Raw genomic sequence first — 49,722 nt, forward strand, 5'->3', positions numbered from 1 at the left:
GCGCATGAAGTCCATTCTAACGTTCTCATGCGCCGGTCTTCGATCAGGCGACAGCTTCCAAAAGCCGGTCAATCGCCTCTGCGATCTCCTCAACGTGCGTTTCGAGGGCGAAGTGGCCCGCGTCGAGAAGAGTCACGACCGCGTTGGGATTGTCTCTCTTGAAGGCCTCAGCACCAGCGGGAATGAAGAAGGGATCGTGCCTGCCCCAGATTGCGAGCGTAGGTGGCTTGTACGTGCGGAAGTACTCCTGAAAGGCAGGGTAGAGCTCGAGATTGGAGGCATAGTCCAGGAACAGATCAAGCTGAATGTCTGCGTTCCCGGGCCGCTTCATCAAAGCTGCATCGAGGGTATAGGTGGCAGGGTCGATTGGACGGTCGGCGGGTGCGCCATGCGTGTACTGCCAACGCGTAGCATCGAGTTCCAGAAAGGCGCGCAACGAGTCGCGATGCTCCTGGGTCGGCTCCTTCCAGTAAGCCTTGATCGGATCCCAGGCATCTCCAAGGCCCTCGAGATAAGCGTTCCCATTCTGTGAGATGACGGCCGTCACCTGCGTAGGATGAGCCATCGCCAGCCGGAGTCCGGTAGGTGCCCCATAGTCGAAGACGTAGATGGCATAACGGTCGAGATGGATGCTGTCTGTGAACGCGGCGATAGTCTTGCTGAGGGAATCGAAGTTGTACGTGTAGTCCCGACCGGTGGGAACTTCGGTGAAACCAAAGCCTGGAAGGTCCGGTGCAACGACATGATACTTCTGCGCCAGGCGCGGTATGAGTTCGCGGAACATCAGCGAGGATGTAGGGAAACCATGCAACAGGAGGATCGTCGGAGCGGTACCATCGCCAGCCTCGCGATAAAAGATATCAATGCCGTCAGTGTTAACTGTTCGGAGAAAGAGATGCGGCGCGGAGACGCCGGAATTCGAGGGGATTACTGATGTGGACATAAAGGAACTCCTTAGGTGGAACAAGACTCATAGCGATTCATGAGGAGCTTTGTAACCGCTCAAAAACGTGATTCACGGTTACCAATGCCTTGATTTATAGTCAATGTAACTTTCTATGTCAACGTTTAAAGGTTACAATTAGATCAATGAAGTAGCGCATGCCCTACGTGGCGCGACCGAAATGCGACCCTAAAATCTATGCGCCATGTTCCCGAAGTCCCGCCGTTGTTCCTCGCCGATCATCCAGTCCTTGATTTTCTGAATACGATTGCCGCACCGCAGGGTGAACCGGTGGATGTGTTCGGATGCGACGAAGATGTTCTTTACTGGCTGGCAAAGGCAGGACTGGCACCGGAAGAGGAGCCGCAGGTCGCACGTGGTGCTCTGCTGGTCGAGGCTCGCAGCCTGCGAGAGATGCTCCGGCCGATGTTATCGAGACGTAAAGACGGCAAGAGGATCGACGTGGCATCGTTGAATGCATATATGACCCAGGCATTGAGCTATCCCCAGCTTGTCACTGGTTCGGGAGGCCTTCGGGTAGAACGACGTCGGTTAGCAGGAAGCGCGCAGCAAATTCTGGCACCTGTTGCAGAGGCTGCCGCAGAGTTTTTTGCGAAGGCCGACTTCGACCTCGTCCGTCCCTGCGAAGGCAAGGGATGCATCCTGTGGTTCTACGATCGAACCAAGAGCCACCGACGCCGCTGGTGCAGCATGCAACTGTGTGGGAATCGGCACAAGGTGGAGGCGTTCCGCGAACGTCAGCGGGAGAGCTGACCTATTCTCTGCTGAGAATCTCCCGGCCGAAGTACAGCGGCCCGAGAACTGCAATGAGGACGACCCAACCGCGGAACACGATCTGCTGAGCATATTGAAATTGACCGAAGCAGGCCGCTCTTCCGAAGTGGCGATAGAGGAAGATGGCCTCGATATACAGCCACATGGGCGGAGCAATCACCCACAATCCCAGCAGCCAGCTCTTCGCCTTCCATCGATCCTGAGCCTGCCTGTTGCCGCGACTGGCAGCCGTTTCTTCGCGGAGCCACTGAAAGCCCTTGGCTAGCGAAGATATGGCTGCGATTACACCGATAACGGTGACCGCGAGGGCGACCCACCCATGAGAGTTGAAGGTCCCCGTCATGCATACTTCTGCGACAGAGTCTCCGACTGGATTTGTCATTCCCTCCTCCTCATGCTCTTAGCCCAGAGCGTTACGACCGCAGGCGATCGCGCACTGAGGCCCTGACCAGGTAAAGGAAGAAGACCAGCACCAGCAGAGCTCGAACGAGGAAGAAACCGACCTTCGTCTTTTCGAAGAAGAAGAAATCGCCCGCGCTGAGCAGAAGGCACCCGGCGGTGACGATGGCCCACCCCCATTTTTTAAGTCGCAGCAGACCGAAGACTCCCACGGCCAGAAGCGTGCAGACGCCGAGGACGCTGTACTTGGCGGTATTGGAGCCAAAGGTCCCACGCAGCGCGGCGAAGGCGTTGAGGATGGTCATAAAGATCATGAACATCGAGATGCCTGCGATGCCAGGCAACATGCCTCCGGCGCGAGCCTCGAGCCGCCGAATCTCCCGCTCGTCTTTCTCGTTGATCTCGTCGCTCATAGGGTATGCAGATAAGCCAGCAGATCATCCAGATCCTGATGATCGATCACGTTGCCCTGGGCTGGCATCATATTCCTCCCGTGAAGAATCGTAGCGGAGACGCGCTCATCGGTGGCCGCAGCTCCGCTTGGCAGGTACTGCTTTTTGAATATTCCGCGCAGTGCAGGTCCGGCCAGCGGCGTGTCGGTTCGGTCGTTGTGACAGATCTGGCAGTGGGCCTGGTAGACCTCATGTCCGCGGGCCTGCTGCGGGTTCAGTTGATCCAGTGGAGTAGGTGGCGGGATAGACTTGCAGCCCGCCAGCGCGCATGCCAGCAAAGACAAAAGACCGATTCGCTTCATCGTGATTATTCTCTCACCTATGCTCGTGCAGCCTGTACGAGCAGGAGACCGCCTATTGCCATGAGACCCAGGTAGACGTAACGGAGAAAGCTGTTTCCGTGGAGGCGATGATTCACGACTCGGCCGAGCCAGATGGCCGGCCAGAGTAAGGGGAGGCTCAACAGGAAGTAATGCGTGACCTCGCGAGTCCATAAGCCACCAAACCAATAGAAAGCCATTCCGATGATGCTTGCCGGGAGAAAATATCCCTGCAACGTCGCCCGGAAGTGCTGTGCGGACCAGCGGCGCATGGCACCGTAGATGACGAGCGGCGGACCGTTCATGCCGTACGCCCCGCCCAGAATGCCCGCGAAAAATCCGCAGCCGATGAGCCAGGGAACACTGTCCTTCTTCAGCTCAGGAGGCTTGCTTCCAATCAGGGAATAGAGAGAGAAGACGAGAATGACAAGTGCCAAAGCAATCTTGACTGCCTTCTGATGACTGCTGGTCAGCAACAGAAGCCCGAGGGGGATTCCGAGAAGGGTTGAGGCAAAGAGCCAGCCCGTGCTGCGGAGGTGGACCTCGCGCCAGTCCTGCGCTACAACGACCAGAGCGATGGAGATCGAGATGAGAACTGCGAGAGGCGCAGCCACCGTCAGCGGAAGATAGAGGGCAAGCAGAGGAACCGCGACAAGAGCTTCACCAAATCCAAACGCTGAACGAATGAATGTCGCGAAGAAGATGATTGCGAGGATCACCGCCGTTGCCACGGTCATTCAAGAAACCCGTTCCCAGAGGAGCGACCGTGACGATCCCTCTTCCTAATTTTTCGGCGACTCAGGGCGGCACCTGCCTCTAGTCTAATCGGTCAGAGCGACTACTCTGCCGCTCCAATCAAACCCACGATCTTATCCATCGCAATGCGGTCTGCGCTGGAGCCTGGGGTATGCGCACTGTCCATGATGGAGAAGATCACCGTCTTGCCACTGGCACACTCGATATAGCCGCTCAGCGCGCGTGCCTCACCCAGTGTTCCAGTCTTTGCGAAGACGCGATCCTTGAGCGATGTCGCTCCAAATCGCTCTACCAGCGAGCCGTCTTCTCCGCCGATGGGCAGAGTTCGTTTCCAACCGGCGAACCAGGGCTGTGTGGTCACAAACTGCAGCAAACGCGCTGTAGCTCGCGGAGCGACGAGATCGTGGCCGCTCAATCCTGAGCCATCGAAGAAGACGAAGTCGTCCGGATCAATTCCGGCGCGTGAGGTCAGGAACGCGCGGACGACACGCGCTCCGTTGACGGTGGACCCATCATTCAGGACGGCCGCGCCAGCGTTATGCAGGAACATCTCGGCGTGAAGATTCTGGCTTACTTTGTTGGTGACGACCATATCTTCAATCAAAGGCGGAGATACATGCTGAGCCAGAACAGTCTCTGTCCTACTGCCGCAATCGTTGATGCAGGCGGTGGCCGGTGTCGCGGGAGCATAGGTTCGCGTCCACTCCATGGCGGGGATAGGCTCGTGTGAGGCCAGGAGAAAACCTCTGGCGTCGGTAGCGACACGATGCTTCGCGCGCGCTACACCGGTCACCAGGATTCCACGGGATTCAAGCATCGCCTTCAGAGCTGCAGCTGCATACTCTGCCGGATCATGAATGGCGATCTCCTCTTCATCCGGACGAGCGTCGACAGCGATCGAGCCGTAGATGCGCAGAACCTTGGACCCGGTTGCACGGTCTATCTGCACATGGTCACCGCTCCTGGCGGGACCGGTCGTCAGGGCTGTCGTATCCGCGGTGTAGTAGGGAGCAATTGGATCGATCATGACAGATGCCGGAGCGCCGGGTGCGGTTCCGGGCGCCACCGTCAACTTCAGCTGGTTGTCACTGATGGTGAGGGCCGAAACTGGAGCGCCATATCCCCACACGGCGTCATCAATGGACCAGTCTTGTGGGTAGGGCTCCCATGGATAGAGCGTGTCATCGCCTACCACGTCACCGTTGATGACCTTCAAGCCAGTCTTCGCAACCTGGTCAGCCATATCCTCGAGATAACGCAGCGCTGGCGGTCCCAGCGGAGGCTCCTGCCCCGGCACCACCTTCGGCCGCAGCGCAGGCGACACATAGGGAATCTGCCGACCCGATAGATTCGCATCTCCGGCGCCCACTAGGACGACGTCGCCTGCAAGCTTGCCGGGCGAACTGAATGTACCCCGCGTGACAACCCGGGTCGTAAAGGTCGCCTGTGAGCCGAGGACTGCAAGCGCCGTTGCCGTGGTGAACATCTTGGTATTGCTGGCAGGCTGAAACAGCTGCCCCTCATTGAGCGAATAGATGGGCTTGCCATCCATCTCGGTGACCTTTATGCCCCAGTGCGCGCGAGCAACGGCAGGCTCCGCCAAAACGGTCTCGATCTCGGCTGCGAGCTTTGACTTCTTCTCCGGAGCGTCTGCTTTCAGAGCAGTCTCTGTCCTCAAGCTATGCTTCTGCGCAACGCAGATGGGGGTATACGCCAGGAGCAGGGCTGCCACACAGGATGTTCTGTTCATATGGGCGAAGTCTAGCATCCAGACCGCGTTCGCCCGTCACTTTCCTTGGGCAGGCGTACACACTCTAGAATCGCTGCATGGCCTTCGCTCCTCGTCCCATCTTTGACTGGAAGCTACGGACCCGATCGCTTGCGCTCGGCCGCCGCACGGTCACAATGGGAATCCTGAATGTTACCCCCGACTCTTTCTCGGATGGAGGTCAATTCTTCACGCCGGGAGAGGCTCCTGAACGTGCCTTGAAACGGGCTATGGCCATGCTCGATGAGGGGGCGGATGTGATCGATCTGGGCGGAGAATCCACACGCCCGGGTGCAACGCCGGTATCTCCCGAAGAGGAGCAGGCCCGCGTGCTTCCGGTCCTCTCGGCGATCCTGCGGGAGCGCCCCTCGACGATTGTCTCCATCGACACGTTCCACGCCTCGACCGCACGAATGGCAGTCGAAGCGGGCGCTGAGATCGTCAATGATGTGAGCGGTCACCTATGGGACCCTGCCATGTCTTCCACCTGTGCAAGCCTCGGCTGTGGGTCGGTGCTCATGCATACACGGGGCAAGCCTTCCGAATGGCGTTCTCTTCCTCCGCTCCAGGAATCAGAGATTGTTCCAATGGTGGTGACTGGATTGGAAGCCACCGTGGGTGCGGCACAGGCTGCCGGAATCGATCGCAGCCGGATCGTTCTCGATCCGGGCTTTGGCTTCGGAAAGCGACTCGAAGAGAATTATCCTCTCCTCGCACATCTATCGTCGTTGGCTCAGCTGGGCTTGCCGGTCATGATGGGGGTCTCGCGCAAGAGCTTTCTCTCGCACACAATTCCGCGCAGCGCGTTGACGGCGGGTGATGACTCTCTCCGGTCGCTCGACCATGCGAGGCTGTACCCAACCCTCGCCGCCAACGTCGCTGGGATTCTCTCCGGAGCGCATATTCTTCGCGTTCACGACGTCAGACCTGCCGTGGAAGTTGCAGCCATCGCAGATCGAATTCTTCGCGACAGCCGCTAACTCAAAGATCTGGCCTACGCGTCACCGAACCTTCTTGATGCCAGCTTCATCGATCAAGGCTTCATCATCATCACTGATATCGTCGTCATCGATCACGTTGGCGTCGCTCCCGGCAGCCGATTTAGATCGATCGGCATCGTTGATGCCAGCGTCCAATGCATCTGCACGAACTTTTGGATTGAGTTCCTGTCCAGGCGTGAGGGTCTGATCTTCATCAGGCGCTGTAGACGCCAGGGCCTCGCTCCCTGCCCACTCCGTCGGATTGCTCTCGGAATTATCGAAGGTGGCGGTAGCATCAGCGCCCACCTTCCGTATGGGATCGTCGAAGGTCTGCTTGTCTCGATGCAGGCTCATCGGCTGCGTTGGGTCGTTTGTTGCAGGATCGGCCATAACTCCTCCTCGCGCTCCGCCTTAACATCGCGCGTTCAGGGTTGGATGCACCGAACGGGAGTTCAGTGTTGGCTGACAGAACGGATTCTCCCTTCGAATCCCCGGAGGTGTTGCTGCACGAATACGCACGTCAACTGGCAGGACTTTCGAATCAGCCTGCAGAGACTATTGTTGTGAGTAGTAGCCCTTCATTGTCCGTGCCTTGAGGCCGGGCTTGTCTACGTGAACCTGAATCGCGTGATATTCGTCGTTATGCTCCGCAGGAGGAGGGTCGTAGGTGACCTCGTAATACGCGGTTACGTCGTCGAGTGAACGCTGGAGTATCGTGCCGAGGTCATTGGAGTTCAGGACGAGGCCACCGGACTGGACGGCGAAGACCTGCAGCCCCAGATTGCCGATGTTGGCGTCGTATGTTTTGCTCAGGCCCTGGGTAAAACTTTGATAGTAAGTGCTGCGGAAGACAGATTCCGTGGCGCCAAGCGCATCCAGGGCGTAGAGCGTAATCCGGTCTTCACGGAGAGTGGTCGAAAGTCCCACAACGCTGGAGAAGATCTGACTTTGTTGCCTCGCTGTGAGCATAACCGCGGGACCACTGAGAAGCGGCCAACCTGGTGACACCCACAGAATCAGCTTGCGTCCCGGCTTTGCTCCTTCTTGCGCAGCCAGTTGATCCAGGGCGTGGAGAGACAGGTTCGTCCGGTCACTGGCACCATAGAAGCCGGTTGAACGACGAAGCGTGCGGAGACGCATCGTGTATTGATCCAGCGCAGCGCTGAGAGCCTTTCCGTCGGTCGAAGACCCCTGCTGAACGAAGATACCCGTGTCCGTCACCACCGCGAGCGAAGTCGGCGAAGATAGATGCTCTCCATGAGAGCGTAGAAAGTGTTCAATCTGATCGCGTTCGGTTGAAACTGTCGTGAAGGTCGCATTGATCGCGTCGAGCACCAGAAGAACTTGTACGGGCGCGCTCTGTCCGCCGAGCTGCGCGAACGAAGTGATGGCCTGCGGAGTTTTGTTGTCGAGAATCTTGAAGTCGTTCTGGGTGAGCCCCGCGACAGGATGTCCAGAGTCTGGAGTTACTGCGATGTCCAGAGTGATCTTTTTTTCCTTCGGGGTCGTGGTATTTGATTGCTGGGCCTCCATAGTCAGGGGGCCCGTGGAGAAGAGAACAAAAGACAAAAGGCAGAGAAACACCCGTCGTATGGCAGCCATAAGATCCTCTTTCACCGGAGCCCGAGCGGCTCCGCGGGTATCGCCGAAGTCGGCCATCCCACTTGGTTAGACGCTCTCCTGGCTCGATACGACTCCTATCTTCGGCAGTGCGGGTAATTACGTAGGATGCAATAGAGTGGCTGATATGCTTTTTTCCCGCAGGCAAATGCTCGCTCTCTCTGGCCTCGCAGCTGGCTCTTCCCTGCTGCCGCGCAGCCTCCATGCCTTCCAGACCGGCGCGCCTGCAGGGGCTCCTGATGCCTATGCCATGCCGCAACCGGACCTCCAAGGCCCCGTTCTACCAACCTGGGAGTCGCTGCGGGATACCTACGCCGTGCCGAGATGGTTCAATCGTGCGAAGTTCGGAATATTTATCCATTGGGGCCTGTACAGCATTCCCGCGCATGGCAGTGAATGGTATGAGCGTCGCATGTACAAAGATCCTGAAGGCACCCAGTGGCATGCGGAGCACTACGGACCGCAGGATAAATTCGGCTACAAGGACTTTATTCCACTGTTCAAGCCGGTCAACTATCACGCCGATGAGTGGATCTCGATCTTCAAGCGGGCCGGAGCAAACTACATCGTTCCCGTCGCGGAACACCATGACGGCTTTCCAATGTACGACTCAGCCCTGACGCCATGGTGCGCGGGAAAGATGGGTCCGAAGCGGGACCTCACAGGAGAACTGGCGACTGCGGCACGCAGGCAGAATGTCATCTTCGGACTCTCGTGCCATCGCATGGAGCACGCCTACTTTGCCTACCCCGCAAAGGGCCTCAAGACGGATGAGTTCGACCCGAAGTACGCTGGATTCTATGGTCCTCCCATCGACCAGGAGTTCAATAGTGGGAACAACTCCAAGGCCTTCCAGATGGATTGGCTTGCCCGAGTGCAGGAGCTGGTGGATAAATTCTCACCGCAGCTTCTCTACTTCGATAACGGCGTTAACGCGCGGGAGTACGACGAGGTAAAGCTTCGAGCTGCCGCCTACCTTTACAACAGGGCACGGGAACATGGCTACGAGACGACGCTCGCCACCAAGGACCAGGCGTATCTCTTTGCCACCGTGCAGGACTTTGAAGGCACCCACCACGCGCCGAAGTGGCCCTACCCGGCTGCATGGCAGTGCGACACACCGATCGGGAACTCCTGGGGCTACATTGAAGGGCTGAAAGTAGCCAGTGGACTCTCGCTCATCCATCAAATGATGGCAGTCGCAAGCTGCGGCGGGAACCTGCTGCTGAACGTCTCGCCCAGAGGCGACGGTTCCATTCCTGGAGACCAACAGAAAGCTTTGTTTACTTTGGGCAAATGGCTTGGGGCAAATGGCGAAGCCATCTATAACTCGCGCGCGTGGATCGTACCCGGAGAAGGACCGTCGATCCCCCAGACGCCGCCCGGAGACTGGAAGGGAACCTCGACTGCAGATCTACATCCGGTGCACGTCGAATCTCCCGAGGCAAAACCGTACACGGAAGCGGACTTCCGCTTTTCGGCGAAAGACGGGCGCTTATACGCCATGGGTTACAAACGACCTGCAGCCGAGGGACCATCAAAATGCTCTCGACAGGGAAAACGAAAATAGAGAAGGTAACGCTGCTGGGCAGGAACTCCCAGGCAGTGAAATTTCGGCAGACTGCGGACGGATTGGTCTTCACACTACCCTCGTCAACCGTAAGAGACGAGCAGCCGTATACGTTGCGCATCGACGGCATGATGCCATTTGGATTGCAGTAGAACCGTTGGCTCGTCAGGCGTCCGCGCAGATCACAATCCAGGAAACCATGCAACAAGCCCTTGATTTGCACACGCTGCAACATGCGTCAGCCGGTGCTATTCTTTGGCGAAGGAAAAACGAATGTTGACAGCGCTTCTCGTCGCCCAAATTATCACCCTGCTTGCCATCTTCTGGCTGATGCTCCGTCGGCCCTCCGCGCCGGTGCAGGACCCTCGCCTGGCACAGGTTCCGGATCAGCTCACGCGGCTGGATGCCCGCAATCAGGCTCTCGAGGAACATATCCACAATGCTTTCTCGCAGATGCGGACAGACATCGCTGCCGAGGCGCAACGCTCTCGCGAGGCCAGCAGCGCGGACTTTGGCGCACTCCGCGGTGAAGTAACCCGCAACATCGCTGAGCTGAGCAAACTGTTGCAGAACGGGTTGGGCGAGTTCCGTGCCGATAACAAGGTCTCCGACGATCTGTTGCGCAAGGCCGTTCTGGAACAGATGCAAGGACTCTCGCAGCGCGTAAACGCGTTTACTGCCGAGACCAGCCAGCAGCACATGGAACTCCGTGAGACGCTGAACAAAAAGTTGAATGACCTGATGCAGAGCAACGCCGGCCTGCAGGAGCAGCTACGCACAGCGGTAGAAAACAGGCTCAACAAACTAAACGAAGACAACTCGAAAGAACTTGAGAAGATGCGGCAGACGGTCGACGAGAAACTCAACGACACGCTGCAGACGCGGCTGACCGAGAGCTTCGGCCAGGTCACCGATCAGCTCAACAAGGTCCACTCCGGCCTGGGCGAGATGACGAAACTCTCCGACGGTGTCAACGATCTGAGCCGTATCTTCACGAATGTAAAGTCGCGCGGCGGCTTTGCCGAGGTGCAGCTTGGAATGCTGCTGGAACAGATGCTCGCACCCAGTCAGTTCGTCCGCAACGCCAAGGTCAAACCGGGTTCGCTGGAGGTAGTCGAGTTTGCTGTCCGCTTTCCGGGCCAGTCCGGGGAGACTCTCCTGCCCATCGACGCAAAGTTTCCCCGCGAAGACTGGGAGAGACTGGAGGCGGCCTACGAGAGCAATCATCCGGAACAGATCGCCTCTGCCGGTAAGGCATTCGAGTCCGCCATCCGAACCGAGGGGGACCGCATCTGCTCGAAGTACATCAACCCTCCCCACACGACACCGCACGCCATCATGTTTCTGCCTACGGAGGGTCTCTATGCCGAGGTCATGCGGAGGGACGCACTCCAGGCTGAAATTCAGTCAAGGTGCCGCGTCACCATCGCCGGGCCGAGCACACTGTCCGCCATTCTGACCAGCTTCCAGATGGGTTTCCACATGCTCGCGATTCAGGAGAAGGGAGATGAAGTGTGGAACGTACTGGAGGGTGCAAAGAAAGAGTTCGGGAAGTTCGAAGGGTTGATGGACAAGATGGACAAGCAGGTCGGAACAGTGCAGAACACCATTCGCGATCTCGGTCAGCGCTCAAGAGCGATTCATAAAACGCTGCGTGAGGTCGGCCAATCGGACAAGACTCTGCCCGCATCCCAACTCATCGACTTCGATCAGGCTGCCGGAATCACCACTTTCCTCGCTGCCTCTGGCGAGGAGGATTGACAAAAGTTTTTGCCTCTGATTCTTCAGTGCCCCGGTTTGCTTTACACTCTCCTAGGCCCTCAGTATGCTTGAGATTGGCCTGCGCGGGGGCCGGGCTCCCGACTATCGCACGGTTTTGACCTTAGAGATCTATACAGGAGAACGACATGGCAGCAGTTGATGAAAAGGTGAAGCAGATTATTGTCGAGCAGCTTCAGGTGGATGAGGCTGAAGTGACCCCCGGCGCAAGTTTTCAGGAGGATCTTGGCGCCGACTCTCTCGACGTAGTCGAGCTCGTCATGCAGTTCGAAGAGGCCTTTGATATTCAGATCCCGGATGAGGACGCAGAAAAGATCAAGACCGTTAAAGATGCGATCGACTACATCGACAAAAACCAGAAGGCAAAGTAACCATGCTTGAGCGTCGTGTCGTTGTAACTGGCCTCGGTCTGATATGTGGGGTCGGCAACACCGCGCCTGAAGTCTGGGATGGACTGATGGCGGGTAAGAGCGGAATGGCTGAGATCAAGGCCTTCGATCTCACCGGGCATCCCGTGCGCTTTGCTGCTGAGGTGAAGAACTTCGACCCACTTCAGTTCGTGGATAAAAAAGAGGCCCGCAAGATGGGCCGCTTCATCCATTTCGCTCTGGCAGCTTCGGCAGAGGCGATGAGGCACTGCGGACTGGATGTCACCAACGAGATCGCCGATCGCGTCGGTGTCCATATCGGTTCGGGCATAGGCGGCTTCGATGTTATCGAGCGCGAACACAGCGCTATGCTTGCTGGTGGTCCACGAAAGATCTCCCCGTTCTTTATTCCAGGCTCGATCGTCAATCTGGCTGCGGGGCACGTCTCCATCCGTTACAATGCTAAGGGACCGAATGAAGCCACCGCTACCGCCTGCACGACCAGCGCGCACTCCATCGGTGATGCGTTCCGCATCATTCAGCGGGGCGATGCTGACGTAATGCTTGCCGGGGGTACCGAAGCCGCTATCACCCCGATGGGCGTGGGCGGATTCGCTGCGATGAAGGCGCTCTCCACTCGAAACGACGATCCTATTCATGCCTGCCGTCCCTTCGACAAGGATCGCGACGGTTTTGTCGTTGGAGAGGGTGCCGGGATCCTGATACTCGAGGACTTGGATTTTGCGAAGGCCCGCGGAGCGAAGATTCTCGCCGAGATCATCGGTTATGGTCTTTCGGCGGACGCCTTCCACATGACCGGAATGGCTCCTGAGGGCGAGGGATGCTACCGTTCGATGGTTCATGCCCTCAGAGTGGCAGGAGTTTCACCGGATCAGATCGATTACGTCAACGCGCATGCTACATCTACGCCTCTGGGCGATGCCCTGGAGTCGCAGGCCATCGAAAATGTCTTTGGCGAACGGGCTAAGAACGGCACGCTTCTCGTCAGTTCCACGAAATCCATGACGGGTCACCTTCTGGGTGGCGCCGGTGGATTAGAAGCAGGTATCACCATCATGGCGATGCAGAACCAGATTGCGCCTCCAACGATGAACCTGGTGGAAGCCGACCCGCAATGCCGCCTGAACTACGTTCCTAATAAGCCGCAGCCGGCGAAGATTGACTACGCCCTTTCAAACTCCTTCGGCTTCGGCGGCACCAATGGTTCACTGGTCTTCAGGCGCTGGACGGAATAGGCAGATTACAAGACTAGAGAGAGGCACGGATCGTTCCGTGCCTCTTTTCTATTTTGATCCTATGGGTTCGCGGTATAAAGGTTCTCGCCGGAGATGCCGATGAACCTGCGATCCCTTGTCCTTCTGCTTGCAACCGCTACCTCTTGCACCATCGCCGACGCTGAAGTCTCCCTGCCCAAGATCTTTTCCAGCCACATGGTGCTTCAGCGCGACATGCCAATTCACCTGTGGGGGACAGCAGCGCCTGGAGAGCGGGTGTCCGTCTCTTTCCACGGCAGCTCAGATTCGACGACTGCGGACAACGGCGGCAGATGGAGCGTCTATCTCCCTGCCCAACCGGCTGGTGGACCCTTCACGCTCGAAGTGCGATCCTCCAATACCATCCGGATGGACGACATTCTTCTTGGAGACCTCTGGTTTGCGTCCGGCCAGTCGAACATGGAGATGCCGCTGGCAGGGTTCCCCGGCGCCATCCTTAAAGACTCTGAGAAGGAGATTGCGGCGGCGAATTACCCGCAGATTCGGCTCCTTCGCATAGACAAGGACGCTTCTTCCTATCCTCTTGAAGACGTCAAGACCGCAGATGGATGGTCCCTCTGCACTCCTGAATCTGCGCGTACCTTCTCGGCGGCTGCGTACTTTTTTGCGCGAGACCTTCAGCAGCACGAGAAGGTGCCGATCGGCCTGATCGACTCCACTTGGGGCGGAACCCCGGCAGAGGCATGGATCAGCCTCAACGGAATCGCCTCTGACGCTTCTCTGATGCCTGTCTTCGCCGCTCGCGCCGAGCGCATGGATCGCGAGAGTTCCGAGCGTCGCCAGGATGAGATAGACAAACAGGCGAAGCTCGATGGGAAACCGGCAAACCCGCCCCGCCCATGGCACCCGGATCCTGTTTCGTGGGAGCCTGCAGCCCTCTTCAATGCCATGGTTGCTCCTTTCACCCCGCTGCCGATTCGTGGCGTGATCTGGTATCAAGGCGAGAGCAACTCCAAACTGGACACCGTGGAGCTTTATCATCGGCTGTTTTCGGGATTGATCCAGGACTGGCGCCGGCAGTGGCGGCAGGGTGACTTCCCTTTTCTCTTCGTCCAGATCTCGGCCTATTCCAGTACGCCGCAGGAGAACTGGGGACTACTGCGCGATGCGCAGCGCCGAACACTGGAGCTCAGGAACACGGGAATGGCCGTCACCATTGATGCTGGAGACGAGCACAACGTCCATCCAGCCAATAAACAGATCGTCGGCGAACGGCTGTCCTTACTTGCGAGAAAGATCGCCTACGACGAGCATCTCACGGCGTCCGGTCCTCTCTTTCGACTTGCCTACCCCTCGGCAGGAGCCATGCATGTCTGGTTCGATAACGCAGAAGGACTGAGATTTCGAGGTTCGGCAACAGGCTTTGAAGTGGCAGGCCAGGATGGCAGATTCCTTCCAGCGGAGGCTCGCATCGAGGGAGACAGCATCGTAGCAACCAGCCCGTCCGTGCCTGAGCCGCGATACGTACGGTATGCATGGCCGAACTTCCCCGCAGCCAATCTCTACAACGGAGCCGGCCTGCCCGCTTCAACGTTCACATCATCTCCAGTCCCATAGGGCTAACTGCTGGCGAGCGCGATGCCGGTCATCACGATCAATCCAAGCAGCCACCACCCCAGTACAACCACTGCGGCTTTGCCTCTCGAAACCTTCGCTACAATCGCGGTCCCGATGACCAGCAACAGCACGACCCACAAGCCGATTACGTCGAAGAAGCTCAGCAGTGTCCGTACCCACGGGGAGGCGTCAGGCATGTAATAGGCCAGGTTTGTGCCTAGAGGATTCTGCATGTTGTAACTGTCAGTATTCACTCCGGCTACCAACAGGATGGCGACCAGCAATCCGCTTAGCAGACGAGGAAGCGAGGCGTACATCCACACCGCGAACATCTGTCCGAACGTTGTCCGCGCACCGAGCCCGAAGTTAAAACTCGCCCAGTAGAGCAGCGCGCCGAAAGCAACGAAGACCAGGACGAGAACAAACGATGCATAGCTCGAGTATCGGTACGCCTTGGCCATGCCCTGCAGGCGCGCGGCCCTCTGCTCGGGCGTCAGAGCATTGAAGGCTTCTTCCTGCTTCGGGTTCTGATGGATCTGAACCTCGGCTACTCGCGCGAAGCCTACCTGCCGGTCAACGGCCACAGTAGTCCCCAATGTGACCAGCACCATCAGCACGAAGGGAAGCCACCACTTTGCGCTACGAAGAATATCCGCAAACGTCTTGGTGGGCGCGACAAATACATCCACGACGCGTTCGACTTCGCTGAGTCCGGCTGGCTGCTCGACAACTGCATCACTCATTGCCATCTCCTGCAGTTCTTTTGACAAAGACGGTGTTGCAGGATTGTAGCTCCGGGCAAGGAAGCAGTAACAAATTTGTGACGCTATTCGCTGCGCAGCGCCACTGCAGGATCAACCCTGCTTGCAAGTCGCGCTGGTATCGCGGTAGCCGCCAGTCCAATTGCAACAAGCAGCAGCGGCACCAGGGCAAACGTTACAGGATCCCGCGGACCTACCCCAAACAACAGCGAGGCCAGGACGCGCGACGACGCCAGCGCGGCCACCAATCCCGCTGCAACTCCCGCAGCGATCAGCCGCATACTTCTTGCCATCACCAGCTGCAGAATGTCCGTTCTGCGTGCACCCAGAGCCATCCGCATTCCGATCTCCTGCGTCCTCTGTGCCACCAGAAATGCAATCACTCCATAGAGCCCAATCACCGCCAGCAGAAGTCCGATCGCAGCAAAGAAGCCAACCAAAGATGCCTGAAATCGCGGCTGGTCCGCCAGCTTGCTTACCCTCTGCCTGAGGGTGGCGATATCGACAGGCAAGGTGGGATCAAGTGCCGCAACCTGCAAACGAATCCACTTCGCCGTCTCCTCGGATGGCAGTGAGCTGCGCACTACGACCATCGACGTCTGGCCCCACACACCACGGCCAACCCAGTCGTCCGCACGATTGCGCCGCAGCAGATAGTACTCCGGGGTCTGCTCACCGCTGAGGCCCCCGTTCTTCACGTTCGCGGCAACACCAACCACCCTGTACCACGTCGGGCTTTTAGGAAAATCGACATGGTCGAAGTTCACCAGCTTGCCAATGGAATCGCCGGCAGGAAACAACATCTCCGCCAGCCGTTGACTCAAAACCACAACGCGATCGCTCGAGTTCAGATCCTCATCCCGAAATCCCTCGCCCCGCACCACCGGAATATCCAGTGCGCGGAAGTACTCCGGCGAGATTGACCGCATTGTCACTACGGTTCCTCCTCCTTCCATCGATCGCGGCCTGCCATCGACAAGAATCTCTCCGAACCGGACAGCACCATGGCCATTTCCCGGCGGCAACGAATCGCTCACAGAAACCACCTGTACTCCCGGCCCAAACCGTAACCGGGTCGCCAGTTGCTGAAAGAACGCCATCTTGCTCGCCCCACTCGAGTAGTTTCGCGGCCCCAAGGTAATGCTTGCCGTCACCGTGTTGTCCTCGCGCATTCCCAGCTGCTGATGCTCCAGTCCCCAGAAGCTGCGCAGCATCAGTGCCGCCGCAGTCAGCAGCACAACGCTAGCTGCAATCTGCGCAACGACCAGCCACTGCCGCAGACCCGCACGTGAGACGGACGCCAGCGTACGACCCGTCAGCATCTCCTCCCTTGGCTGCTGCAGCGCAGGCACCAGCCCAAACAGCACGCCGCAGACAAACGAGAGCATCACCGTGAAGCACACAATCCGCGCATCCAGCTGCACCCTGCTGATGTAAGGAACATTCGCGGGAGCTAGCGCAACGAAAGCCTGCAGCAGACCCTTCGCAAGAACGCATCCCGCGAGGGCTCCCGCCAACGACAACAACGCCGCCTCCGTAAGCGCCTGAGACACCAGCCTTCCCCGGCTCGCCCCGAGCGCTGACCGCACCGCCAACTCTCTCTGCCGGCTCGCGCCCCGCGCCATCAGCAAACTTGCCACATTCGCACACGCAATCAGCAACACCGCTATGACCGTTCCCAGCAGCACCCAGGCTGTCAAACGAACATCCTGCATCTGGCGATCCCGCAGCGAACGTACCTTCAACCGGAAGTTCGAGCGAATCTCCGCCGGAATCCACTTCTGCGTCTGCTGGAACAGAGGCACCAGCTGTGCATACGCCTGCTCCACGCTCACACCTGGCTTCAACCGGGCGAAGACACGCTTCGGCCCCCCGATGCCTTCGTTCGATCTGCGGTCCGCGGCCTCGTCCATGGTCATGGGAAATACCACGTCTGCTGCCTGCAGTCGTGGCATCTCAAAGTCCTTTGGCAGCACTCCAACCACCCGCACCGGCTTATCGTCGATCTCGATCGTCCTGTTCAGAATCCTCGGGTCGCGATTGTAATGCCTCAGCCAAAGTCCATACGAGATCAACGCCACTCGCGGGGCTCCCGGCATTCCTTCCTCCGGCAGGAAGTTCCTGCCGGCCACCGGCGTAATGCCAAGCGTCGGCAGAAAGTTGACCTCGACCGTTGGACAACTCATCTGCGCCGGGCTGCCCTCCGTCAGGTCGCATTCCCTCGTTACCGCAGTCTCCGACGTCATCGATTCGAAGGGAGTCTGGTTCCTCCTCCAGTCGTAGTAGAAGCCACCCAACATAAATTCCTGAGCCTCAAGCGACTGCACCAATCCCACCGATACCAACCGGTCGGCATGCGAGTAAGGCAGAGAACGAAAAAGAATTCTATCCACCACGCTGAACACAGCCGCCGTAGCTCCGATCCCCAGCATCAGTGTGACCAGGATGGTCAACGTGAACGTCGGGTTCCGACGGAATCCACGCAGCGCGTACCGTACGTCCTGGGCTAATCTCTCGATCCAAAAGCCAGGACGCTGTTCGCGACATTCACCTCTGGTTCGCTCCACGCCACCGAAGGCAATCATCGCCTGCCGCCGCGCCTCTGTCTGCCCCATGCCTGCAACGACGTTTGCTTCGATCTGCCGGTCCAGATGAAACGCTAGTTCCTCATCCAGCTCGGAATTTTTATTCCGCAGGAATAAGCGGCGAAGAAGGATCTGCAATCGCCTGAAAGCTTGCATCTCATGCCTCCTTCAGGACGAGTCCAATAGCCTTGGTCAGCCGCTCCCAGTTCTCCAGCTCTGTTTCCAACTGTTTCTTGCCCGTCTTGGTGAGCGAGTAGAACTTGGCGCGGCGATTATTCTCTGAACCGCCCCACTCAGCCTCAATCCATCCCTTGTACTCCAGCCTGTGCAGCGCCGGGTAGAGAGAGCCCTGGCCAACCTGCAAAACATCCTTTGACACTTGCTGGATACGTTGCGCGATACCCCAACCATGCATGGGCTCCAGAGTGAGCGATTTCAAAATAAGGAGATCAAGAGTTCCCTGCAGGAGATCGGATTGCGGCGGCATCGGCTTCCCCTCGACATTCGACAACAGAATGACCCTGACTACTGTCGGATGTCAACAGGAATATCGGCGTTGCGGCCCTCCTACTCCACGATAATAAGAACCTGGCCCGCTTCGACGGTCGCATCGACTGCAACTGCGACCTTGGAGATCCGGCCCGCCTTCGGAACCTTCAGTTCATTCTGCATCTTCATGGCTTCGATGACGACGACTCCCTGCATGGCCTCTACCTCATCGCCTTGGGCTACCAAAACGCGCACGACCCGCCCTGGCATCGGAGCCTTGACTGGGCGCGGACCTGCTGCGCCATCTCCGCTGCCACTGCGCCCGCGCAATGAGCGAGGATCTTCCATGGCAAATTCATAGCGATGCCCTGCAATGATCACGGCATCGCCATCGAGAATACAGCGGTACTGGCGACCGTCTGCTATCAGAGATAGAACGTCCTCCTGCCCCAGGCTCACATCCACGTCGAGGACACGACCATCTACCTCGCAAACGTGATGCCCAGGATTACCCACGTCATCCGGTATCTCTACGCACCGGGTCCTTCCATCGAATTGAACCCATCTCTTCATGCGCGGAGCCCCTCGGACCGGCCTGCTGACTTCCATCGACTGGCGAGAGCTACGGCGCTCGAGGCTTTAACCTTCTCTCGTCTCTCTGACAGGATGACTGCGGCCAAAGAAATGATCTGCTCGGGAACACTGCCGTCTTTATCTGACGCGACCTGAGATAACAGCCGGTCGAGGTAGCCGGTATCAATATTTGCCGAGCGGAAGTCACTATCAGACAGGATCCTGCGAAACAGGCCGAGGTTTGTGCGAATGCCACCTATGACATAGTCATCCAGTGCTCGCAGCATTCGGCTTATCGCAGCCTCGCGTGTTGCACCATACGTGATGAGCTTGGAGAGCATGGGATCGTATTCCAGGGGTACGTTCCACCCCTCGTAAACTCCGCAGTCCTCGCGCACGCCAGGTCCACTGGGCTGCAGTAATCGAGTGATCTTTCCCGGCGAAGGAAGAAAGTTGTTGCCCGGGTCTTCAGCGTAGATTCGACACTCGATCGCGTGGCCGCGAAGTTGGACCTCATCCTGCCGCAACCGGAGCTTCTGCCCCATCGCCACGTGGAGTTGCATCTCTACGAGATCGAGACCTGTAATCAGTTCGGTTACTGGATGCTCAACCTGCAGGCGCGTATTCATCTCCAGGAAATAAAATTTCTGCTCAGCATCCAGGAGGAATTCCACCGTACCTGCGTTGACGTAGCCTGCTGAAAGGGCAAGGCGCACCGCAGCTTCTCCCATCCGGCGGCGAAGATCTTCGCCGACCACCGCAGAAGGAGCTTCCTCAATCACTTTCTGATGGCGTCGCTGCACAGAGCATTCCCGCTCGCCCAGATACAGGCAATTGCCGTGCATATCCGCAATCACCTGAATTTCTATATGTCGAGGACACTGGATAAGCTTTTCCAGATAGACCTCGCCAGACCCAAAGCTTCGTTCAGCCTCGCTGCTCGCCCCAACATAAGCCGACGGAAGCTCAGCCTGGCTCCAGACCGCGCGCATTCCCTTGCCTCCGCCACCTGCTGCAGCCTTGAGCATAACGGGATACCCGATCTGGGATGCGGTCGCGATTGCTTCCTGCACGGACGAGAGACCCGTGACACTTCCGGGAACCCGAGGCATCCCGGAGAGATCGGCAGCCTGACGTGCCTTGGTCTTCGACCCCAGGGTTCGCATTGCGCTGGCGGGGGGTCCAATGAAGGTGATGCCTGCGCTTACACAAGCATCTGCGAACGTAGCATTTTCCGATAGAAAACCATAGCCAGGGTGGATCGCATCCGCCCCTGCACGACGGGCGACTTCTAGGATCAAGTCAGTGCGAAGGTAGCTCTCCGTCGCTGGTCCTGGTCCCAGTCGATAAGCCTCGTCCGCGTAGCTGACGTGGAGAGCTGCCCGGTCTGCATCAGAGTAGACCGCCACGGTGGACAGTCCCATCTCCCGACAAGTCTTCATAATCCTGACGGCGATCTCGCCTCGATTTGCGACCAATACTTTTTCCATACGATTGAGTAAGCCGTCATTCTAACGCCCGAACCTGTTCGGGCGAAATCACCTGACAAGCAGATCCCAGTAGACAAAAAAAAGAGCCTCCATACTGGAGGCTCTTTCTACTTTGAAGAAGCGGCTACTGCATTGTGACTCCACCCTGAGTCTTCTCTTCCTTCTTCTTCTCGTTCTCCTTGCGAGCGCCCATTGCCTTTTGGCTCCACTCATCGGCCTTCGCCAGATCATCTTTGCGGGCGTTATCGTTGCCGCACTCGATATCAGCCTTGCGGCGATAGCTGAGGTTCAGATACTGCATGGCATCGTCGTATGTGGGGTTCAGCTCAACTGCCTTCTGCAGATACTCCAGGCTCTCATTGACAAGAGCGGAGTTCTGCTCCTGTAGCTTTTGGCAGGCGGCCTTGCTCTTCTTGACGTTGCCGTTTCCGTCGTCCGTAAGATTCTCTGAAGCTAGGACGGTCTGTGCGTTCTTGTAGGCCTGAATCCAGTCGACGACACCCACCGTGTAGTGTGCCTCCGCGTCCTTGGGATCCAGAGAGATGACCTTCTTCTGATATTCCTTGGCCTCTTCAAACTTTTTCGTGTTGAAGTCGATTGAAGCTATCTGCTTTAGAGCGCCGACATCATTAGGATCCTTTGCCAGAACCTCGTGAAAGCCTGCCAGAGCTTTCTGTGCCAACGCGAGATTCTCTGGTGTATCCAGGTTCGGAACGACCTGATACGAATACGCTGTAGCAAGGTACAGCTTAGCCTGATCGTAGCTCGGGTCCAGTTCGATTGCGTTCTGAAAGTGGTTGACCGCCTCCTCGTAACGGGCGTTCTTGAACGCCTGCACGCCTTTGGTCAGCTGGTCACGCGCCTTCAGGCGGTTGCACCCGGTTACAGAACTTAGCATCAGCGCCAGCAGAGCGGCCGTAACCGGGATCCGTGCAGTCAATTTCATGGGACGTGATATCTCCTTCAAATGGGCGCGTATTGTCTGGGGACGGCAATATCAGTGAAAGCAAAATTTAAGCTTGCCGGTTGATTGTATGGTATACCGCCGCCTGTGACCAGTGGCGGATGTCCTATTCGTAACGATTCTTTATTTTCTATCCTGAACGAGCGCGGTTCGGAAGACAAACTCAGCGAAGGCCATTACCGAACCCTCTATTACAAAGAACAAAAAGTAGGCGAACTTCCAGGGCAAATGAATCGGGCGGCCGCTCTTATAGCCGGACCGCCCGAAGCAAGAACCTGGTGCGAGACCTGACTAAATTACTGTCCTGCTTCAACACGCGGCGTAATCAGACCGATATTATCAACTCCGGCCTGATGCCCAAAATCGATCACTTCTGCAACTTTGCTGAAGTCAAGATCCTTGTCGCCCTTGACGAACATCACCTTTTCCTGACGAGCTGAAAAGATCTCAACTAGTTTGGGCTCGATGTCCTGCTTGTTGAACGAGGTGTCATTAATCTTGTACGAAGGAGCGCCAGCACCATTGGAGAGGACCTGCACGACGATCGTACGATCGTTCGGCGTATCGTTGGTCTTGTTCTTCGGTGGCTGGGGCACCAGCGCGTCCAATCCCTTAGGGGTTACCGGTACGATCACCATAAAGATGATCAGGAGTACCAGCAGAACGTCGATCAACGGTGTTACGTTGATCTCGGATACTGCTCCGCCCGAACTTCCCGCACTCATTCCCATAGCAAACTCTCCTCAGCACTTCGTACTACCGCTTCGGTAGCGTGGTGCATACTTACTTCTTCGTCGTTACAGTCTCAGGTGCTTCGCGCTTCTCTGTCAGCAACCCAAGCTGGCTGACGCCGGCAGCACGGATTCCGTCAACAGCATCCATCACCTTGCCGTAGTTCGCACGGGCATCAGCGCGCATATAGACCTCTTTGTTGGTCTTATTTTCGAGCTTTGCCGAGATCTTCGGCCCCAGGTCATCAAGCGTCACCTGGTCTCCGCCAAGGAAGGTACGTCCATCGCGGGTGACTGCAATTGTCACTGCATCTTCCTTGTTCGCGTCTTCCATGACCGTAGCCGAATCGGTCTTGGGAAGGTCGACGTTAACCTTGTTGTTGAGCATGGGAGTGATGACCATGAAGATGATCAACAGCACCAGCATCACGTCCACCATGGGTGTAACGTTGATGTTGGAGTTGACCTTCCTTCCTTCATTTCTGGTTGCCATCGCCATTTTTCTATACTCCGTCCGATGTTTCGCTATATCTAACGTTCCCGCGATCGACCTGCCGACTGAATTTCCCCGTCTTCCTCCGGAGCCAGCTCAAGGCCGGCTCCGGAGATTACGAGTCGTCATTCTCGCAGGATGTTTTCGAGCTGTCACCCCCCGAAGGGAGTCCGGATTTACCGGTGGCTCTGCTTGATGAAGTAGTCAACCAGTTCCGAGGAGCTGTTGTCCATCTCTACGTCGAAGGCTTCAACCTTGCCGGTGAAGTAGTTGAAAGTCATAACCGCCGGGATAGCCACGAGAAGACCGAAAGCGGTTGTCACCAGAGCTTCCGAGATACCACCGGCGACTGCGCCGATACCGGAGGTCTTCTGTGTTGCGATCTGCTGGAACGCGTTCAAGATACCGACGACGGTTCCGAACAGGCCGATAAACGGTGCGGTGGAACCAATGGTGGCCAGGCCGCCAAGACCACGCTTCAGCTTGGCATGAACGATCGCCTCGGAACGCTCAAGAGCGCGCTTGGAGCTCTCGATCTGCTCTTCGGTGATGGCGCCGCCGGAACCGAAGCTGCGGAACTCCTGCAGACCAGCGGTAACAACCTCGGCGAGGTGCGACTTCTTGGAGCGGTCAGCAACCTTGATTGCCTCGTCCAGACGTCCGTCCTTTAGAGCTCCGGCTACCTTCGGAGCGAACTCACGGGACTGCTTACGAGCTGCCGAGAAGTACAGGGCACGGTCGATGATCACAGCCAGCGACCAGATCGACATGATGAACAGAATGATGACGACTGCACGGGCCAGATTACCCATGTTGCCCCAGAGCTGCAGGGGGCTAAATCCTACCTGAGCCTCCTGGAAGAACAGCGCGAGCGAAGTGGGGACATGAGCCATGTTTGCGAGATGAGCGAGAATCACAGAATATTCCTCCTGATTGGAAACTCTAAGCTTCGTATTTCTGACTCGGAAACTCCCCAAAAGAGTGAGGGGCTTGCGAGTAAATTCGTTGTCAGCTTGGGAACGCCCGAACCGCAGGCGCCCCGCATGAGAGAGCTAGCCGCCGAAGTTGAAGTTGACCGTAATCGTGGTCTCGACTTCAGTTGCCTCCCCATTCAGAACGTAGGGCTTGTACCTCCAGTTGCGGACGGCATCGAGAGCGGCTGCACGCAGCATCTCGGGACCACTGACAACCTGAAGGTTCTGAATCGTTCCCTGCTTGGAGATCAAGGCGTGCAACACAACCGCTCCGGAAACATGCGCTGCCTTTGCAATTGGAGGGTAAACCGGCTTCGGCTGAGAGAGCGCCATACCGGCAACCACACCGCTGGAGACGCGGACCGGACCTTTGGGCTTTTCAACCTTCACAGTGGGAGCGGGCGCGCTACCGATGCCGCCCATAACGCCACCAGGAACACCCGAACCAGAACCCATACCGCTCATACCGGCAACACCAGCCATCTGCGGCGGAGGCGCGGCCTCTTCCTTCAGCATCTTGATGTCTTTAGGAATCTTGGTCGGGGCATGCAAGCCCTGGTCAATCTCCGAGACCATCTTGATCGGCTTGACCACCTGCGCCGGTGGCGGCGGGGGTGGAGGCGGCGGCGGTGGGGGCGGCGCCGTAAGCATGGCGGTCATCGCCGTCTTCGGCAGAGCCTCAGGATACAGCAGCGGGATCAGAATCAGGGTTCCAAGGATCGCACCGTTGAAAATAAAGGTACCGATCATCCAGTACTTGGACTTGGTCTTGATCTTGCCGCCGGACTCCATCAATGAATCTTCAAACATATCCAGCCTCGCGGAGAAGAGCTATTTGATCTTAGACACCACGCCTTTTACGTTTGTTCCCGGAGCGGAGCTTAAATTTTGAATTATGCGCAACTTTTCTTCAGGCCTTTACTCGCTTGCCCGTAGGCAGAGTGGCGACCTTACCCCGCTTGCCGCGCCACTCCTGGTAAGCCACCAGCATCGGGGCAGCTACCGCGATTGACGAATACGTTCCGATCAGAATTCCGACCACCAGAGCGAACGAAAACCCGTGGAGCACCTCGCCACCGAACAGATAAAGACTCAGCACCGTAAGGAACGTTAGACCAGAGGTTAGAACGGTTCGGCTAAGGGTCTGATTGATCGATCGGTTAACAACGTCGGCAAGTGATTCGCGACGAGATACCGCCAGATTTTCACGTATGCGATCGAAGACTACGATCGTGTCGTTCATCGAGTAGCCGATCAGCGTCAGGATTGCGGCGATCACCGTCAGCGTAATCTCCTGATTCGTCAGGCTGAAAGCTCCAATCGTGATCAGGGTGTCATGAAAGACAGCTACAACCGCAGCCACGCCATAGATCAATTCGAATCGGAACCAGAGATAGATAAGCATGCCGAGCAGCGAATAGAGCGTTGCCAGCAGCGCCTGATTCTGCAGCTGTTTTCCGGCCGTGGGGCCAACGATCTCAACCTGTTCCACGGTGGCCCTGGAGTCGTGATAATTCGCCGCGAGTGCATTCTCTACGGCTTGCCGTCCGGCGTCATGGGCCTGATCCGTGGCCGACGAGATAGGCAGGGCAATAATAACCTTATTAGCTGCATGACCACTGGGATCGCTGACGCGCTGGATACGGGCATCGTGAACCCCGGCTTTGTTCATCGCCTGCCGGATATGATCTTCGTTCGGTGCCTGATCGAAAGCCACACGGATCTGGGTTCCGCCGGTGAAGTCGACGCCCTTCGGAATGCCATGCCAGAACAGCATGCTCAGCACTCCGGCCACAGAGAAGATCAGAGAAAATCCGAGGAAATACCACTTTTTCCCCAGCCAATCGATGTTGGTGCTACCAAATAATTCCACGCTCTTACATCCTCGGGCGGCGGCTCCATGGCCCCGCAATCGCAAAAGTTCAGGCTAGATCGAAATCGCTGCTCCGCGTTCCTTGTTCTTCAGGTGCGAGTCGAAGATGACGCGCGAGACGAAGACCGCGGTAAACAGGTTGGCCAGAAGGCCGAAGGCCAGGGTGACCGCAAAGCCACGCACCGGTCCGGTTCCAAACAAGAAGAGGATCAGCGCCGAAACGATGGTCGTTACGTGCGTATCGATAATCGTGATCCAGGCATGAGCAAATCCCTGTTGCACTGATATCGCGGCAGACTTTCCGGCGCGCATCTCTTCCCGGATTCTCTCGAAGATCAGCACGTTGGAGTCCACGCCCATACCGATGGTCAGAATGACACCGGCGATTCCCGGAAGCGTCAGCACCGATCCAGCAAAGCCCATAAATCCGAGCAGAATCACAAGGTTCAGGATAAGCGCCAAGCAGGCGTTGATTCCGGCCCCGCGATAGTAGACAAGCATGAACGCCATCACGGCCAACAGGCCAACCACAGCAGCGATCACGCCCTGGCGAATCGAAGCCGCGCCCAGGCTCGGACCGACCGTTCTGGTCTCAAGGAAAGAGATCGTCGCCGGCAGAGCGCCCGTCCTCAGCATCAGTGAAAGATCGGCGGCCTGCTGCTTCGTAAATCCGCCTTCAATCTCGCCACGGTCGCGAATCGCCGAGTTGATGCTGGCAACTTCTTTTACCTTGTTATCCAGCACAATCGCCATCGAACCCGGCGTTGAACTCGTTGAACTGTGCTCGCTGGTGTACTTGTAGAAGCGGTCGCCAGCCTCGGTCGTCAAAGTGAAGGTGATGTTCGGTCGGCCGTTCTGGTCCGTCGAGGGCTGTGCGTCGCGGAAGTCTGTACCTTCAACCTCACTAACGCGCTTTAGCAGCCATACCTGATCCGGAGCTCCCACTGACGACGATCCGTGCATCAGGACGGAGTCGGGCGGAACGACGCCACCGGTGGACTGCAGGGCCTCCTGCTCCGATGCGAAAGGGCCGCCCGCAACTGCATGAATCTCAAGCTTCGCTGTCGACTGGATAATGTCCTCGACGCGACCGGGATCGCTCACACCGGGAAGCTCAACGAGGATCTGATTGTCGCCCAGACCGTACTTCTGAATGACTGGCTCGGTCACGCCCAGCTTATCGACGCGCTCGCGAATCGTCTCGATGGAAGTCTCGACCGTCCGATTGGAAAGATCGCGGACTGCCGCTTCTTTCATCGTCAGGGTCATCGTTCCGTCCGGCCCGGTCGCCACGTCATAGGTGTTGTAGTTCACGCCGTTGAAGACGCCTCGCGCATCGCTTGCCTTCCCCGCAGGAATGCCGGAGACCACGATCGTCTGTGGACGAGAAGGATCGGTACGGCCTGCCGTCGCGCCGGGGATGCCCGCTGCTTGCAGGTCGGTCTGCAGCCTGACAGCATCACGGTCGACAGCGGAGGCGACTGCTTCGTTGACGTGAACCTCGAGCACAAGGTGAATTCCGCCCTTGAGGTCCAGACCCAGGTTGATGCGTCGCGCGATCGATTCTTTCAAGCCGCCATGCGGGATGCCCACAATGCCGTAGCAGAAGACCAAAAGCACCGCGATTATGAAAGCCGTCTTGCTGGCCAGATTCTTTCCCATGATCTCTCTTTACACAGCGTCTGCGGCATCCTTCTCGCTTCGTAGCGAGGCCGCGTCCGCGCTCTTCCTTCGAATCTCTTTCGGTTGCGTGCAGCCCTAAGCTGCAGGCTCGTCGGTCGTCACAGCGGCGATCGCGCTCTTTACAAACTCCAGCTTTACGCCATCCGGCTGGACCCGCAGAATCAGTGAATCATCTTTGACCGTCAGCACCGTGCCGCGAATTCCGCCGTTGGTCGTCACGCGGTCTCCGGACTTGATCTGGTCCAACATCGCCTGCCATTTTTTCTGCTTCCTCTGATTGGGAACGATCATCAGAAAATACAGAACGACGAAAAACAGAATCGGCAGAGCCAAACCCGACAAACTTCCCAGGCCGCTCGTTGAGCTCTGCAACCAGATTGCTAACATCCTCGAAACTCCAATCCCTTGTTAGGCAGGCACCCGCCACGCAAACAACCACAGGACCCCTGGAGAGGCTATCCCGCGCAGTGGTCGAAAATTGAGTGCCTAGCCCCTAAGCATCGCCGTTCGCCCTCCCCGATGTCAAGAAAACCGGCTTTCTCGTGTCCGAAATAGCGGTACTCTCCCTTCTCACACAAACTCGGAAACCCAGCGAAACAACCTTCCATCAGAAGCTGCGTCGCTCGAGCGATGCCCCGGAGGGCCGAAGTCCAGAAATCCCACATTTTGTGGTGTTGGTTGCAGTAGCATGCGCTGGGCTGGCGGGTTGGAAGATATGCTCTACGCTGATCGTAGGACGCTATTCCTCGTTGCCCAACGACGTCAGCGGACCTACCGAGAAGTGGTCGAACCTTACCTGGAAGTCCTGTTTGCCCGGTGCCGCTGCGACCATACCAACCTTTACGGGCACATCCGGCGGAAAATAGGCCAGCCTCAGCATCGTCCAGGTCGCGTTGTTCAACGAATAGTCGATTCGCACCGCGTCCTTATGCCGCTGCAGCCTCAGCCATATCGATTTTGGGCTGTCTGAGCGCGGGATCACCGACCAGTCCGAAACTTCGCGGGTCACAACGGCGCTGATGTTCTGCTTCCCGTTTACAAACTCGATCCCCGTTTTAATCCAGTTCTTTTCATCGATTCGGATCATCAGGCCCGCCTGATGATAAAGCTCGCGATACTCCCCCGAGATCCGGACCTTCGCCTCGAAATCCCCACTCTGCTCCTGATACCGGAAAGGACCGTTATCGCGAATAAACCCGTAATGCGTCACCCGCCAATAGTCCGTTCCGGACGGAACCGTCTCGGTAAGGGAATCTCCAGATTCTGACCACTTCACGGGCTGGTGCTCCCAGGCACGATTCGGAATCTGCGCACATGCCGGAGCGCCGAGACTTAGAAGACAACCTGCAAGTAGTGGAAAACGAATCACGATCACCCTCCAGCCGAAGTCTATGCCCTCCCTGCTGAGGCGGTCGAGAGCCGAAAGGCCCATCTATAATCTGACTCATGGCCGAAGCTCCTGCGCCAGGCTCCCCGGAGAAAGATCCGCGCGTCTACTTTGCCGCGGAACGCACTCTCCTCGCGTGGATCCGAACCGGACTCGCCCTCATGGGCCTTGGCTTCGCCATCGCCCGATTTGGTCTATTCATCCGTGAGACCCACCTCACCGGCCTTGGTGCACAGGCGAACTTTCCTGGCTCAACCTTCAGCGGAATCTCGCTTATTTCCCTCGGTGTTCTGGTCAATCTGCTGGGAATGCTCGATTACTCGAAAACTATCCGGGCTCTCAGGCAGGGGGAGTGGATCCCCGGAAGAATCTCGAGGATGGGTGTAGCTCTGGCCTCCGCCCTGGCCGTTGTGGGCATCCTAATGGCGGTCCGCCTCTTCCTCATCCAATAAGACACAAATAGTCCTAATTCCAAAATAATGAGTCACTTCCGGCAGTGCGGCGTCACATAACCGGAGGCCATCTATGCCGTCGCCATCCTCTGCTGCCCCAGACCGCTTCGCCAGCCGCCGCGCCGCCTTCCGCACCCTGCACGAGTCCGGGTTTTTCGTCATCCCCAACCCCTGGGATGTCGGAACCGCCCGCTACCTTCGGTCGCTGGGTTTCAAAGCTCTGGCCACTACCAGCTCAGGATTTGCCTTCTCTCACGGTCTTCCGGATGCCGACTGGGCTGTTCCCCGCGACTCCGCCCTTGAGCACATTCGCTCCATCGTCTCGGCCGTGGATCTACCTGTGACTGCTGACTTCGAGTCGGGTTATGCACACTCTGCCAACGAGGTTGCGGAAAACGTGCGGCTCTGTGTGAACACGGGTGTGGCGGGTCTTTCGATCGAAGACGCCACCGGCGATGTCTCCCGTCCTCTTTACGATCTCCCTCTTGCCACCGACCGTATTCGCGCAGCCCGCGAAGCTATCGGAAACTCTGGAGCTCTGCTCACCGCTCGCTCCGAGGCCTTTCTCACCGGGCATCCCGAGCCGCTTCGTGAGGTCCTGCGTCGGCTGGAGGCCTATGCTGTCGCTGGAGCCGACGTGCTTTATGCCCCCGGAGCCCTGACGCGCCCTGAGATCGAAGCCATCGTCAAAATCGCTAACCCGCTGCCGGTCAACGTGCTCATCAGCTCCAGCTCTCCTCTCTCACTCGATCAGCTTCAACAACTCGGGGTCCGCCGAGTCAGCACAGGATCTGCACTCGCCCGTGCGGCCTGGACGGGATTCATAGCCGCAGCCACGGGCATCGCTCGTGACCACACGCTGACAGCGCTCGATCACATCACTCCTTACAACGAGATCAACGACTTCTTCCGCAAGGATCGTGCAGAGATCGCCATCGCTGAAGCCGACAGGCAACAGTAAGCGAACCGCAGCCTGCTCAGGACGTCAACTTTGAAAGCGCAGCGTAGCTTTCGCCTTGGCCTTAGCGGCTTCTTCCTCCCGGTTCTTTGGGCTCGCAGCCGTCTCCAGTGAGTTCAGAAGCTCCATCGAGATGGCCGCAATCGTCTCCACCGCATGCTGAAACGCCTCCTCGTTCGGCTTGGAAGGTTTGTTGAAGCCTGTGATCTTTCTGACGAACTGCAGGGATGCATCGTGCACCTCAGCGCTCGTCACCGGAGGATCAAAGTTGAACAGCGTTTTTATATTCCGGCACATAGTTCCGGAACCTCCATACTCGAAGTACGCAAAGACGGACAGATCCACTTTACTCGCGTAAAGAATCCCTCGCCTGCTCGCTGATCATCGTCGCCAGCTCAAGTTTTTCTAAATGCTGTGGCTCTCCGATCACTTCGATCTCTGCTATCTTCTCTCCGGCAAAGGTGAAGCGCAGCACCCGCATCAAGCGCCCGTAAGGGGCCAGAAGAGCACCCGGAACGCCGTCCACAAGGACCGCTTCTATAAAGCGCGCTCCTCTGGCGAACACAACAGCCTGCTTCGCCCATGTCTCCGGACCCCGCACCTCTCTCTGCCCGCCTGGCTGCAACGAAGCCTCGTCGATATGGATCACGAACTCAGGATCGAGCACCGCAACCAGCCCCTGAACATCCCCTGCTCTCAAGGCAGCCAAAAATCGATTCATCAGATTATGCTGCCCGCTCGTCTCCTCCGCTGCCATCATCGGCGCACCCTGAACCCGCCGCCTTGCTCGGCTGGCGAGCTGTCGGGCTGAGATGGCCGAACGACCCAGGATCCCTGCGATCTCATCGAAGGAGATCCCGAAAAGATCATGCAGAACGAATGCCAGGCGCTCCGCGGGATTCAGACGATCCAGAACAACGAGCAGCGCCACCCCCACGGAGTCTGCCAGAATCGCCTCGCGTTCCGGATCCGACCGGCCCTCCGGCATGGTTGCCGGCTCCCCGGGCTGCATCTCCATGGAGTCTTCGCGGCGCGACTTTCTTGATCGCAACATATCCAGACAGACGCGACTCACTACCGTGGTCAGCCACCCACCCAGATTGTCAATCGCGTCAGCATCCGAACCACTCAGGCGCAGCCATGCCTCCTGCACAGCATCATCAGCCTCCGACAGCGAACCCAGCATGCGAAACGCCACTCCCCGCAGATGACCTCTGTTCTGCTCAAATCGTTCAGCCAGCCAATCCTGTCCCTGCACCTGTTCTGCTCCTTCGTGGGAATAGCTGAGTCATAACCGCCGGAAGTCGAATATCAACCAGAACCCCTGGCTGCTCGTAAGCTCCAGCTAAACGCTCGTCTGAAGAATGACGGGCGGACGCAGCCACCAGGAGATGAGCCCAAGGGCGGCCAGAGAAACGGGAGCGATAACGTACACCTTCTCACCGCATACTGCGTGGGAGATTGCGGCCGCTGTCATCAGGAAGAATACCCCTGCATACGCCCACTCCTTGAGCCTTGGCAGACCAGGCCATACCAGCGCTGTCGCACCGAGGATCTTCCAGCACCCCAGAATAGTCAGCAGATAGACGGGGTATCCGATCCGCTTGATTGCCTCGGCAACAGGACGTATGTGAATCGCATCAGCGATTCCGCCTGCTAATAGCGCCAATGCCACTATGCCTGTCGTCATCCGATATACATTCTTCCTCATCTTTCCGTCTCCTTCTCCCCACTGTCACATTCGTGCGATCAGCTCCGTCATGGTGATGACGAACAGATTCCGCCGAGTGTGACAACCAGGCGTGAGATCCCGTCGACGACGAGCAATGCCTCTGTCAACAACCTGCTTCTCAAGGAGGACCGAACTATGGAACCGAGAATTGCAAATCCCGCTAACCTTCTGCCTGAAGCCATGCAGGCTCTGCTGGCACTTGGCGCTGCGGCCAAACAGGACCATGGGGTACCCGCACAGACCCTGAACCTCGTCTATCTGCGTGTAAGCCAGATAAACGGCTGCAGTGTCTGTGTGGATATGCACGCCCGCACTCTACGGCAGATTGGCGAGACAGACGAGCGCCTTATCGCTGTTGGTGCGTGGAGGGATGCTCCTTATTTCACTCCAGCGGAGCGAGCGGCACTTGCATTGGCGGAGGCAGCAACCCGGCTGGCCGACCGGCCGGACCCTGTTCCTGACGAAGTGTGGTTCGAGGCGGCTCAGCACTACGGCCCGAAAGCCATGGCCAGCCTGACCCTGAACATCGCCGTAATCAATCTATGGAATCGGTTGAACGTTCCCACTCGCCAGATCGCGGGACAGTGGCTGCAGTCCGCAGAGGCGAAGAAGTGGAAGGTCGAGCACGCAGGGTCCAACGCGTAGCCCTGCAAAGAGCCGCAACCCTTCCGGGAAAGGTCGCGGCTAACCTATGGAGGACGCCATTCCTGCTTTTGCTGTTGTCGTGCGGAATAGCATCTGGACCGAGACGGCGACTCGTTCGCTTCAATCTGGGTCCACCACGTAAGATGCCCCCACACGCTGCAGGTAGACCTGTTGAGCGAAAGATTCCCTAAGAAAATCGTGCCTTTCCCAAGATCGCTTCAGATCACCCGGGCACTGCGGTTTCTGTTGAGATATACGACGCAACCTGATCCCTTCAGACGCATCTCACCATGCCATGGGTGGGCAGGTTATCCAGACATGTATCCCGGCGCGGCTCGATCGACTACCTTGGTCGCGATGGCATTGGCTCATCGTCACCGGGCTAGGAATCACCTGGGTGCTCGACGGCCTTGAGGTCACTCTCGCGGGAACCATCGGAGGAGTTCTCAAACAAGCACTGCATATGAACGACTCCCAGGTGGGTCAGTCCGCGACCTTTTATCTGGTAGGGGCAGTCGTCGGCGCTCTCTTCTTCGGCTGGGCGACTGATCGTCTGGGTCGCAAGAAGCTCTTCACTCTCACGCTGCTTGTCTATCTGCTTGCCACCGGCGCAACTGCGCTCTCATGGAACTTCGCCAGCTACTCCATCTTTCGCTTCATCACAGGATTGGGGATTGGGGGAGAATACGCTGCGATCAACTCAGCCATCGACGAGCTGATTCCGGCACGGCTTCGTGGGCGCGTTGACCTCATCATCAACTCCACTTACTGGCTTGGAGCTGCTCTGGGCGCGGGCATGACGGTCATACTGCTGAACGGCCACCTCGTCCCACCTAACCTGGCCTGGCGGTTCGCCTTCGGTATCGGCGTAGTTCTCGGCACCATCATCCTATTCTTGCGGCACTTCGTTCCCGAAAGCCCACGCTGGCTCGTCATCCACGGCAGAAACGATGAGGGCGAAAAGATCGTAGGTGACGTAGAGCAGATTGTCGCCAAAGAGACTCGAAAAAAACTTCCCAACCCGGGGGAGGATGCAGTCGAGATCCATACCCGCACGCATACGCCTCTCGGGGAGATATGGGGCGCGATGATGGGCGAGAATCGCAGTCGCTCGCTCCTCGGCCTCGTTTTGATGGCAGCCCAGGCATTCTTCTACAACGCCATCTTCTTCACCTACGCTCTTGTGCTGGAACGCTTCTACAACATTCCCCCGGTCAAGGCAGGCTATTACATCTTTCCCTTCGCCCTCGGCAATGTGCTCGGTCCAATCCTGATTGGCCATCTCTTCGACACGGTGGGACGAAAGAAGATGATCGCTCTGACTTACGCGCTCAGCGGGATTCTGCTTGTTATTACAGGAGCTATGTTCGCTGCTGGGATCCTTACATCCGTCACCCAGACGGTATGCTGGACGGCAATCTTCTTCGTCGCCTCGTCAGCGGCAAGCGCAGCTTACCTGACAGTCAGCGAGGTCTTCCCCCTCGAGGTGAGGGCTATGGCCATCAGCATCTTCTATGCAATCGGCACCCTTATCGGTGGAGTAGGCGCGCCTGCACTCTTCGGATCGTTGATACAGTCAGGCTCGCGCAGGAATCTCCTGTACGGATATCTCGCTGCCGCACTCTTCATGATCGTTGCCTCAATCACAGAGACGAAGATTGGCGTCGCTGCCGAAGGACAGTCACTCGAGAAGATAAGCAAGCCGCTCTCCGCAGCTAAATGAGCCAGCAGATTTATCCTTTATCAACTTCTTTAAATCGGCCGTTAATATTCCCAGGCCATCTCCGAACTACGGAAGCCGCAGCTCGTCCGGATCGCGGCCGAGGAAGCGCACCAGCCCTTCGACAACCAGGTTGTGATCTTCGCGCTGCGGAAGACCTGAGACGGTGACTGCTCCAATCACTCCCGCATTCGCCACATGCAGGGGAAAGCTGCCGCCGTGAGTCGCATAGTCCGCCTCATCGAGAGAGTACTTCTCGCGGAAGGAGATGTTGCTCTGCGCCAGGTACAGTCCCAGCTGATAACTGCTGCGATGGAACCGCGCAACGACATTGGCTTTTCGCTGCACCCAGCGGGAATTATCCGGCGTTGTACCCGCCAGTGCCGCATAAAAGAGCGGCTGGATGGGCTGGCCGAAACGGCGGATATCAATGACGAGAGAGTGCTTGCGAGCAATTGCAAGGTCCCTGATGAGTGTTCCCAGACGCCACGCGTCCTCGTAATCGAACTTGGGAAGCCGAAGCTCCGCCTCCTGGTGAATGACGCGGGCAAGATCTGCAGATGAGGCCATGAGTAAAATCCTTTATCGTGAAGGCTGTACGCTTGCGTTAGAACTACGCGCCGGTACAACTTTATCCTTCTTGCCTTTTCTTTGTCCCCTTCTTCAGGAGGCTTTATGACGCTTGTTCGGTTTGGGTGGATGCAGTACTCCATTTGTGCAGTGCTTGCGCTGGGATCTTTCACAGCGAATGCCGCCGAAGATCCCTTGCACGCCTGGACAACAGGAGCGAAGCCGGCTCTGCTCGAAACGTGGGTCCAGGAGAGACTGGCTGCCGAGAAAGCTGACATTCAGAAGCTGATTGCGGTCAAGGGCGAGCGCACCATCGACAACACCGTCCGCCCCTACGATGACGCCCTCAACGAGCTTTCGCTGGCAGGGAATGAAGCCTATCTAATGTACTCGGTTGGCGACTCCGCTTCCCTTCGCGACAAGGGGCAGGAACTCGTCTCGAGGATCTCCTCCGCGACGACCGATCTCAATCTCAATCAGGAGGTCTATCGCGCGCTCGCCGCGGTTCCCCTGCCGTCCACCGCTCCTGCGACAAAGCACTATCTCGAGCGAGCACTGCTCGAGTACCGCCTTGCAGGCGTCGATAAGGACGACGCCACCCGCGCGAAGATTCGCAAACTTCAGGACAGAATTACCGACGCTACCCTCACGTTCGGTCGCAACGTCGCCGATGGCAAGCTCACAGTAACCGCCTCTCCTGCCGAGTTGAAGGGACTGCCGGAAGACTATATCGCGCGTCATAAACCGGCCGCCGACGGCACCTACACCCTCACCACCGACTCGCCCGACAGCACTCCGGTCATGAACTTCGCCGCCGACACCGGTCTCCGCCTCAGGATGTATCTCGCTTACAACCAGCGAGCCTATCCAAAGAATGTCGCAGTCCTCAAAGACGTACTTGAGGCTCGGCAGGAGCTTGCAACGACACTGGGCTACAAGACCTTCGCGGATCTCGCAATGGCAGACCAGATGATGGGTTCTGCCGCGAACCTGAAGACGTTTCTCAGCGAGGTTGACGAGGCCTCAAGGGGAGCGGCAGATAAAGAATTCAACCTGCTGCTTGCCTATGCAAAACAGCAGAAACCTGGGCTCACCGGCATCCCGGCCTCCGACGCCAGCTATTGGTCTGAGCAGTACCGCCGCGCGAAGTATAACTTCGATGCACAGAGCGTTCGTCCCTACTTCCCCTACGACGAGGTTCAGGCGGGAATTCTGAAGACGGCCGCCAGCCTGTTCCACGTCCAGTTTCGGCCAATCCCGGATGCAAAGACATGGGATCCATCCGTCTCCGTCTTCGACGTGTACAACGATGTCGGCAGTGACCAGAGAAAGCTCGGCAGAATCTACCTCGACATGCATCCCCGCGATGGCAAGGACAAGTGGTTCTCCTCCGCTCCGATCGTCCCTGGAATCCGGGGAAGGCAGCTCCCCGAAGGCGCTCTCATCTGTAACTTCTCCGGTGGAGTCCCCGGCGATCCCGGCCTGATGGAATACAGCGAGGTCGTTACCTTCTTTCACGAGTTCGGTCACCTGATGCACCACATCCTCGGTGGCCAGGGAGAGTGGTCGAACGCCGGCGCATTCAACGTCGAGGGCGACTTCGTCGAAGCACCCTCGCAGATGCTGGAAGAGATGTTTCGTGATCCAGGGATCCTCTCCTCGTTCGCAAAACACTACAAGACCGGCGAGACCATCCCCGCAGCCCTCATCGCAAGAATGAACGCCGCGGACGCCTATGGCCGCGGACGTTGGACGCAGGCTCAGCTCTTTTACTCAACCTACTCTCTCCAAGTGCACGACCGGGCACCGGAGCAGATCAACTTCGACGCTCTTCTCCGACAGGATGCGCAACGCTTCTCACACTTCACCTTCGTCGACGGAGACCGAATGTACACAAGCTTCACGCATCTGACCGGCTACTCATCGAACTACTACACCTACGTTCTGGATAAGGTGATCGCGGTTGATTTCTTCTCCCAGTTCGATCGAGCTCACCTGTTGCAGGGCCCAACCGCGCTGCGCTACCGCCGTACCATCCTCGAGCCAGGGGCAGCCAAGCCAGCGGCAGAGCTGGTGAGGGACTTCCTCGGCCGCCCGCAGAACCTGAATGCCTTAAAGCTTTGGATCAACGAAGAGTTCGTTACAGCTAGCCGCAATCATCCGGCGAAAGGTGAGTGATCGCCCAGCTCGTCGCCGATACTCTCACTTGCGGCATCTTCTCGGTTGCAGCTATCCCCTCGGTTGCAGCTATTCTTAGTGACATGCAGCTGAGAACAGTGCGGGCGACACAGTATGTCACGGCTCTTCGAGAGGGAGGCAGCCTGCCGGCCATCGTCGCCGCCGATGATCTCGGTCTGTATGTCCTGAAGTTTCGCGGAGCTGGACAAGGTCCTCTTGCGCTTGTGGCGGAGCTCATCGCAGGAGAGATCGGGCGGGAGCTTGGCCTGAATGTCCCTGAGCTTGTCTTCATTGAAGTCGATGCCGCTCTCGGACGCAACGAGCCTGACCAGGAGATCCGCGAGCTGCTCAAAGCCAGCATCGGTCTCAACCTTGCACTCGATTATCTTCCCGGTTCCACCATGTTCGATCCCGCGGCGAACGACACGGCCGATCCCGAGATCGCTTCGATGGCAGTCTGGTTCGACGCCTTTGTGATGAATGTCGACCGCACACCGCGCAATGCCAACCTCCTCTGCTGGCATCGTGAACTGTACTTCATCGATCACGGGGCCGCGCTCTATGTCCATCACGACTGGGAGACAATGCTCGAGCGCGCCGAATCCCCCTTCCGCGAGTCGAAGCACCATATCCTCCTGCCCTGGGCCACGGCACTCAGGCAGGCAGAAGAACGCGCACGTTTGCTGATGATGCCGGAGAAGATCGCCGCCATCCTTGAAGCAGTACCTGACAAATGGCTCATGCGCGATCACGAGGGCATCAGCGCCGCGCAAAAGCGAAAGGTCTATGCCGACTTCTTTGCGCGACGACTCAAAGTGGCGGAAAAGTTTCGAGAGGAGGCCGAACGTGCCCGTGCCGAGCTCTTTTGATTACGCCATCGTTCGCGTTGTTCCTCGCGTCGAACGTGGCGAATTTATCAACGCTGGCGTTATCGTCTTCTGCCTCGAGCACAAGTTTCTCGGGGCACGCGTCAAGATCGATGAGGTTCGTCTCAAGGCGCTCTGGCCGCAGATTCAGCTTGATCTCGTCCGCCGCCATCTTGAGGCAATTCCCCGGGTCGCTGCCGGAGATATCGCCGCAGGCCCCATCGCGCGGCTCTCGTTGCGAGAACGCTTCCACTGGCTGGTCTCTCCTCGGAGCACCATCATCCAGGTCTCGCCAGTCCATACCGGCCTGTGCGAGGAGAGACCGGAAGGCGTACTCGACGAGCTGTCAAAACGCATGCTCGACTAGCTCCGGTCTCACTGCCCAAGGCCTGGTTTCTCGTGATCTACGAACGCGTCATTGGTATGGTAGGTTCAGAAAATGCGCCGACTTCTCCTCCCTCTCCTCGTCCCAGTGCTCGCCGCACCTGCCTTTGCACAGATGCCGGTCGCCCCGCAGACACGTTCTGCCGTCGCCGGAATCGTTGGGGACATCATGGTCAACGGGCAGGCGTACGAGTACGACCGTCAGCTTGCAGATACCGTCGGCCCTCGCCTCACCGGATCGGAAAACTACGTACACGCCGTCTCCTGGGCCGAAGAGAAGTTCCGCGAGCTTGGCCTCGCCAATGTTCACACTGAGGGCTTCACCATCCCCTCGACCTGGGAGCCTGAGACCCCAGCCGTAGGTCGCATCACCTCTCCACGCCTCCAGGAGTTGCACATCTACTCCCTGGGCTGGAGCCCCTCGACTCCTTCTGGAGGCGTCAAGGGCAACGTCGTCTATCTTCAGCACCTGACCAGCGATGGCATCGAAGCTCAGAAGGACAAGCTAGCCGGAAGCATTGTCCTGATGGATGACAAGAGCCTCGGCGATCAGTCTGCCTTCAGCCAGATCCTGCAGGCCTTGGACCACCTCGCCAAGATCGGGCCTAAGGCGCTCCTTCTGGTGGGAGGCCCTAACGGAACAGAGTCGGCGACCGCTCTCACCTTCGACGGAAGCATCTCACACTTCCCTATCGCCCAGGTAGGTCGCGAAGATACCTCGCTCATCCGCCGCATGCTCGACCACGGGCCGGTAACGGTCGAATTCTCCTTCAAGAATCGAATCCGCAAGAACGTCAAAGTCGACAACGTCATCGCTGAAATCCCCGGACGGGATCTCCCAAACGAAGTCGTCATAGTGGGCGCCCATCTCGACTCCTGGCACCCCGCGACCGGAGCCCAGGACAACGGCACCGGCGTCGCCACGGCAATCGACGTCGCGCGTGCCATCAAGATCAGCGGCCACCCGCCCCGGCGCACCATCAGATTCGTTCTATTCGGCGGAGAAGAACAAGGAATCCTCGGTTCCACCGCTTACGTCCGCGAGCACCGTGCCGATATGGCCTCCATCGACTGCGTCCTGATCTCCGACACCGGAGCACAACGGGCAAAGGGCTGGTACCTCATGGGCCGGGACGACGAGAAAGATGCATTGAAAGATGTGGAGCCGCTCCTCGCTGGCCTCGGCTCCAACGACACCACACCCTCCGTCGAGTTCCTCTTTCAGACGGACCACATCTCCTTCGACCTCCTCGGCGTCCCCACTCTCGTCCTGTGGAACGACGTCGATAAATACTTCAAGCTGCACCACAAGGCGTCTGACTCGTTCGACTCCGTCGATCAGGCCGATCTGAATCAGGGCGTAGCTACAACCGCTGCCACCACCTACGCCATCGCTGATTCGAGTCAACCCTTCGCTCGGCACGATACGCCTTCCCAGACTGAGGATTGGCTGAAGGACACAAGGCAGTGGGAAGACTATCAGTTCTTCAAGTCTGCTGGTGTATTTCCATGACCAGCATGGACCATCTCTTTCTTCGAAAAGAAATGGCCGGATCATTTCGATCCGGCCACTTCTCTTTTCGGTAGGAAGAACTGCTAGAAACGAACTACTTCGCCAGCTCTGCCCGAACCCTGTCCATCGTCGCCAGATAGAAGTGAAGATTATGGATCGAGTTTAAGGTCAGCCCCAGGGGCTCTCCCGCGACAAACAGATGCCGCAGATACGCCCGCGTATACCGTGCGCACACCATGCATCCGCACGCCGCGTCAATCGGCCCCTGGTCCTCGGCGTACTCCTTGCGCTTGATGTTCATGCGAACAACGCTGCCATCTTCCGCACGCGTAAACAGCAGGCCGTGCCGCCCCGCACGCGTCGGCAGAACGCAATCCATCATGTCCACGCCCATCTTCGCGTACTCTTCAATCTCGTCCGGATACCCCACCCCCATTACGTAACGGGGCTTGTCCTGCGGCAGCCATTCCAGCGTTCGCGCAATCATCTCGCGCGTCACCTCTCGCGGCTCGCCTACAGCCAGACCCCCAATCGCATAACCGGGAAGATCCATCTCGACCAGGTGCTCCGCCGACTCCTTGCGCAGATCGACGTACATGCCGCCCTGCACAATGCCGAACAGGTTCTGGGTCGCACCTCCAAACTCCTCATGCCACGGAACCTTGTGCCTGTTCGCTTCGAAGTGGTCCTTCGAGCGTTGCGCCCAGGCGTGCGTCAGGCTCATCGACTCCTTGGTACGCTCCCAGCTTGCCGGGGTCTCCACGCACTCGTCGAAGACCATCGCAATATCCGCGCCCAGCGCGATCTGCACATCCATCGAGTGCTCCGGCGAGAAGAAATGCTTCGACCCATCCAGATGCGATCGAAACTCAACGCCATCTGGAGTCACCTTGCGCAGACTGCTCAAGCTGAACACCTGGAACCCGCCCGAATCCGTCAGCATCGGCCTCTGCCAGCTCATAAATCGATGCACACCGCCCATTCGCGCTATCAACTCATGCCCCGGCCTCAGGTAGAGGTGATACGTATTGGCGAGGATGATCTCGGCTCCCCGGGGCTGTCCATCGCTTTGAGGCGGACCGATCCGCTCCAGCACACCCTGCTCGACCGTCTTGACGCTCGCCGCCGTCCCCACCGGCATAAAAACCGGCGTCTGCACCGCTCCATGCGGAAGCGTAAGCACGCCCCTGCGGCCACCGCTCTCGGCGGTATTGCTGATCTCGAACTTCAAAGCCATCTCTTGAATTGTAGAAGGCTTGCGCCACGTTATAGTGGTTGCGCCATGAAGACCGCCCTGCTGCTCGCCCTCTCGCTCGCCGTGCTACCCGCCTCCGCGCAGAACTACTCCGGCCCAGCGCCCGCCGCACCTCCCCTGACCGGCGGCTCCCTCCAACAGCCCGGAGTACCCGAGGGCAAGCTGTCTGAAAGACTCACCCTCACCAGCCACATCTACGACGGCATGACCAGCAACTACTGGATCTACGTGCCCGCCCAGTACGATCCCAAAACGCCTGCGGCGGTCATGGTCTTCAACGACGGCGGAGGATACATCGACCGCAAGGGCAGCCACCCGGCCCTCAACGTCCTCGACAACCTCATCGCGCAACACAAGATCCCCGTCATGATCGCCATCTTCACCGATCCCGGCGACATCTCCGGCGCACCCGGCTCCCCCACCTACAAGTTTGTCGATGCCTACTCGAAGAAGTGGTCCCGCACCCTCAAAGACTCCATGCGTTCGACCGAGTACGACACAGTCTCCGATCGTTACGCCCGCTTCCTGCGCGACGAGCTGATTCCTGAAGTCGCCAAGAAGTACAACCTCCGCAAAGACGCCTACAGCCACGCCATCACCGGAATGTCTTCCGGCGGCATCACCTCGTTCAACGCCGCCTGGCAGATGCCCGACGAGTTCAGCCGCGTCATCTCCTGGATCGGCAGCTTCACCGCCATCCAGTGGCACGAAGACCCCAGCGTGGCCGACGGCGGACAGGACTACCCTGAGAAGATTCTTCGCGAGCCGCACCGCAATATCCGCGTCTGGCTCCAGGACGGAGCCAATGATCAGGAGAACCCCCGCTACGGTAGCTGGCCTCTCGCCAACATCCGCATGGCCAACGCCCTCAAGCTCAAAGGCTACGACTCACACTTCAGCTTCGGCGTCGGTCCGCACAGCCCCGGCGAAGGCGCAGCGGAGTTCCCTGAGGAGATGACCTGGCTCTGGCGCGGCTACGATCCCGCCCGTACGTCCGAGACCTACACGCAGGCTCCCGCAGAGGCCACAAAGCCGCCTTTCCGTGTCTCCATCAGCAACCGCGAGACCCACTAGTTATGAGGTTGAGGATCGCGCCTTCATCGTCATTGCCGCGCTCGCAGAAGCTGCTACCGCCAGGCCGGAGGCCAGCAAAGCTACGACTCTGAAGGCCCTGACAAAGGCCTCATCCACAGCATGCCGCGCATAGGGATCTCCCGTCTCTATCGCTCCCAGCTTGTTTCGCTGGTCGATCGTCGCTCGCAGCGTCTTTTCTGAGATGGGAGCTTTCGCCAGTCGATGAATCAGGGACCCTGCGAAAGTATGGAAGAAAAGCGGCGCCAGAACCGCGAGCGCCAGCAGAGATGCCACCTGCGAAACTGCGTTGTTCACCCCGGAAGCCGCACCCACGCGTGACTCCTCGACGGAGCTCATAACGACGGTCGTCAATGGCGCAACGCTTACCGCCATTCCCAGCCCAAGGACCAGCACCGCCGGAAAGTAAGTTGTCCAGTAGCTCCCTCCTACACCTGGACGCGCCAGCAACATGTAGCCCGCCGCTGCCATCAGCGGGCCGATCACAAGCGGCCCGCGCGCTCCATAGCGTGCGATCAGCCCACCTGACCACCGCGACAAAAGAAACATCAACAACACCATCGGGAGCAGCGCCGCCCCCGCATGCGCCGGACTGTACCCCTGTATCTGGATCAGGTTCAGAGGCAGGTAAAACAGGGCGCCGCCAAGCGCCGCATACAAACAAAAGGTCAACAGGTTGGCCCCCGCGAACTCACGGCTGCGGAACAATGTCATAGGAACCAGCGGACTCGATGTACGCTCCTCTACAAAAAACGCGATGCCCAGCAGCAGCAGGCCCGCAACACCGGCCAGCCACACCACGCGTCCAAAGGACGGTCCTTCAATCAGTGCAAAGGTCACGCCGGCCAGGCCGCTCGTCAAAAGCAGCGCTCCCCTCCAGTCCATTCCGCCTGTCTCTTCACGTCTGCTGTCGTTGATCTCTGGTACGTGGCGGAGCAGAATCCATACCGCGATCATCGCCAGTGGGCCATTGATGAAAAAGACCCACCGCCACGACCCATGTTCCACCAGCAGGCCTCCTGCGACCGGCCCCATCGCCGTCATCATCGCCGCGAATCCCGACCAGGTCCCGATAGCTCGGCCACGCTCCTCAACAGGAAAGTAAGCACTGATCAGGGCAAGACTGTTCGGTACCAGCATCGCTCCGCCGATTCCCTGCAACGCGCGCCCTGCAATCAATGAACCGATGCTCGGCGCAAATCCGCACCAGATCGATGCCGCAGCAAACAGGACTACGCCGGCGAGGAACACTCGTCGCAACCCCAGCCGGTCGCCCAGAGCTCCACCCACGAGCAGCAGCGCCGCAAGAAACAATGCATAGGCCTCGACCACCCACTGCACCTGCGATCCCGTCGCTCGCAATCCGTGCTGCAGCGCAGGAAGAGCTACGTTGACGACCGTGCCGTCGATAAACTCCATGCTTGATCCCAGCACGGTCGCGGCCAGCACCCAGCTCCCATTCCGCTGCGTCGTATCCCGGCAGCCACCGGAGAGGATAATGCCCTCATCGCATGGACGCCTTGCGCTTGTGATCAAAGCACTGCCCCCTCCGCCCGTTCTTCCTGAGGCTTGGGATTCAAGCTACACCAACCATGCGCCTCAAAAGAAAATGCCGGTCGCCCTATCGCAGGCGACCGGCATTCCAGCAGCATGATTTCTCTAGAACAGCACCTTCGCGCCGAACTGGATGATGCGCGGATCGAACGTATTCGTAATCGTTCCACCCGTCAGCGCACCCGACGAAGACACCGAGATACCGCCGCCCGGCGTCGTAAAGTTCGTGTGGTTGAAGGCGTTATACAGCTCACCGCGGAACTCCACCTTCAAACGCTCCATCGGAGTGTCGAAGCGTTTATTGAAGGCGATATTCAGCGAGTTGAACATCGGGCTGCGACCCGGATTCCGCGACATGTTTCCGAACGGGCTGACCGGTACACCGTTGACCGTGCTGTTCGGGCTCGTCGGAATCGAGACCGCGGCAACATTGATGTACTGCAGCGCGTTCGCAGTCGCCTTCGACTTATCCAGCGTGTTCAGCTTCACACCCCCAACCCGATTCGGACGATACAGGTTCGACCCACGGTAGCTCGCCGAGATGCCCGATACCTGATTCGCGGTCGGAGGCGTGTAGTTGATCTGGTACGGGAAGCCAGACGTCGCCTGGTTCACTGCCGAGACCTGCCACTGTCCCAGAACCTGGTTCAGGATGCCACCCGTATCCATATAGTGTCGTCCGCGGCCAAAGGGAAGCTCATACACCAGCGACGTTGTATTGATCACCGGCTGGTTGTACTCCGACTGGCTGTAGTCCGCCGCTGGATTGCGGTAATCCTGCATCGACGGCGTATTTGCCTCAAGCGACGCACCCGCATTGTCCATCGCGTGCGACCACGTAAACGAGTTCAGCAGCGTCAGACCAGCCACCATGCGCTGCTCATAACGCACCTGTAGCGAGTTGTAGTTCGAGTAGGCCTCGTGCAGAGCAATCGTGATGTCTCCGTACGTCGGGATAGGACGCGCGAAGGTCTTATTCACAATCACGTTCGGATCGGCCTGGTTGTAGTTGGCAAACTGCAGCAGCTTCAACCCGTGGTTCCCCACATAGGCCACGTCGAACAGAATGTTCTTCGCCACCGTGCGCTGCACATCCAGGTAGTAGTTGTGCACGTAGCTGTCGCGATACCGATTCGAGTCAATATAAGCCACGTTGTCTGTCTTCGGGTCGAAGGTCAGCGTGCTCTTCGGGAAGCCCTGGTCGATGGTCGTGTAGGTTCCCGTGCCGCCTGCCAGTGCAGGCTTCTGGGTCACCGTCACGAATAACGCCTCCGGCGGATTGATCGCGAGGATATTGCCGGAACCCGCCCGGTCATAGTGCGAGTAGCTGATACCGTAGCCACCGCGGATCGCGGTCTTGTCATCCGGAGCATAGGCGAAACCGAAGCGTGGCGCAAAGTCGTTGCGATCTGGCTCATAGCCATACTTGTTTCCAGTCGCAGTTACCGGAACCATCGCACCTAGCGGATTCGATGCCGCCAGCGACGGATCGAAGTTCGACTGCTGATTCTTCTGCTCCCAATAAGGCGTCGTGTACTCGTAACGCAATCCCATGTTCAACGTCAGCTTGGGAGAGACCTTCCAGTCATCCTGTATATATCCGAAGTTCGAACGATTCCGCAGGTGTGCCACGAAGTAAGAGGACAGCGAGTAAGCACTCGAAGCTCCCCACAGAAAGTCGGCGAACGTGTTGTCGCTCGTCGAGGTCTCCGCCGTCGTGCCATTCGCGTACTTGCGGCTGTAACCACCCGCGAAGGTGAAGCCGCCGTACAGCGGATTCGTATCCTGCACTGCCATCCAGATCTGCTGGTACTCGTAGCCTGCCTTGATCGAATGGTTCTTGATCACCCACGAGTAGTTGACCTTCGGATCGAGGATCGCAGGATTCTGGAACTGAGGATTCGTCGTCTGGCGTCCCAGCGCCGAAAATCCTGTAATGCCGATGCCCGGGATGCCGCCCGCCACCGTAGGATCGGTCGGCAGACCGGGGAAGACCAGACCGGCATCCTGGCCGATCGAAAGCGAGAACTTACCCGCCTTCGTGCGCGACAGTCCCAGGCGCGCATCCAGCAGCTGGTTCGAACCGATCACACGCGTATAGCCCAGCGCAATCTGCTGGTCCAGAATTCTCTGCTTGCCGTTTGAATTTCCATCCAGCGGAAGCCCGAAGACCGGGAAGTCCGTCGCGTTCTGCTTCAGGTCCGAGACGCGCAGAAAAAACGAGTTCTTCTGGTTCAGCGCCCAATCCAGCCGAAGGTCGCCCTTATCCGAGAAGTTGTTCGACCGCTGCAACGTCGTAAAGTTGTTCTGCGTCGCCGAGGTCGGCCCCTGCTGCGCAATCAGGGACGCAATCTTCAAAGCCGACGGCGAGATATGCGTCGAGTTCAGAATCGACGTGCCTGCAGCATACGGTGTCCCGTCATACGGGTCATACACCGTCTTGCTGAACTTGCCCGCAAGCTGGTTCGGAGTCGGCAGCGTCGCCGAAGAGATCTGCTTACGCGACTGCCGGAACCCCTCGTAGTCCAGGAAGAAGAACAGGTGGTCCTTCACGATCGGCCCGTTGAAGTTGCCGCCGAACTGGTTGCGGTTATACGCCGGCTTCTGCCCTCCCGGTGGACGGAAGAAACCCGTTGCATTCAGATCCGTGTTGCGGAGGAACTCATATACGCGCCCGTGGAACTGGTTGCCGCCCTGCGCGAACGCCACGTTTACCACCGCGCCTGAGGCACGCCCATACTCCGCGGTCTCGTTGTTCGTCACCACCTGGAACTGCGCAATCGAATCCGGTGCCGGCTGGATAATCTGGTTCGAGAATCCCTGGTTCGACTCGCCGTACGCATTGTTGTCCATGCCGTCCAGCAGGAAGTTATTGAAGATCGAGCGCTGGCCGTTCACGTTGAACGAACCCTCGCGCAGCAGGCCCGTGTTCGATGCGGTCGACATCGAACCGGTCGTCTGCCGCACACCCGTCGTCAGCCCAATCAGGTCCGAGTAGTTACGGCTCACCAGCGGAAGCGCCGCCGTCTGGTACTGCGTCACAATCTGTCCGCGCTGGCTGGTGTCCGTCTCCACCTGCAGCGAAACACCCGAAACCTCTACCGTCGTGCTCGTCTCCCCGATCTGCAGCGTCAGGTCGATTCTCTGGCGCGCTGCAACCGAGACCGTAATATCCGTCGCACGCGTCGGAGCGAATCCCGCCTTGCTTACCTCGACGTTGTACTGCCCCACACGCAGCGCCGGAACCTCATAGTCTCCGCTCTCGTTCGTCTGCCGCGTACTGACAACACCCGTCGCAATATTTGTGACCTTTACCGTTGCTTCCGGAACCACCGCGCCGGAGCCATCGTGGACCGTTCCTACAATGCTGCCGTTTTCGTACTGAGCAAGGGCTCTGCCCTGCAGCAATACAAGGCACACCAGTGCCGTTGTCAGTAAACTTAAGATTTTGCGCATACCGCTAACCCTAGACGGGCTTTGTATATGCACGATGACAGAATCGTGAATAGAACGTTTCATGGGCGCTCCTTGAAAGGAAAAAATGGCGAGGCGGATCTTCGTTCAGCGTGCGTCCGCCGTCGCTCTCAACTGCTCCGGGACCCATGCGCTCGTTAGCATTTTCGTCGGCCCCGTCAGGTAGTACGTCGGAATCTTCGGATGTTGCTCTTCAATCAGAATCAGGGTTCGAAAGTCGAAGCTCTGCACCTCTGCCCTCTCGACCATCTCGGCTTTTTCGATCGCCCCGCACAGCGCGTCTACAAACGCCTGCGGCCCTACCGTGTGATTCTTGTGACCGTCATCGCCCGGAATCCCTTCAGGCATGATCTTCGTCTCAATGTTGAAGCGCACCCGCGCTGCGTTCTCCGCCCGCTCCTTCGCGTGGGGATCGTTCTTCCCTGCGCCCGTCCGGTAGTACTCCACGTAGAAGTTCACAAATTGGAACAGCTGCCCCGCGTACGTCGGAACATAAGGGCTCATCAACCCTTCTTTTTTTGCAAACGCCACCGCAACGGGCGAAAGCGAAAGGTCGTTCTTCTGCTCCTGTCCAAAGTGGACCTTGTCGCAGATAAACGTCTTCTGGGCCTCCGTGCTCGAGATGTCCTTCGTGAACACACGATTCTCCATCGTGTACGGCTTGCCGTCCGCTCGCCTGCAGCTCTCCGGGCTCAAAAACTGGTCGTGCCAGATCAGCGAAACGCCATCCGTCGTCACTCCCGTATCTGTCTCGAGCGTCGTCACCAGCTGGTCCAGTCCGCTCTCGAACGACGGCAGCGTATTCTCCGGCCTCAATCCCCGGCCTCCACGATGCGCCGTCACATCGAACTTCGCCAGCCGCTCGCGGTCCTCGTCCGACTTCGCCGCCGCGCGCTCTTCACCCAGCACCTGCTGCAGCAGATCCGGCCGTCCGTAATCAGGCCGTCCACCCCCATCCGGATCTCGGTCCGCATCTTCTCCGGATCGTTCGTCGTCCACGGAACGACCTTGAAGCCCTGCGCCTGCAGCTCCTTCAACGGAACCTCACCACTCAGGACCGTCGCATCCACGGGAGAAAGCACCGGCTTCCCCGCTCCGTGCGCCTTCGCATGCGCCCACGCCTTATCCATCAACTGCATGTAAGGATTCGCCACTGGCCCCTGTGCCTCCATCGCCGCGACAGAGCTCACGCAAAGAATTACGCCACCTAAAAATTGTCTGGTCATAAAGCCCAAGCATCCTACATGACCATTACGTAAGCGTTAAAGGGCGGGGAATCCGGGCGGTTAACGACCCCTGCTTTTGCGCTTAAAGAGAGAGCGATCTGCCGTCTAGCTCCCCAGGGGACGGCAGATCGCTAAGCCAGACTCCCGATCCGGCTGACTTGTCTTCAAGAATCAGAAGTGGTGCGAAACTCCAATAAGGACCGTGTAATCCGCGAAGAACGCATCGCCGTTCGTCGTGCCGTACTTGATCTCCGGCACACTCGGAGGCCTGTCTCTCCGCAGGGCCCACGGCCCGTTCACCGAGAGCGTCGTGCGGCGCACGTTCACCATCAGCCCTGGATCGAGCGAGATCACACTTCCCGGTCTGCGGAACCCGTTGCTTCCACCCATCAGATCGCGCACCGGCACACCCTCTCCTCTCGCTCCAAGACTCAACGCGACTCCCTTCAGCTTCGGCAGCCCCTGTGAGATCCCCATCCGGTACAGGTACTGGTCTGTGACCGACATCACACCCTGTCCCGGCTGACTCCTGAACGTAACGACGCCGTTCGTATCCCGCGGGTTGAACAGGTACTGCGCCTGCCCATACAGGTCCGCGCTCTTCCACAGGGACTTATATCCTTGCGTGGCAAGCAGCAGGCCCCATCCTCCATCGCCCGGCTGCATAGACTGGTCGGCGGTCGCCTTGACCGTCTTCCCCTTATAAAGAGCCGACCCCGTCGCATTGTTGATGCCCGTCGGAATCTTCACCGAGGCGCTCACCGCAATATCGCCTCCAAACTCCGTCGGTGGGCGGAAGATCCAGCGCTGCGCTCCCAGCGTGATATCGCCAACCCCGCTCACCTGGAAGATCCCCGACGGCGGATACAGCTGGTTGCGCGTGCCGTCGAACACCGGAACGTCCGCGATAAAGCTCCACTGCGGTGTAAACCGGTACTCCACCCCGACATCGAAGATGTTCTGATGATTGCGAATCGCGTTCGCCCTTGCGATCTCTTCATCCCCGATGAAGTACTTGTTCGAGTTGAAGAACCGATACCCGATATCCACGGTCAGGTTGTGAATCGACCATCCATACTTCGTCCCTCCATCCCACGCCCTCACCAGCTCATCCATCGCGCGCTGATTCGAGTGCGCTGCAACGCATCCCTGCCCCGACAGTCTCTGTCCTCCAAAAATTGCGGCCACCAGCAGCATCGTGGCCATGCCGTTCCTGCGTACATGTGTTTTCATCATGCTTTCCTCGTCACGAGCGGTCTCTCGGCGATCCTCTTGCCGCAAAACGAAAACTCTATTCATCTGTCCTGAGCGAACCACTCTAAGGCGAGGCAACACATGCGTCTTCCACCAGAAGGTGGAGATCTCTCTCCACCTTCACTAAAAACGCTCTCCACACGAACAGTGCCAGGTCCGCAGACCTGTCACACCGCCCATCCCCCAAGCACCCAAGCAACAACCGCCAGCCTTAGGCAAAAAGTGTCATCCTGAGCGAAGCGGC

48 protein-coding genes are annotated in these 49,722 nt (G+C 58.2%); 16 read left to right on the top strand and 32 right to left on the bottom strand.

The features are described 5' to 3' along the window. Positions 1 to 43: 43 nt before the first annotated feature. Positions 44 to 943: an alpha/beta fold hydrolase gene (locus JAO29_RS20895; RefSeq protein ID WP_334270213.1), complete on the bottom strand. Its 900-nt coding sequence runs from the start codon at positions 941 to 943 to the stop codon at positions 44 to 46. A gap of 198 nt (positions 944 to 1,141) precedes the next feature. Between JAO29_RS20895 and JAO29_RS20900 the strand changes: the two genes are divergently transcribed. After that, a complete protein-coding gene (locus JAO29_RS20900; protein WP_334270214.1) occupies positions 1,142 to 1,717 on the top strand; it encodes a CGNR zinc finger domain-containing protein in 576 nt (191 codons plus the stop codon). A 1-nt stretch (position 1,718) separates the two neighbouring features. Here JAO29_RS20900 and JAO29_RS20905 read toward each other — a convergent pair whose 3' ends face one another. The 5 genes from JAO29_RS20905 to dacB form a co-directional block, all read right to left on the bottom strand. Beyond that, positions 1,719 to 2,120 (bottom strand): hypothetical protein, encoded by a 402-nt coding sequence (locus tag JAO29_RS20905; RefSeq protein WP_334270215.1) that lies wholly within the window; start codon positions 2,118 to 2,120, stop codon positions 1,719 to 1,721. Between the two features lie 31 nt (positions 2,121 to 2,151). Further along, positions 2,152 to 2,550, bottom strand: a complete 399-nt coding sequence (locus JAO29_RS20910) for a hypothetical protein (RefSeq protein ID WP_334270216.1) — start codon at positions 2,548 to 2,550, stop codon at positions 2,152 to 2,154. Then, entirely contained in the window at positions 2,547 to 2,891 is a 345-nt protein-coding gene (locus JAO29_RS20915; protein ID WP_334270217.1) for a c-type cytochrome, read from the bottom strand. The genes JAO29_RS20910 and JAO29_RS20915 overlap by 4 nt, the downstream gene beginning before the upstream one ends. A 17-nt stretch (positions 2,892 to 2,908) precedes the next feature. Next, positions 2,909 to 3,646, bottom strand: a complete 738-nt coding sequence (locus JAO29_RS20920) for a sulfite exporter TauE/SafE family protein (RefSeq protein WP_334270218.1) — start codon at positions 3,644 to 3,646, stop codon at positions 2,909 to 2,911. 101 nt (positions 3,647 to 3,747) lie between these two features. Beyond that, positions 3,748 to 5,415: a D-alanyl-D-alanine carboxypeptidase/D-alanyl-D-alanine endopeptidase gene (dacB, locus tag JAO29_RS20925; protein ID WP_334270219.1), complete on the bottom strand. Its 1,668-nt coding sequence runs from the start codon at positions 5,413 to 5,415 to the stop codon at positions 3,748 to 3,750. Between the two features lie 77 nt (positions 5,416 to 5,492). Here dacB and folP point away from each other — a divergent pair, with 77 nt between their 5' ends. Next, a complete protein-coding gene (gene folP / locus JAO29_RS20930) occupies positions 5,493 to 6,413 on the top strand; it encodes a dihydropteroate synthase (RefSeq protein WP_334270220.1) in 921 nt (306 codons plus the stop codon). A gap of 21 nt (positions 6,414 to 6,434) precedes the next feature. On the opposite strand, the gene JAO29_RS20935 is transcribed toward folP, so the two are convergent. Both JAO29_RS20935 and JAO29_RS20940 read right to left on the bottom strand, forming a co-directional pair. Then, positions 6,435 to 6,803, bottom strand: a complete 369-nt coding sequence (locus tag JAO29_RS20935) for a hypothetical protein (protein WP_334270221.1) — start codon at positions 6,801 to 6,803, stop codon at positions 6,435 to 6,437. A 165-nt stretch (positions 6,804 to 6,968) separates the two neighbouring features. Further along, entirely contained in the window at positions 6,969 to 8,015 is a 1,047-nt protein-coding gene (locus JAO29_RS20940; RefSeq protein WP_334270222.1) for a VWA domain-containing protein, read from the bottom strand. 166 nt (positions 8,016 to 8,181) lie between these two features. Here JAO29_RS20940 and JAO29_RS20945 point away from each other — a divergent pair, with 166 nt between their 5' ends. The 5 genes from JAO29_RS20945 to JAO29_RS20965 all read left to right on the top strand — a co-directional run bounded on the left by JAO29_RS20945 (position 8,182) and on the right by JAO29_RS20965 (position 14,602). Beyond that, complete coding sequence (locus JAO29_RS20945) at positions 8,182 to 9,603, top strand: alpha-L-fucosidase (protein ID WP_334270223.1); 1,422 nt, start codon at positions 8,182 to 8,184, stop codon at positions 9,601 to 9,603. 273 nt (positions 9,604 to 9,876) lie between these two features. Further along, the gene (gene rmuC / locus JAO29_RS20950) at positions 9,877 to 11,364 is read left to right on the top strand and encodes a DNA recombination protein RmuC (RefSeq protein ID WP_334270224.1); all 1,488 of its coding nucleotides are present in this window, start codon (positions 9,877 to 9,879) and stop codon (positions 11,362 to 11,364) included. A gap of 146 nt (positions 11,365 to 11,510) precedes the next feature. Then, complete coding sequence (locus JAO29_RS20955) at positions 11,511 to 11,753, top strand: acyl carrier protein (protein WP_334270225.1); 243 nt, start codon at positions 11,511 to 11,513, stop codon at positions 11,751 to 11,753. A 2-nt stretch (positions 11,754 to 11,755) separates the two neighbouring features. Beyond that, on the top strand, positions 11,756 to 13,006 hold the full coding sequence (gene fabF / locus JAO29_RS20960) for a beta-ketoacyl-ACP synthase II (RefSeq protein WP_334270226.1): 1,251 nt from the start codon (positions 11,756 to 11,758) through the stop codon (positions 13,004 to 13,006). A gap of 99 nt (positions 13,007 to 13,105) precedes the next feature. Next, entirely contained in the window at positions 13,106 to 14,602 is a 1,497-nt protein-coding gene (locus JAO29_RS20965) for a sialate O-acetylesterase (protein ID WP_334270227.1), read from the top strand. Between the two features lie 2 nt (positions 14,603 to 14,604). Here JAO29_RS20965 and JAO29_RS20970 read toward each other — a convergent pair whose 3' ends face one another. The 14 genes from JAO29_RS20970 to JAO29_RS21035 form a co-directional block, all read right to left on the bottom strand. Continuing rightward, positions 14,605 to 15,345 (bottom strand): YIP1 family protein, encoded by a 741-nt coding sequence (locus tag JAO29_RS20970; protein WP_334270228.1) that lies wholly within the window; start codon positions 15,343 to 15,345, stop codon positions 14,605 to 14,607. An 83-nt stretch (positions 15,346 to 15,428) separates the two neighbouring features. Beyond that, complete coding sequence (locus tag JAO29_RS20975) at positions 15,429 to 18,104, bottom strand: ABC transporter permease (RefSeq protein ID WP_334270229.1); 2,676 nt, start codon at positions 18,102 to 18,104, stop codon at positions 15,429 to 15,431. A gap of 1 nt (position 18,105) precedes the next feature. After that, a complete protein-coding gene (locus tag JAO29_RS20980; protein ID WP_334270230.1) occupies positions 18,106 to 18,435 on the bottom strand; it encodes a PadR family transcriptional regulator in 330 nt (109 codons plus the stop codon). 80 nt (positions 18,436 to 18,515) lie between these two features. Beyond that, a complete protein-coding gene (locus JAO29_RS20985) occupies positions 18,516 to 19,010 on the bottom strand; it encodes a biotin/lipoyl-containing protein (protein WP_334270231.1) in 495 nt (164 codons plus the stop codon). Next, positions 19,007 to 20,500, bottom strand: coding sequence for an acetyl-CoA carboxylase biotin carboxylase subunit (locus tag JAO29_RS20990; protein ID WP_334270232.1), 1,494 nt, complete (start codon positions 20,498 to 20,500; stop codon positions 19,007 to 19,009). Before JAO29_RS20990 ends, JAO29_RS20985 begins: the two co-directional genes overlap by 4 nt. Positions 20,501 to 20,624: 124 nt before the next feature. Further along, entirely contained in the window at positions 20,625 to 21,446 is an 822-nt protein-coding gene (locus JAO29_RS20995; protein WP_334270233.1) for a hypothetical protein, read from the bottom strand. Between the two features lie 314 nt (positions 21,447 to 21,760). Next, complete coding sequence (locus JAO29_RS21000; protein ID WP_334270234.1) at positions 21,761 to 22,195, bottom strand: ExbD/TolR family protein; 435 nt, start codon at positions 22,193 to 22,195, stop codon at positions 21,761 to 21,763. Positions 22,196 to 22,247: 52 nt separating this feature from the next. After that, on the bottom strand, positions 22,248 to 22,694 hold the full coding sequence (locus JAO29_RS21005) for an ExbD/TolR family protein (RefSeq protein WP_334270235.1): 447 nt from the start codon (positions 22,692 to 22,694) through the stop codon (positions 22,248 to 22,250). Positions 22,695 to 22,864: 170 nt separating this feature from the next. After that, positions 22,865 to 23,605 (bottom strand): MotA/TolQ/ExbB proton channel family protein, encoded by a 741-nt coding sequence (locus tag JAO29_RS21010; protein ID WP_334270236.1) that lies wholly within the window; start codon positions 23,603 to 23,605, stop codon positions 22,865 to 22,867. Between the two features lie 135 nt (positions 23,606 to 23,740). Next, positions 23,741 to 24,472 (bottom strand): energy transducer TonB, encoded by a 732-nt coding sequence (locus JAO29_RS21015; RefSeq protein ID WP_334270237.1) that lies wholly within the window; start codon positions 24,470 to 24,472, stop codon positions 23,741 to 23,743. Between the two features lie 100 nt (positions 24,473 to 24,572). Next, positions 24,573 to 25,535 carry a protein translocase subunit SecF gene (secF, locus tag JAO29_RS21020; protein WP_334270238.1) on the bottom strand — a complete coding sequence of 321 codons (963 nt, stop codon included), beginning with the start codon at positions 25,533 to 25,535 and terminating at the stop codon, positions 24,573 to 24,575. A gap of 54 nt (positions 25,536 to 25,589) precedes the next feature. After that, positions 25,590 to 27,197 (bottom strand): protein translocase subunit SecD, encoded by a 1,608-nt coding sequence (gene secD, locus JAO29_RS21025; protein ID WP_334270239.1) that lies wholly within the window; start codon positions 27,195 to 27,197, stop codon positions 25,590 to 25,592. A 96-nt stretch (positions 27,198 to 27,293) separates the two neighbouring features. Next, positions 27,294 to 27,605 (bottom strand): preprotein translocase subunit YajC, encoded by a 312-nt coding sequence (gene yajC, locus JAO29_RS21030; protein ID WP_334270240.1) that lies wholly within the window; start codon positions 27,603 to 27,605, stop codon positions 27,294 to 27,296. Positions 27,606 to 27,957: 352 nt separating this feature from the next. Next, positions 27,958 to 28,587: a DUF1349 domain-containing protein gene (locus tag JAO29_RS21035; protein WP_334270241.1), complete on the bottom strand. Its 630-nt coding sequence runs from the start codon at positions 28,585 to 28,587 to the stop codon at positions 27,958 to 27,960. A 77-nt stretch (positions 28,588 to 28,664) separates the two neighbouring features. Here JAO29_RS21035 and JAO29_RS21040 point away from each other — a divergent pair, with 77 nt between their 5' ends. Together JAO29_RS21040 and JAO29_RS21045 are read left to right on the top strand one after the other, a co-directional pair. Beyond that, positions 28,665 to 29,057, top strand: coding sequence for a YidH family protein (locus JAO29_RS21040; protein WP_334270242.1), 393 nt, complete (start codon positions 28,665 to 28,667; stop codon positions 29,055 to 29,057). A gap of 73 nt (positions 29,058 to 29,130) precedes the next feature. Further along, positions 29,131 to 30,018, top strand: coding sequence for an isocitrate lyase/PEP mutase family protein (locus JAO29_RS21045; RefSeq protein ID WP_334270243.1), 888 nt, complete (start codon positions 29,131 to 29,133; stop codon positions 30,016 to 30,018). A gap of 24 nt (positions 30,019 to 30,042) precedes the next feature. On the opposite strand, the gene JAO29_RS21050 is transcribed toward JAO29_RS21045, so the two are convergent. From JAO29_RS21050 to JAO29_RS21060, 3 genes are all read right to left on the bottom strand, one after another. Continuing rightward, positions 30,043 to 30,360 (bottom strand): DUF2277 domain-containing protein, encoded by a 318-nt coding sequence (locus tag JAO29_RS21050; RefSeq protein ID WP_334270244.1) that lies wholly within the window; start codon positions 30,358 to 30,360, stop codon positions 30,043 to 30,045. 1 nt (position 30,361) lies between these two features. Next, entirely contained in the window at positions 30,362 to 31,273 is a 912-nt protein-coding gene (locus JAO29_RS21055) for a sigma-70 family RNA polymerase sigma factor (protein WP_334270245.1), read from the bottom strand. A gap of 87 nt (positions 31,274 to 31,360) precedes the next feature. Further along, positions 31,361 to 31,726, bottom strand: a complete 366-nt coding sequence (locus JAO29_RS21060; protein WP_334270246.1) for a DoxX family protein — start codon at positions 31,724 to 31,726, stop codon at positions 31,361 to 31,363. A 156-nt stretch (positions 31,727 to 31,882) separates the two neighbouring features. Between JAO29_RS21060 and JAO29_RS21065 the strand changes: the two genes are divergently transcribed. Together JAO29_RS21065 and JAO29_RS21070 are read left to right on the top strand one after the other, a co-directional pair. Beyond that, the gene (locus JAO29_RS21065; RefSeq protein ID WP_334270247.1) at positions 31,883 to 32,392 is read left to right on the top strand and encodes a carboxymuconolactone decarboxylase family protein; all 510 of its coding nucleotides are present in this window, start codon (positions 31,883 to 31,885) and stop codon (positions 32,390 to 32,392) included. 295 nt (positions 32,393 to 32,687) lie between these two features. After that, entirely contained in the window at positions 32,688 to 34,115 is a 1,428-nt protein-coding gene (locus JAO29_RS21070; RefSeq protein WP_334270248.1) for an MFS transporter, read from the top strand. A 66-nt stretch (positions 34,116 to 34,181) separates the two neighbouring features. On the opposite strand, the gene JAO29_RS21075 is transcribed toward JAO29_RS21070, so the two are convergent. Then, positions 34,182 to 34,682, bottom strand: coding sequence for a heme-degrading domain-containing protein (locus tag JAO29_RS21075; RefSeq protein WP_334270249.1), 501 nt, complete (start codon positions 34,680 to 34,682; stop codon positions 34,182 to 34,184). Between the two features lie 105 nt (positions 34,683 to 34,787). Here JAO29_RS21075 and JAO29_RS21080 point away from each other — a divergent pair, with 105 nt between their 5' ends. The 4 genes from JAO29_RS21080 (at position 34,788) to JAO29_RS21095 (ending at position 39,623) form a co-directional block, all read left to right on the top strand. Then, a complete protein-coding gene (locus JAO29_RS21080; RefSeq protein ID WP_334270250.1) occupies positions 34,788 to 36,860 on the top strand; it encodes a M3 family metallopeptidase in 2,073 nt (690 codons plus the stop codon). Beyond that, positions 36,857 to 37,729: a HipA family kinase gene (locus JAO29_RS21085; protein ID WP_334270251.1), complete on the top strand. Its 873-nt coding sequence runs from the start codon at positions 36,857 to 36,859 to the stop codon at positions 37,727 to 37,729. The genes JAO29_RS21080 and JAO29_RS21085 overlap by 4 nt, the downstream gene beginning before the upstream one ends. Further along, positions 37,713 to 38,093, top strand: coding sequence for a DUF3037 domain-containing protein (locus tag JAO29_RS21090; RefSeq protein ID WP_334270252.1), 381 nt, complete (start codon positions 37,713 to 37,715; stop codon positions 38,091 to 38,093). The genes JAO29_RS21085 and JAO29_RS21090 overlap by 17 nt, the downstream gene beginning before the upstream one ends. Positions 38,094 to 38,165: 72 nt before the next feature. Beyond that, positions 38,166 to 39,623 (top strand): M20/M25/M40 family metallo-hydrolase, encoded by a 1,458-nt coding sequence (locus tag JAO29_RS21095; RefSeq protein ID WP_334270253.1) that lies wholly within the window; start codon positions 38,166 to 38,168, stop codon positions 39,621 to 39,623. A 94-nt stretch (positions 39,624 to 39,717) separates the two neighbouring features. Here JAO29_RS21095 and tgt read toward each other — a convergent pair whose 3' ends face one another. Further along, on the bottom strand, positions 39,718 to 40,860 hold the full coding sequence (gene tgt / locus JAO29_RS21100) for a tRNA guanosine(34) transglycosylase Tgt (RefSeq protein ID WP_334270254.1): 1,143 nt from the start codon (positions 40,858 to 40,860) through the stop codon (positions 39,718 to 39,720). A gap of 45 nt (positions 40,861 to 40,905) precedes the next feature. Between tgt and JAO29_RS21105 the strand changes: the two genes are divergently transcribed. Continuing rightward, positions 40,906 to 41,952: an alpha/beta hydrolase gene (locus JAO29_RS21105; protein WP_334270255.1), complete on the top strand. Its 1,047-nt coding sequence runs from the start codon at positions 40,906 to 40,908 to the stop codon at positions 41,950 to 41,952. Here JAO29_RS21105 and JAO29_RS21110 read toward each other — a convergent pair whose 3' ends face one another. The 5 genes from JAO29_RS21110 to JAO29_RS21130 form a co-directional block, all read right to left on the bottom strand. Continuing rightward, on the bottom strand, positions 41,953 to 43,506 hold the full coding sequence (locus tag JAO29_RS21110) for an MFS transporter (protein WP_334270256.1): 1,554 nt from the start codon (positions 43,504 to 43,506) through the stop codon (positions 41,953 to 41,955). 123 nt (positions 43,507 to 43,629) lie between these two features. Beyond that, the gene (locus tag JAO29_RS21115; RefSeq protein ID WP_334270257.1) at positions 43,630 to 46,980 is read right to left on the bottom strand and encodes a TonB-dependent receptor; all 3,351 of its coding nucleotides are present in this window, start codon (positions 46,978 to 46,980) and stop codon (positions 43,630 to 43,632) included. 105 nt (positions 46,981 to 47,085) lie between these two features. After that, positions 47,086 to 47,907, bottom strand: a complete 822-nt coding sequence (locus JAO29_RS21120) for a glycerophosphodiester phosphodiesterase family protein (RefSeq protein WP_334270258.1) — start codon at positions 47,905 to 47,907, stop codon at positions 47,086 to 47,088. Then, positions 47,838 to 48,224: a glycerophosphodiester phosphodiesterase family protein gene (locus JAO29_RS21125; protein ID WP_334270259.1), complete on the bottom strand. Its 387-nt coding sequence runs from the start codon at positions 48,222 to 48,224 to the stop codon at positions 47,838 to 47,840. The genes JAO29_RS21120 and JAO29_RS21125 overlap by 70 nt, the downstream gene beginning before the upstream one ends. Positions 48,225 to 48,395: 171 nt before the next feature. Continuing rightward, on the bottom strand, positions 48,396 to 49,460 hold the full coding sequence (locus JAO29_RS21130) for a hypothetical protein (protein WP_334270260.1): 1,065 nt from the start codon (positions 49,458 to 49,460) through the stop codon (positions 48,396 to 48,398). Positions 49,461 to 49,722: the final 262 nt, after the last annotated feature.

The organism is Edaphobacter sp. HDX4, from assembly GCF_036877565.1.
In the GTDB taxonomy this organism is placed as follows: Bacteria; Acidobacteriota; Terriglobia; order Terriglobales; family Acidobacteriaceae; genus Edaphobacter.

Excerpts from the sequence above, each read along its gene's own strand:
- JAO29_RS21060 (WP_334270246.1), bottom strand. The coding sequence starts at position 31,726 with ATGAGGAAGAATGTATATCGGATGACGACAGGCATAGTGGCATTGGCG.
- JAO29_RS20910 (WP_334270216.1), bottom strand. The coding sequence starts at position 2,550 with ATGAGCGACGAGATCAACGAGAAAGACGAGCGGGAGATTCGGCGGCTC.
- JAO29_RS20980 (WP_334270230.1), bottom strand. The coding sequence starts at position 18,435 with ATGCCGCCGCAATCCGATCTCCTGCAGGGAACTCTTGATCTCCTTATT.
- JAO29_RS21095 (WP_334270253.1), top strand. The coding sequence starts at position 38,166 with ATGCGCCGACTTCTCCTCCCTCTCCTCGTCCCAGTGCTCGCCGCACCT.
- JAO29_RS21080 (WP_334270250.1), top strand. The coding sequence starts at position 34,788 with ATGACGCTTGTTCGGTTTGGGTGGATGCAGTACTCCATTTGTGCAGTG.
- tgt (WP_334270254.1), bottom strand. The coding sequence starts at position 40,860 with ATGGCTTTGAAGTTCGAGATCAGCAATACCGCCGAGAGCGGTGGCCGC.
- JAO29_RS21125 (WP_334270259.1), bottom strand. The coding sequence starts at position 48,224 with ATGACCAGACAATTTTTAGGTGGCGTAATTCTTTGCGTGAGCTCTGTC.
- JAO29_RS21040 (WP_334270242.1), top strand. The coding sequence starts at position 28,665 with ATGGCCGAAGCTCCTGCGCCAGGCTCCCCGGAGAAAGATCCGCGCGTC.
- yajC (WP_334270240.1), bottom strand. The coding sequence starts at position 27,605 with ATGTTAGCAATCTGGTTGCAGAGCTCAACGAGCGGCCTGGGAAGTTTG.
- JAO29_RS21015 (WP_334270237.1), bottom strand. The coding sequence starts at position 24,472 with ATGTTTGAAGATTCATTGATGGAGTCCGGCGGCAAGATCAAGACCAAG.
- dacB (WP_334270219.1), bottom strand. The coding sequence starts at position 5,415 with ATGAACAGAACATCCTGTGTGGCAGCCCTGCTCCTGGCGTATACCCCC.
- JAO29_RS21005 (WP_334270235.1), bottom strand. The coding sequence starts at position 22,694 with ATGGCGATGGCAACCAGAAATGAAGGAAGGAAGGTCAACTCCAACATC.
- JAO29_RS20915 (WP_334270217.1), bottom strand. The coding sequence starts at position 2,891 with ATGAAGCGAATCGGTCTTTTGTCTTTGCTGGCATGCGCGCTGGCGGGC.
- JAO29_RS20900 (WP_334270214.1), top strand. The coding sequence starts at position 1,142 with ATGCGCCATGTTCCCGAAGTCCCGCCGTTGTTCCTCGCCGATCATCCA.
- folP (WP_334270220.1), top strand. The coding sequence starts at position 5,493 with ATGGCCTTCGCTCCTCGTCCCATCTTTGACTGGAAGCTACGGACCCGA.
- JAO29_RS20990 (WP_334270232.1), bottom strand. The coding sequence starts at position 20,500 with ATGGAAAAAGTATTGGTCGCAAATCGAGGCGAGATCGCCGTCAGGATT.
- JAO29_RS21105 (WP_334270255.1), top strand. The coding sequence starts at position 40,906 with ATGAAGACCGCCCTGCTGCTCGCCCTCTCGCTCGCCGTGCTACCCGCC.
- JAO29_RS20920 (WP_334270218.1), bottom strand. The coding sequence starts at position 3,646 with ATGACCGTGGCAACGGCGGTGATCCTCGCAATCATCTTCTTCGCGACA.
- JAO29_RS20985 (WP_334270231.1), bottom strand. The coding sequence starts at position 19,010 with ATGAAGAGATGGGTTCAATTCGATGGAAGGACCCGGTGCGTAGAGATA.
- secD (WP_334270239.1), bottom strand. The coding sequence starts at position 27,197 with ATGGGAAAGAATCTGGCCAGCAAGACGGCTTTCATAATCGCGGTGCTT.
- JAO29_RS20935 (WP_334270221.1), bottom strand. The coding sequence starts at position 6,803 with ATGGCCGATCCTGCAACAAACGACCCAACGCAGCCGATGAGCCTGCAT.
- JAO29_RS20905 (WP_334270215.1), bottom strand. The coding sequence starts at position 2,120 with ATGACAAATCCAGTCGGAGACTCTGTCGCAGAAGTATGCATGACGGGG.
- JAO29_RS21070 (WP_334270248.1), top strand. The coding sequence starts at position 32,688 with ATGGGTGGGCAGGTTATCCAGACATGTATCCCGGCGCGGCTCGATCGA.
- JAO29_RS20945 (WP_334270223.1), top strand. The coding sequence starts at position 8,182 with ATGCTCGCTCTCTCTGGCCTCGCAGCTGGCTCTTCCCTGCTGCCGCGC.
- rmuC (WP_334270224.1), top strand. The coding sequence starts at position 9,877 with ATGTTGACAGCGCTTCTCGTCGCCCAAATTATCACCCTGCTTGCCATC.
- JAO29_RS21115 (WP_334270257.1), bottom strand. The coding sequence starts at position 46,980 with ATGCGCAAAATCTTAAGTTTACTGACAACGGCACTGGTGTGCCTTGTA.
- JAO29_RS21045 (WP_334270243.1), top strand. The coding sequence starts at position 29,131 with ATGCCGTCGCCATCCTCTGCTGCCCCAGACCGCTTCGCCAGCCGCCGC.
- JAO29_RS20940 (WP_334270222.1), bottom strand. The coding sequence starts at position 8,015 with ATGGCTGCCATACGACGGGTGTTTCTCTGCCTTTTGTCTTTTGTTCTC.
- JAO29_RS21130 (WP_334270260.1), bottom strand. The coding sequence starts at position 49,460 with ATGATGAAAACACATGTACGCAGGAACGGCATGGCCACGATGCTGCTG.
- fabF (WP_334270226.1), top strand. The coding sequence starts at position 11,756 with ATGCTTGAGCGTCGTGTCGTTGTAACTGGCCTCGGTCTGATATGTGGG.
- JAO29_RS21075 (WP_334270249.1), bottom strand. The coding sequence starts at position 34,682 with ATGGCCTCATCTGCAGATCTTGCCCGCGTCATTCACCAGGAGGCGGAG.
- JAO29_RS20965 (WP_334270227.1), top strand. The coding sequence starts at position 13,106 with ATGAACCTGCGATCCCTTGTCCTTCTGCTTGCAACCGCTACCTCTTGC.
- JAO29_RS20895 (WP_334270213.1), bottom strand. The coding sequence starts at position 943 with ATGTCCACATCAGTAATCCCCTCGAATTCCGGCGTCTCCGCGCCGCAT.
- JAO29_RS20955 (WP_334270225.1), top strand. The coding sequence starts at position 11,511 with ATGGCAGCAGTTGATGAAAAGGTGAAGCAGATTATTGTCGAGCAGCTT.
- JAO29_RS20970 (WP_334270228.1), bottom strand. The coding sequence starts at position 15,345 with ATGAGTGATGCAGTTGTCGAGCAGCCAGCCGGACTCAGCGAAGTCGAA.
- JAO29_RS21000 (WP_334270234.1), bottom strand. The coding sequence starts at position 22,195 with ATGGGAATGAGTGCGGGAAGTTCGGGCGGAGCAGTATCCGAGATCAAC.
- JAO29_RS21065 (WP_334270247.1), top strand. The coding sequence starts at position 31,883 with ATGGAACCGAGAATTGCAAATCCCGCTAACCTTCTGCCTGAAGCCATG.
- JAO29_RS20975 (WP_334270229.1), bottom strand. The coding sequence starts at position 18,104 with ATGCAAGCTTTCAGGCGATTGCAGATCCTTCTTCGCCGCTTATTCCTG.
- JAO29_RS20995 (WP_334270233.1), bottom strand. The coding sequence starts at position 21,446 with ATGAAATTGACTGCACGGATCCCGGTTACGGCCGCTCTGCTGGCGCTG.